At 69.3% G+C, this 56,816-nt stretch carries 52 protein-coding genes (2 of these 52 cut by a window edge); 26 read left to right on the top strand and 26 right to left on the bottom strand.

Annotated features, from left to right (window positions below; all coding sequences use genetic code 11):
• The 6 genes from yidC to IPT68_RS18380 all read left to right on the top strand — a co-directional run.
• Window positions 1-219 carry the 3' end of a membrane protein insertase YidC gene (yidC, locus tag IPT68_RS18405; protein ID WP_189695982.1) on the top strand. 1,089 nt of this gene lie to the left of the window's left edge, so only the last 219 of its 1,308 coding nucleotides appear in the window; the start codon falls outside the window, past its left edge; it ends in the stop codon at window positions 217-219.
• Between the two features lie 15 nt (window positions 220-234).
• Window positions 235-747, top strand: a complete 513-nt coding sequence (locus IPT68_RS18400; protein ID WP_189695983.1) for a Jag family protein — start codon at window positions 235-237, stop codon at window positions 745-747.
• A 105-nt stretch (window positions 748-852) separates the two neighbouring features.
• Window positions 853-1,569 (top strand): 16S rRNA (guanine(527)-N(7))-methyltransferase RsmG, encoded by a 717-nt coding sequence (rsmG, locus tag IPT68_RS18395; RefSeq protein WP_189695984.1) that lies wholly within the window; start codon window positions 853-855, stop codon window positions 1,567-1,569.
• A gap of 304 nt (window positions 1,570-1,873) precedes the next feature.
• Entirely contained in the window at window positions 1,874-2,947 is a 1,074-nt protein-coding gene (locus IPT68_RS18390) for a ParA family protein (RefSeq protein ID WP_189696199.1), read from the top strand.
• Window positions 2,944-4,047, top strand: coding sequence for a ParB/RepB/Spo0J family partition protein (locus IPT68_RS18385; protein WP_189695985.1), 1,104 nt, complete (start codon window positions 2,944-2,946; stop codon window positions 4,045-4,047). Before IPT68_RS18390 ends, IPT68_RS18385 begins: the two co-directional genes overlap by 4 nt.
• Window positions 4,048-4,388: 341 nt before the next feature.
• Complete coding sequence (locus tag IPT68_RS18380; protein ID WP_189695986.1) at window positions 4,389-5,006, top strand: GNAT family N-acetyltransferase; 618 nt, start codon at window positions 4,389-4,391, stop codon at window positions 5,004-5,006.
• Between the two features lie 115 nt (window positions 5,007-5,121).
• Here the strand turns inward: IPT68_RS18380 and trxA are convergent, their stop codons facing one another.
• From trxA to sigM, 4 genes are all read right to left on the bottom strand, one after another.
• Entirely contained in the window at window positions 5,122-5,454 is a 333-nt protein-coding gene (gene trxA, locus IPT68_RS18375) for a thioredoxin (RefSeq protein WP_189695987.1), read from the bottom strand.
• Between the two features lie 42 nt (window positions 5,455-5,496).
• Window positions 5,497-6,465 carry a thioredoxin-disulfide reductase gene (trxB, locus tag IPT68_RS18370; RefSeq protein WP_189695988.1) on the bottom strand — a complete coding sequence of 323 codons (969 nt, stop codon included), beginning with the start codon at window positions 6,463-6,465 and terminating at the stop codon, window positions 5,497-5,499.
• A gap of 180 nt (window positions 6,466-6,645) precedes the next feature.
• Window positions 6,646-7,560, bottom strand: coding sequence for an anti-sigma factor family protein (locus IPT68_RS18365; protein ID WP_189695989.1), 915 nt, complete (start codon window positions 7,558-7,560; stop codon window positions 6,646-6,648).
• Window positions 7,557-8,282: an RNA polymerase sigma factor SigM gene (gene sigM, locus IPT68_RS18360; protein ID WP_189695990.1), complete on the bottom strand. Its 726-nt coding sequence runs from the start codon at window positions 8,280-8,282 to the stop codon at window positions 7,557-7,559. The genes IPT68_RS18365 and sigM overlap by 4 nt, the downstream gene beginning before the upstream one ends.
• A 237-nt stretch (window positions 8,283-8,519) precedes the next feature.
• On the opposite strand from sigM, the gene IPT68_RS18355 reads away from it, so the two are divergent.
• Together IPT68_RS18355 and IPT68_RS18350 are read left to right on the top strand one after the other, a co-directional pair.
• Entirely contained in the window at window positions 8,520-8,972 is a 453-nt protein-coding gene (locus tag IPT68_RS18355) for a hypothetical protein (protein WP_189695991.1), read from the top strand.
• Window positions 8,973-9,275: 303 nt separating this feature from the next.
• Window positions 9,276-9,986, top strand: a complete 711-nt coding sequence (locus IPT68_RS18350; RefSeq protein ID WP_189695992.1) for a hypothetical protein — start codon at window positions 9,276-9,278, stop codon at window positions 9,984-9,986.
• Between the two features lie 54 nt (window positions 9,987-10,040).
• Here IPT68_RS18350 and IPT68_RS18345 read toward each other — a convergent pair whose 3' ends face one another.
• The 3 genes from IPT68_RS18345 to IPT68_RS18335 form a co-directional block, all read right to left on the bottom strand.
• A complete protein-coding gene (locus IPT68_RS18345; protein ID WP_189695993.1) occupies window positions 10,041-11,753 on the bottom strand; it encodes a protein kinase family protein in 1,713 nt (570 codons plus the stop codon).
• A 140-nt stretch (window positions 11,754-11,893) separates the two neighbouring features.
• Window positions 11,894-14,224, bottom strand: coding sequence for a murein biosynthesis integral membrane protein MurJ (murJ, locus tag IPT68_RS18340; protein WP_189695994.1), 2,331 nt, complete (start codon window positions 14,222-14,224; stop codon window positions 11,894-11,896).
• Between the two features lie 43 nt (window positions 14,225-14,267).
• Entirely contained in the window at window positions 14,268-16,658 is a 2,391-nt protein-coding gene (locus IPT68_RS18335) for a DUF6049 family protein (RefSeq protein WP_189695995.1), read from the bottom strand.
• A gap of 278 nt (window positions 16,659-16,936) precedes the next feature.
• Between IPT68_RS18335 and IPT68_RS18330 the strand changes: the two genes are divergently transcribed.
• Window positions 16,937-18,376: a CCA tRNA nucleotidyltransferase gene (locus IPT68_RS18330; protein ID WP_189695996.1), complete on the top strand. Its 1,440-nt coding sequence runs from the start codon at window positions 16,937-16,939 to the stop codon at window positions 18,374-18,376.
• A gap of 114 nt (window positions 18,377-18,490) precedes the next feature.
• Here the strand turns inward: IPT68_RS18330 and IPT68_RS18325 are convergent, their stop codons facing one another.
• From IPT68_RS18325 to IPT68_RS18310, 4 genes are all read right to left on the bottom strand, one after another.
• Window positions 18,491-18,982 (bottom strand): LppU/SCO3897 family protein, encoded by a 492-nt coding sequence (locus IPT68_RS18325; protein ID WP_189695997.1) that lies wholly within the window; start codon window positions 18,980-18,982, stop codon window positions 18,491-18,493.
• Between the two features lie 126 nt (window positions 18,983-19,108).
• The gene (locus IPT68_RS18320; protein ID WP_189695998.1) at window positions 19,109-20,371 is read right to left on the bottom strand and encodes an MFS transporter; all 1,263 of its coding nucleotides are present in this window, start codon (window positions 20,369-20,371) and stop codon (window positions 19,109-19,111) included.
• 76 nt (window positions 20,372-20,447) lie between these two features.
• Entirely contained in the window at window positions 20,448-21,530 is a 1,083-nt protein-coding gene (locus IPT68_RS18315; protein WP_189695999.1) for an inositol-3-phosphate synthase, read from the bottom strand.
• 45 nt (window positions 21,531-21,575) lie between these two features.
• Entirely contained in the window at window positions 21,576-22,259 is a 684-nt protein-coding gene (locus tag IPT68_RS18310; RefSeq protein ID WP_189696000.1) for a PadR family transcriptional regulator, read from the bottom strand.
• 374 nt (window positions 22,260-22,633) lie between these two features.
• On the opposite strand from IPT68_RS18310, the gene IPT68_RS18305 reads away from it, so the two are divergent.
• Complete coding sequence (locus IPT68_RS18305) at window positions 22,634-25,342, top strand: transglycosylase domain-containing protein (protein ID WP_189696001.1); 2,709 nt, start codon at window positions 22,634-22,636, stop codon at window positions 25,340-25,342.
• Between the two features lie 132 nt (window positions 25,343-25,474).
• On the top strand, window positions 25,475-26,974 hold the full coding sequence (locus tag IPT68_RS18300) for a glycosyltransferase family 87 protein (RefSeq protein ID WP_373300486.1): 1,500 nt from the start codon (window positions 25,475-25,477) through the stop codon (window positions 26,972-26,974).
• A gap of 99 nt (window positions 26,975-27,073) precedes the next feature.
• Here the strand turns inward: IPT68_RS18300 and IPT68_RS18295 are convergent, their stop codons facing one another.
• The 3 genes from IPT68_RS18295 to IPT68_RS18285 form a co-directional block, all read right to left on the bottom strand.
• A complete protein-coding gene (locus IPT68_RS18295; RefSeq protein ID WP_194073989.1) occupies window positions 27,074-28,105 on the bottom strand; it encodes an alanine racemase in 1,032 nt (343 codons plus the stop codon).
• Window positions 28,106-28,177: 72 nt separating this feature from the next.
• Window positions 28,178-29,299, bottom strand: coding sequence for a peptidoglycan bridge formation glycyltransferase FemX (gene femX / locus IPT68_RS18290; protein ID WP_189696004.1), 1,122 nt, complete (start codon window positions 29,297-29,299; stop codon window positions 28,178-28,180).
• A gap of 199 nt (window positions 29,300-29,498) precedes the next feature.
• Window positions 29,499-29,810, bottom strand: coding sequence for a hypothetical protein (locus IPT68_RS18285; RefSeq protein ID WP_189696005.1), 312 nt, complete (start codon window positions 29,808-29,810; stop codon window positions 29,499-29,501).
• A gap of 263 nt (window positions 29,811-30,073) precedes the next feature.
• Between IPT68_RS18285 and rpsF the strand changes: the two genes are divergently transcribed.
• The 4 genes from rpsF (at window position 30,074) to rplI (ending at window position 31,780) form a co-directional block, all read left to right on the top strand.
• The gene (gene rpsF, locus IPT68_RS18280; protein WP_004985983.1) at window positions 30,074-30,364 is read left to right on the top strand and encodes a 30S ribosomal protein S6; all 291 of its coding nucleotides are present in this window, start codon (window positions 30,074-30,076) and stop codon (window positions 30,362-30,364) included.
• A gap of 75 nt (window positions 30,365-30,439) precedes the next feature.
• Window positions 30,440-31,021, top strand: a complete 582-nt coding sequence (locus IPT68_RS18275; RefSeq protein WP_189696006.1) for a single-stranded DNA-binding protein — start codon at window positions 30,440-30,442, stop codon at window positions 31,019-31,021.
• A gap of 57 nt (window positions 31,022-31,078) precedes the next feature.
• Window positions 31,079-31,315 carry a 30S ribosomal protein S18 gene (rpsR, locus tag IPT68_RS18270; RefSeq protein WP_003949403.1) on the top strand — a complete coding sequence of 79 codons (237 nt, stop codon included), beginning with the start codon at window positions 31,079-31,081 and terminating at the stop codon, window positions 31,313-31,315.
• Window positions 31,316-31,333: 18 nt separating this feature from the next.
• Entirely contained in the window at window positions 31,334-31,780 is a 447-nt protein-coding gene (gene rplI, locus IPT68_RS18265) for a 50S ribosomal protein L9 (RefSeq protein ID WP_189696007.1), read from the top strand.
• Between the two features lie 225 nt (window positions 31,781-32,005).
• Here rplI and IPT68_RS18260 read toward each other — a convergent pair whose 3' ends face one another.
• Window positions 32,006-33,343: an MATE family efflux transporter gene (locus IPT68_RS18260; protein ID WP_189696008.1), complete on the bottom strand. Its 1,338-nt coding sequence runs from the start codon at window positions 33,341-33,343 to the stop codon at window positions 32,006-32,008.
• A 460-nt stretch (window positions 33,344-33,803) separates the two neighbouring features.
• Here IPT68_RS18260 and dnaB point away from each other — a divergent pair, with 460 nt between their 5' ends.
• Both dnaB and IPT68_RS18250 read left to right on the top strand, forming a co-directional pair.
• On the top strand, window positions 33,804-35,279 hold the full coding sequence (dnaB, locus tag IPT68_RS18255; RefSeq protein ID WP_189696009.1) for a replicative DNA helicase: 1,476 nt from the start codon (window positions 33,804-33,806) through the stop codon (window positions 35,277-35,279).
• 127 nt (window positions 35,280-35,406) lie between these two features.
• The gene (locus tag IPT68_RS18250; protein ID WP_189696010.1) at window positions 35,407-36,792 is read left to right on the top strand and encodes a serine hydrolase domain-containing protein; all 1,386 of its coding nucleotides are present in this window, start codon (window positions 35,407-35,409) and stop codon (window positions 36,790-36,792) included.
• 203 nt (window positions 36,793-36,995) lie between these two features.
• Here the strand turns inward: IPT68_RS18250 and IPT68_RS18245 are convergent, their stop codons facing one another.
• Window positions 36,996-37,448, bottom strand: coding sequence for a GNAT family N-acetyltransferase (locus tag IPT68_RS18245; RefSeq protein WP_189696011.1), 453 nt, complete (start codon window positions 37,446-37,448; stop codon window positions 36,996-36,998).
• 9 nt (window positions 37,449-37,457) lie between these two features.
• Window positions 37,458-37,916 (bottom strand): MarR family winged helix-turn-helix transcriptional regulator, encoded by a 459-nt coding sequence (locus tag IPT68_RS18240; RefSeq protein WP_189696012.1) that lies wholly within the window; start codon window positions 37,914-37,916, stop codon window positions 37,458-37,460.
• 140 nt (window positions 37,917-38,056) lie between these two features.
• Here IPT68_RS18240 and IPT68_RS18235 point away from each other — a divergent pair, with 140 nt between their 5' ends.
• A complete protein-coding gene (locus IPT68_RS18235) occupies window positions 38,057-39,265 on the top strand; it encodes an MFS transporter (protein WP_189696013.1) in 1,209 nt (402 codons plus the stop codon).
• Window positions 39,266-39,420: 155 nt separating this feature from the next.
• Window positions 39,421-39,843 carry a GlcG/HbpS family heme-binding protein gene (locus tag IPT68_RS18230; protein ID WP_189696014.1) on the top strand — a complete coding sequence of 141 codons (423 nt, stop codon included), beginning with the start codon at window positions 39,421-39,423 and terminating at the stop codon, window positions 39,841-39,843.
• A 69-nt stretch (window positions 39,844-39,912) separates the two neighbouring features.
• Here the strand turns inward: IPT68_RS18230 and IPT68_RS18225 are convergent, their stop codons facing one another.
• Complete coding sequence (locus IPT68_RS18225) at window positions 39,913-40,779, bottom strand: GNAT family N-acetyltransferase (RefSeq protein ID WP_189696015.1); 867 nt, start codon at window positions 40,777-40,779, stop codon at window positions 39,913-39,915.
• A 203-nt stretch (window positions 40,780-40,982) separates the two neighbouring features.
• Here IPT68_RS18225 and IPT68_RS18220 point away from each other — a divergent pair, with 203 nt between their 5' ends.
• Window positions 40,983-41,615, top strand: a complete 633-nt coding sequence (locus IPT68_RS18220) for an HAD family hydrolase (RefSeq protein WP_189696016.1) — start codon at window positions 40,983-40,985, stop codon at window positions 41,613-41,615.
• Window positions 41,616-42,482: 867 nt separating this feature from the next.
• Window positions 42,483-44,150, top strand: coding sequence for a globin domain-containing protein (locus IPT68_RS18215; protein ID WP_373300491.1), 1,668 nt, complete (start codon window positions 42,483-42,485; stop codon window positions 44,148-44,150).
• A gap of 62 nt (window positions 44,151-44,212) precedes the next feature.
• Here IPT68_RS18215 and IPT68_RS18210 read toward each other — a convergent pair whose 3' ends face one another.
• The 5 genes from IPT68_RS18210 to IPT68_RS18190 form a co-directional block, all read right to left on the bottom strand.
• Window positions 44,213-44,695, bottom strand: coding sequence for an NUDIX domain-containing protein (locus IPT68_RS18210; RefSeq protein WP_189696018.1), 483 nt, complete (start codon window positions 44,693-44,695; stop codon window positions 44,213-44,215).
• Between the two features lie 88 nt (window positions 44,696-44,783).
• Complete coding sequence (locus tag IPT68_RS18205; protein WP_189696019.1) at window positions 44,784-45,689, bottom strand: LysR family transcriptional regulator; 906 nt, start codon at window positions 45,687-45,689, stop codon at window positions 44,784-44,786.
• Window positions 45,690-45,916: 227 nt separating this feature from the next.
• Window positions 45,917-47,074: a cystathionine gamma-lyase gene (locus IPT68_RS18200; protein WP_189696020.1), complete on the bottom strand. Its 1,158-nt coding sequence runs from the start codon at window positions 47,072-47,074 to the stop codon at window positions 45,917-45,919.
• A complete protein-coding gene (locus IPT68_RS18195) occupies window positions 47,071-47,562 on the bottom strand; it encodes a low molecular weight protein-tyrosine-phosphatase (RefSeq protein ID WP_189696021.1) in 492 nt (163 codons plus the stop codon). The genes IPT68_RS18200 and IPT68_RS18195 overlap by 4 nt, the downstream gene beginning before the upstream one ends.
• A gap of 5 nt (window positions 47,563-47,567) precedes the next feature.
• The gene (locus IPT68_RS18190) at window positions 47,568-47,945 is read right to left on the bottom strand and encodes a phage holin family protein (RefSeq protein ID WP_189696022.1); all 378 of its coding nucleotides are present in this window, start codon (window positions 47,943-47,945) and stop codon (window positions 47,568-47,570) included.
• 58 nt (window positions 47,946-48,003) lie between these two features.
• On the opposite strand from IPT68_RS18190, the gene IPT68_RS18185 reads away from it, so the two are divergent.
• The 4 genes from IPT68_RS18185 (at window position 48,004) to IPT68_RS18170 (ending at window position 50,280) form a co-directional block, all read left to right on the top strand.
• Window positions 48,004-48,321, top strand: a complete 318-nt coding sequence (locus IPT68_RS18185) for a cupin domain-containing protein (protein ID WP_189696200.1) — start codon at window positions 48,004-48,006, stop codon at window positions 48,319-48,321.
• A 197-nt stretch (window positions 48,322-48,518) separates the two neighbouring features.
• On the top strand, window positions 48,519-48,731 hold the full coding sequence (locus tag IPT68_RS18180; RefSeq protein ID WP_189696023.1) for a DUF5326 family protein: 213 nt from the start codon (window positions 48,519-48,521) through the stop codon (window positions 48,729-48,731).
• A gap of 297 nt (window positions 48,732-49,028) precedes the next feature.
• The gene (locus IPT68_RS18175) at window positions 49,029-49,742 is read left to right on the top strand and encodes an IclR family transcriptional regulator (protein WP_189696201.1); all 714 of its coding nucleotides are present in this window, start codon (window positions 49,029-49,031) and stop codon (window positions 49,740-49,742) included.
• A 100-nt stretch (window positions 49,743-49,842) separates the two neighbouring features.
• Entirely contained in the window at window positions 49,843-50,280 is a 438-nt protein-coding gene (locus IPT68_RS18170) for an SsgA family sporulation/cell division regulator (RefSeq protein ID WP_189696024.1), read from the top strand.
• A gap of 448 nt (window positions 50,281-50,728) precedes the next feature.
• On the opposite strand, the gene IPT68_RS18165 is transcribed toward IPT68_RS18170, so the two are convergent.
• A complete protein-coding gene (locus tag IPT68_RS18165; RefSeq protein WP_189696202.1) occupies window positions 50,729-52,435 on the bottom strand; it encodes a YibE/F family protein in 1,707 nt (568 codons plus the stop codon).
• A gap of 401 nt (window positions 52,436-52,836) precedes the next feature.
• On the opposite strand from IPT68_RS18165, the gene thiC reads away from it, so the two are divergent.
• Window positions 52,837-54,633 (top strand): phosphomethylpyrimidine synthase ThiC, encoded by a 1,797-nt coding sequence (gene thiC, locus IPT68_RS18160; RefSeq protein WP_228039748.1) that lies wholly within the window; start codon window positions 52,837-52,839, stop codon window positions 54,631-54,633.
• A gap of 116 nt (window positions 54,634-54,749) precedes the next feature.
• On the opposite strand, the gene IPT68_RS18155 is transcribed toward thiC, so the two are convergent.
• Together IPT68_RS18155 and IPT68_RS18150 are read right to left on the bottom strand one after the other, a co-directional pair.
• Complete coding sequence (locus IPT68_RS18155) at window positions 54,750-55,616, bottom strand: hypothetical protein (RefSeq protein WP_189696025.1); 867 nt, start codon at window positions 55,614-55,616, stop codon at window positions 54,750-54,752.
• Window positions 55,617-55,809: 193 nt separating this feature from the next.
• On the bottom strand, window positions 55,810-56,816 hold the 3' portion of the coding sequence (locus IPT68_RS18150; RefSeq protein ID WP_265583749.1) for a metallophosphoesterase. The gene runs 97 nt beyond the window's last position; the window shows 1,007 of its 1,104 coding nt (coding positions 98-1,104); its start codon lies off the right edge, out of view; its stop codon occupies window positions 55,810-55,812.

The following is a 56,816-nucleotide window of genomic DNA, read 5'->3' as shown; positions in this document are numbered from 1 at the left end:
ACCGGTGGTCCCAAGCCCGCGGGCGGTGCCGAGAAGACCGGTGCCGAGACGACCTCCGCATCGTCGACCTCGCTGAGCAAGTCCGACGAGCCGCAGGACGCCAAGCCGGCGGAGTCGGCGAGCAAGGCGGCGCCCAAGTCCGGTGGCGGGGGCCGCAGCCGGGCCCAGTCCGGCCAGCGCAAGGGGCCGCAGCGGCCCAAGTCCTCGTCCAAGAAGTAAGAAGGAGTCCATCCCGTGACGGAAGGCACCACCTCCGCCGCTGCCGAGGGTGCAGACACCCTGACCCGCCTGGAGCAGGAGGGCGAGATCGCGGCGGACTACCTCGAAGGTCTGCTGGACATCGCCGATCTTGACGGCGACATCGACATGGATGTCGAGGGTGACCGCGCCGCTGTCTCGATCATCAGTGACGCGGGGAGCCGTGACCTGCAGAAGCTGGTCGGCCGGGACGGTGAGGTGCTGGAGGCGCTCCAGGAGCTCACGCGCCTGGCCGTGCACCGGGAGACCGGTGACCGCAGCCGGCTGATGCTGGACATCGGGGGATACCGCGCCAAGAAGCGTTCCGAGCTCTCCGAGCTGGGCGCCAAGGCGGCCGCCGAGGCCAAGAACAGCGGCTCGCCCGTGAAGCTCAAGCCGATGACGCCGTTCGAGCGCAAGGTCGTGCACGACGCCGTCAAGGCCGCGGGGCTGCGCAGCGAGTCCGAGGGCGAGGAGCCGCAGCGCTTCGTCGTCGTGCTGCCCGCCTGAGCGGCCCCACGCTCCACCGGCCCCGTCTGTTGCGCAGGCGGGGCCGATCTTTGTCAGCCTGGTAGTCAGCGCGCGTGCGCTGGAGGGTACGGAAGGACGGTCCCCGTGACGGAGGCAGCGGAGCTCCCCCCCGCTCCCGAGGAGGCCCGGGCGGTATTCGGCGATCGGTTCGCGGACGCGGTGCGGTACGCGGAGCTGCTGGCCGAGGCGGGCGTACAGCGAGGTCTCATCGGCCCCCGGGAGGTGCCCCGGCTGTGGGAGCGGCATCTGCTGAACTGCGCGGTGCTCTCGGAGGTCGTACCCGAGGGCGTCACCGTTTGCGATGTCGGCTCCGGTGCCGGTCTGCCGGGTATTCCCCTGGCCCTGGTCCGTGAGGACCTGAAGATCACGCTGCTGGAGCCTCTGCTGCGGCGGACGAATTTCCTCACCGAGGTCGTCGAGCTGCTCGGCCTCGACCATGTCACCGTCATGCGTGGACGGGCCGAGGAGGTCATGGGCAAGCTCCCGCCGGTCCATGTGGTGACGGCGCGGGCGGTGGCCCCGCTGGACCGCCTGGCCACCTGGGGCATCCCGCTGCTGCGGCCCTACGGCGAGATGCTCGCGCTCAAGGGCGACACAGCGGAGGAGGAGCTCAAGGCCGCCGCGACCGCGCTCAGCAAGCTCGGGGCGGTGGGGACCTCCATCCTGCATGTGGGTGAGGGCGTCGTGGATCCCATGTCCACGGTGGTGCGCGTCGAGGTCGGGGAGAGTCCCGGCGGTGTGCGCTTCGCGGCGAAGCGGGCCAAGGCGGCGCGGACGGGACGGACGCGCCGACGGCGCTGATCCGTCCTGAGGACGAGACGTACTCCACACAAGCTGGCAAACCTACGCAACCCGGAGTGTCGCGACAGTCCGGGTTCGGCGGCTGTGCATCGTGTTTCACGTGAAACGTCGCTCACTGCTGCACGGCATTATCAGCCGCGGTCGCGCCGCGGCCGAACCCCGCGACCGTAAGCCTCTTGGCTCACTCGGCGAGGCTCCGGGCGCTTCCGATGACAGTCCGGCCCCCTCAAGGGGCACGGAGTTGTCCACAGAGGTGGATTTCTCCACAGAACACCAGGCCTCACTGGTTCACGACCCCGAAGGCATGGGAGGCTCTGTTCATTGCGAGCCTGAAGTCGAGGAGAGTGAATCCTTGCGGTCCGACGCCAACATCGCGGGACCGATGACCGATCCGGTCCCCGGTCCCCGTACCGAGTCGCCGGGGGAGGATGTTTCACGTGAAACACCGCCCCCGATGGACGACACTCCCATCGGTCGTGCTGCCCAACTGGCGGTCGAGGCTCTGGGCCGGGCCGGTGAGGGTCTGCCAAGACCTGAACAGACCCGTGTCATCGTCGTCGCCAACCAGAAGGGTGGGGTGGGCAAGACGACGACGACCGTCAATCTGGCCGCTTCGCTGGCTCTGCATGGCGGCCGTGTCCTGGTGATCGACCTCGACCCGCAGGGCAACGCGTCCACCGCTCTGGGGATCGACCACCACGCGGAAGTCCCGTCCATCTACGACGTGTTGGTCGAGAGCAAGCCGCTCTCGGAGGTCGTCCAACCGGTTCCCGATGTCGAGGGTCTCTTCTGCGCCCCTGCCACGATCGATCTCGCCGGTGCGGAGATCGAGCTGGTGTCCCTGGTGGCGCGGGAGAGCCGTCTCCAGCGGGCGATCCAGGCCTACGAGCAGCCGTTGGACTACATCCTCATCGACTGTCCGCCCTCGCTCGGCCTGTTGACGGTCAACGCCCTCGTGGCGGGCCAGGAGGTCCTCATCCCGATCCAGTGCGAGTACTACGCGCTGGAGGGCCTGGGCCAGCTGCTGCGCAACGTCGATCTGGTGCGGGGGCACCTCAACCCCGCGCTGCATGTCTCGACGATCCTGCTCACCATGTACGACGGCCGGACGCGACTCGCCTCCCAGGTCGCGGACGAGGTGCGCAGTCACTTCGGCGACGAGGTGCTGCGGACGAGCATCCCTCGCTCGGTCCGCATCTCGGAGGCGCCGAGCTACGGGCAGACGGTTCTGACCTACGATCCAGGATCGAGTGGTGCCCTGTCCTATCTTGAGGCGGCACGAGAAATCGCGTTGAGGGGTGTGGGCGTCAGCTATGACGCTACGCACGCCCATATCGGCGCCCAGAGCGACAGAAGCATGGTGGAGGGGATCCAGTGAGCGAGCGACGGAGGGGGCTGGGCCGTGGTCTCGGGGCACTGATCCCTGCGGCCCCGACCGAGAAGACGCCGGCCCAGGCTGCGGTGGGAGGTGCCGCATCCCCGTCTCCCACGGTGGTGCCGGTGCTGACTTCCGAACGCGGCGTGGCTGCGGCGAAGGTGGCCACACTGCCGCCTGTTTCACGTGAAACCGAAGAGCCGTCGGTGCACGGCGTCGTGGACATGCCCGCACCTCCCATGGGCGCCCACTTCGCCGAGCTGCCTCTCGACTCCATCAAGCCGAACCCCCGGCAGCCCCGTGAGGTCTTCGACGAGGATGCGCTTCAGGAGCTCGTCACCTCCATCAAGGAGGTCGGTCTCCTCCAGCCGGTCGTGGTACGCCAGCTGGGTCCCGCCCGCTACGAGCTCATCATGGGCGAGCGGCGCTGGCGGGCCTGCCGCGAGGCAGGGCTGGAGGCGATCCCGGCGATCGTGCGTGCCACGGAGGACGAGAAGCTCCTCCTCGACGCCCTGCTGGAGAACCTGCACCGGGCGCAGCTGAACCCGCTGGAAGAGGCGGCCGCCTACGACCAGCTGCTGAAGGACTTCAACTGCACGCACGACCAGTTGGCGGACCGCATCGGCCGGTCCCGTCCGCAGGTGTCCAACACGCTGCGTCTGCTGAAGCTCTCGCCGGCGGTTCAGCGCCGGGTGGCGGCGGGTGTGCTCTCTGCCGGACACGCGCGTGCTCTGCTCTCCGTGGAGGACTCGGAGGAGCAGGACCGGCTGGCCCATCGGATCGTGGCCGAAGGGCTTTCGGTGCGCGCGGTCGAGGAGATCGTGACCCTCATGGGGTCGCGGCCCACGACGGCTCAGCGTTCCAAGGGTCCGCGGGCCGGCGGGCGGGTCTCTCCGGCGCTGACCGACCTGGCGACCCGTCTCTCGGATCGCTTCGAGACGCGGGTCAAGGTCGACCTCGGGCAGAAGAAGGGCAAGATCACCGTCGAGTTCGCCTCCATGGAGGACCTGGAGCGAATCCTCGGCTCCCTTGCCCCGGGCGAGGGGCCAGTCCTGCAGAGAAGCCTGCTGGACGGCGGCGACTCCGAGGAGTCGGACGGCTGATGAGGAGGCCCCGGTCGGCGAGGTGATCCCGCTCGACGGGCGTTCGTGCGGGCCGTGTCCGGTGTGTACCGGAACACGGCCCGCACTTTGCTTTCTGGCGGTATCGATGGAATCGCATCATGGATACGATGCGTTCGGGTATGGCGCAGCGACCTGGCAGTTGGTCTACGGCACGTCTATGGGGAGGCGGGGGCCATGCGAACGATGAGCCGGGCCGGACTGCTGAGCGCGGGACTGGGCCTGGGCGCGGTCGGCGGGTTCGTCGGCAGCCTGCTCAGGGAACGGAGTGCTCTGACTGCCGCCCGCGATGCGGCGGGCGAGGGAAGCGAGGAACAGCCTTTATGGGGCGTCGGCTCGTACCGCTCACGCTGGACAACCTTCAGGACCTTCCCCGGCGCTGTCGCATGTGTGTCTTCTGGGAGCTGGACCCAGTCAGCGGCGAGGCCGCGGTAAAGGCGGGCACGCCCGCGCTGGAGAAGGAAGCCTGGATCTCGGCCGTCCTGCTGGAGTGGGGTTCCTGCGGGCGGGTCGTCTACGTCGACGAGGCGCCGGTGGGCTTCGTGCTCTACGCGCCCCCGGCCTACGTGCCCCGCTCGACGGCCTTCCCGACGAGCCCCGTCTCACCGGACGCGGTGCAGCTGATGACCGCGTTCATCGTGCCGGGGTACCAGGGTCAAGGGCTGGGCCGCGTGATGGTCCAGACGGTGGCGAAGGATCTGCTGCGGCGGGGCTTCAAGGCGATCGAGGCATTCGGAGACGCCCGCTGGAAAGAACCCGCCTGTGTCCTCCCCGCCGAGCATCTGCTCGCGGTGGGCTTCAAGACGGTCAGGCCGCATCCCACGTATCCGCGGATGCGACTGGAGCTGCGGACGACGCTCTCCTGGAAGGAAGACGTGGAGATGGCACTGGACCGGTTGCTCGGAGCGGTTCAGAAGGAACCGGCCCTGCGACCGCTGTGAACAGGGTTACCGGCACGCGACGCCGGTAAAGCGAATGGGCCAACCCGGTGGGGTTGGCCCATTCATGTTTCACGTGAAACATGCGCTGCGCCGTCGGCTCGACGGCGCAGCCCTCTTACTCGGCGATGAAGTCCTCGAGGTCGCGCAGGATCGCGGCCTTGGGCTTGGCGCCGACGATGGTCTTGGCGACCTCGCCACCCTGGTAGACGTTCAGGGTCGGGATCGACATGACACCGTACTTGGCGGCCGTGCCCGGGTTCTCGTCGATGTTCAGCTTGACGATCTCGATCTTGTCGCCGTACTCGGCGGCGATTGACTCGAGGGACGGCGCGATCTGACGGCACGGACCGCACCAGGCGGCCCAGAAGTCCACCAGAACGGGCTTGTCGTTCTTGAGGACGTCCTGCTCAAAGGAGTCGTCAGTCACATTCTTCAGGGTGCCGGCCACGGCGGGCTCCTTAACTGGTTGGTGCGTGGGGGTGGGGAAGGATCAGACAGTGGTCTTCTCGGGCTCGGCCTTCTCCTCGTCCGCGAGGGCGGCGAGGTAGCGCTCGGCGTCCAGCGCGGCGGAGCAGCCGGTGCCGGCCGCGGTGATCGCCTGGCGGTAGGTGTGGTCCACCACGTCGCCTGCGCCGAAGACACCGGTGAGGTTCGTCCGGGTGGACGGGGCGTTGACCTTCAGGTAGCCCTCCTCGTCCAGGTCGAGCTGGCCCTTGAACAGCTCGGTACGCGGGTCGTGCCCGATCGCGATGAACAGGCCGGTGACCGGCAGGTCCGAGAGCTCGCTGGTCTTGACGTTGCGCAGCTTCAGACCGGAGAGCTTCGGGTCGCCCTGGATCTCCGCGATCTCGCTGTCCCAGACGAAGGTGATCTTCGGGTCCCCGAAGGCACGCTCCTGCATCGCCTTGGAGGCGCGCAGGGTGTCCCGGCGGTGGACGACCGTCACCGACTTGGCGAAGCGCGAGAGGAAGGTGGCCTCCTCCATCGCGGTGTCGCCGCCGCCGATCACGGCGATGTCCTGGTCCTTGAAGAAGAAGCCGTCACAGGTGGCGCACCAGGAGACACCGCGGCCGGACAGGGCGTCCTCGTTCGGCAGGCCGAGCTTGCGGTGCTGCGAGCCGGTGGCGACGATCACGGCCTTCGCACGGTGGACCGTGCCGGCGGTGTCGGTCACGGTCTTGATCTCACCGGTCAGGTCGACGGAGACGATGTCGTCCGGAACGAGCTCGGCACCGAAGCGCTCCGCCTGGGCGCGCATGTTGTCCATGAGCTCGGGGCCCATGATGCCGTTCTGGAAGCCAGGGAAGTTCTCCACGTCCGTGGTGTTCATCAGGGCGCCACCGGCGGTGACGGCACCCTCGAACACCAGCGGCTTCAGCGACGCGCGCGCGGTGTAGAGCGCCGCCGTGTAGCCGGCGGGCCCGGAGCCGATGATAATCACGTTACGGACGTCGCTCACGGCTTGATTCCTCGTCTCTGGACTGCGTCGGTCGACCGGTGGGAGCCCCTTTCAGAACTCTCACCCCACCCAACGGATCCTAAGGGGCGCGCATTCCCGCTGTGCCCGGGCACACGGAGAGCCGTCCCTGGAGCTGATACCCGTGGGAGAGCGGACCAGACGAGGGGTGCAGGTGCGTCCTCAGCCCTGCCGGTAGGTGTGCTCCAACAGGACCTCGGCGGAAGCCGAAGGCGCCTCCTTCACGCACGTGGAATCAACGACGTACGCCGTGACCCGTGAGGGGGCCGAGGTGTCGGGCATGACCACGAGCAGAGCGCTGGTCCCCTGATATGTACCGGACTCGGTCGCCAGGGCGTCGTCATCGCGACCGATGCCCTTCCGCACGCACTCGGGCACCGGGACCGTGGGCCTGGTGAGGATGCGGGGACCATCGCTGCCGGGCACCGACTCCGCACCCGGATCGCGGGGGGTACGCGACGTGCCACCGGACTTGTCGCTCTGGGTCAGGAGGTCCGCGACCTTCTCCTCGAGCTTGCCCGAGGAGAAGGTGTCGGCAGCCGCGGACTGCCGTTCCTGGGCGGTCGTGCCCCGGTTGTCGTCCATTGAGGACACCAAGAGGGAGGCCAGCCCGAGGGCGCCGACGGAGAGGACGGTGCCCAGAACGGCGACCCTGCGGCGCCCTCCGCGCCCGCGGCCCTTGCGCCCCGGCCCTGTGGTGGAGGTGTGGGCATGACCCGACGGGCGATCCGCCGCAGTCGATGTTTCACGTGAAACATGCGCGCCGTCGTCCGTGTGCGCTGTCTCCACGGACACCGGGGCGCTCGGCGCCTCGGGCGCCGTGGCATTGAGCAAGGCCTCCGCGGCGAGGGCGGCGTCGATCCGCTCGGCGACATCGGCAGGCATGCGGGCCGGGCCCGGCAGCGTGCCGAGCAGCCCGCGGATCTCCTCGAGCGAGGTGAGGACATCCGCGCAGAGCTCGCACGCGTCCAGATGGCGCCGCACATCAGCGGTCCGGGACGGGGGAAGCAGGCCTTCGGTGAGGTCGGAGATCTCCGTGACGTCCGGGTGCCCCGCCGTGTCCGTCGTGGAAGTCACGCTCGCCCACCTCCGCCCTTCACAGCAGCTGAATCGCTTGGTCCTGCATGCCGCGGGCCCGCGTCGTGTGGTCCCGCTGCCGGTGGGACGGATGTCCTCTGCGCCCGGTTCCGTCCGGCGGCCGGCTCTTCGGTGTCGTCGGCCTGCCCCGGTCGCAGATGGGTGAGCAGCGGCAGGAGCCGGGCTCTGCCGCGGGCGCAGCGGCTCTTCACCGTCCCGGTCGGGACATCGAGGAAGCGGGCGGCCTCGGCGACCGGGTAGCCCTGCATGTCCACCAGGACGAGGGCGGCGCGCTGGTCGGGAGGGAGTGTGCCGAGTGCTTCGAGGAGCTGGCGGTGCAGATCGTTGCGCTCAGCGGGCGCGGAGGCCGACTCGTGCGGCTCCAGCAGCTGCTCCAGCCGCTCCGTGTCGTCGACGGGGGACGTCTTGCGGGACGCCGCCTTGCGGGCGCGGTCGAGGCAGGCGTTCACCGTGATGCGGTGCAGCCAGGTCGTGACGGCCGACTGACCGCGGAAGGTGTGGGCGGCCCGGTAGGCGGAGACGAGAGCGTCCTGGACCGCGTCAGCGGCCTCCTCGCGGTCGCCCAGTGTCCGCAGCGCGACCGCCCAGAGCCGGTCGCGATGGCGGCGTACGAGCTCAGCAAAGGCGTCTCTGTCTCCCGCGACATGGTGCGCAAGGAGATCGGCGTCCGACACATCGGCTCGGCTCGATCCGCTATCCACACATATCCCCCGACTCCCTAGGGGAGGCAACCGTGATGCTGTCAACCCGATTCGTAAGCCTGAGCGCCAGAATGCCACACAGTGGCCGGCCGATGGTCCGACTGTGCCGTGAAAGAGGGTCAGGCTGTTGCTTTAGGAAGTTCAGCTGTGCGCTCACTGTGAGTAGACTCCGCGCGTTGATCATTTTCTTCGCGGGCACAGCGCTGCGTTTCTGCGGGATAACTAGGGGAGGGACAAGTGAAGCGTCGCATCACGGCGGCGGTGCTCTCGGTTTCTGCGGCGTTCCTGGCGCTGCTGCCGACGAACGCGTCGGCAGCCACGTACACCAACTGCCCGAGCGGTAGCCGGTGTCTGCAGCTCTACTACAACTCGGCCTGGTCCGGGTCGCACACAGCGTTTACGAGCTCTGTGTCCGACTTCGCGGGCTACACGTTCCTGAGCTCGGGCAACGGCCAGGGGCAGACGGTGAAGAACAACGCGGCCTCTGCCTCACTGCTCACGTACCCGGCGAACGACGTCAACGCCGCGATCTTCTTCTACAGCGGTTACGGGGGTGCCTGCGACTTCCTGTACGGGTATGGCGACGGCTCGTACAACGACGTGAAGCAGTTGGGCCCGACGTACAACGAGAACGCCTCGTTCTACTTCACGGGCAGCGGCCCCACGACGAACTGCGCGGTCTGGCGCTGACGTCGGCAGGTCCTTCGGCGGGTGAGGTTCGTTCCTCACCCGCCGTTCCGTTGTAGGCAGGGATCAAGGAATCAACAGGTGGCAGGTAGAACACTTTGGTCCTGGGCTCCCGCGAGCGTCGCGCTGGTCGGCCTGAGCCTCACCGCTTTCGCGTGCTCGACCGTCTCGGAGAGGAGCACGGAACACGGCGGTACGGGCACCCGCGCCCCTCAGGCCGTTCCCAGCCCCGCGGGTGTCGCGATCGAGCTCCCCATGGACCGGTACCGGCTACAGGGGAGCGACCTGGCGTCCGTTGAGGGTGCCGTGACCGAGGTCACCAGGACGTGCATGAAGCGCCTCGGCTTCAGGTATCGGCCAGCCAACAGCGAACCGCGTGAGTGGGGCGCGGAGGAGAACCGGCGCTACGGCATTCAGGATCCGGCCCGCGCGGCTGCCTATGGCTACCGTCCGATCTCGGTCGTGCATCCGCCCGAGGAGAGCAAGACGGAGTACTCGGACGCCGAGGTGGCCGCCCTGTCCGGCAGGGACAAGCAGGGAAAGGCTCTGGCCCAGGGAGCCAAGGCGTCGAACGGCGAACCCATCCCCAGCGGCGGGTGCAGCGGTGAGGCGGATCGGACCGTCCGGGTTCCTTACGACTACGCCAAGGGCGTGGCGGCGGCTCGGACTGTCGACTTCGACGGGTTCGAGACGTCACTCACCGATCCGGAGGTGGAGAAGGCTTTCTCCGATTGGTCGTCCTGCATGAAGGCCAAGGGGTACACGTATGCCACCCCGCTGGCGGCCATGGGGAGCGCCGAGTTCTCCAAAGGACCCATCTCCGACCATGAGCGTGCCGTGGCTCAGCGCGACGTGGAGTGCAAGAAGAAGGTGGACCTCATCCGTCGCTGGAACACGGCCGAGTCCGCGATACAGAGGAGCCTGATCAAGAAGAACAAGGTGGTTCTCGACCGGTTCCTGGATCTGCAGACCGCCAAAGTGGCTGCCGCTCGGAAGCTGCTCGGTACGGACGACTGAAGCGGTCGGTCCGCGGCCTTGAACGGTTGCGGACCGACCTCGTCGTGTGGAGCTTCAGCTGGTCACCTTGACGTCGATCATCCTGCCGCGCCACTTGCCGTCGTCCGCCTGTATCGGCAGCTCGGTGAGCCACACCAGCAGGTACCGGGAGGTGAGGGTCTTGCCCGGCTTGAGCGTCACCGTCGTACCCGAACCCTCGGCGACCTTGCTGTAGCTGTCGAAGGACGTCGGCATTCCGCTGGTGTCGCCGGAAGCGGTGCGGAGCTCGACCGACGTACTTCCCTTGAAGGCGACGGTCACCTTTCCGACCTGCTGGGCCTTGCCGAGGTCGAGGATGACTCCGACGCCCGGCTTCAGGTTCCCGAAGTTGGCGCCCTCGTAGTAGCTGGTCTGCCAGTACGTACCCGGAGTGGTGTCGTAGACCTTGTCCACGTCGTCGGGGTACTCCTCGCCGTCGCTGCCCAACGGGTCGAAGTCATGGGCGCTCTGGATGGCGATCGGCTTGCCGCTCGTCGGCTTATCAGGGCTCTTGTCGTTCCCGTCCGTCGTCTGCGACTTGTTCGGGTCGTCCGACTGGTTGCCGCGCTCCATCAGCGCATCCGCGAGCTGCCAGCTGCCCAGCCCCAGCGCGGCGATGAGCAGCGCGGACACGGCCCACTTCAGGGCCTTGCCGGTACGGCTCTGCAGCGGGGGCGGCGGGGACGGCACCGGCTGGGTGGCGCCGGGATGCGGTGCGGGGCGGCCGTACGTGCCCTGCTGGTACGTGGTGCGCTGGTAGTCCGGCGGCGCCGTGAAGGCGGGCTCCGGCGGGCGGATGCGGGGCATCTCGCCGATCGCCTTCACCAGTTCCTCCGGCGTCGTGCAGGGCGACTCGTGACGCGAGGCGGTGGCACCGTCGTTGGCGAGGGCGCGCATGGCGAGCTCGGACAGGCCGCGGTGGACGCCGGCCCGCACCTGGTCCGGGGGGATCAGGCCGATGTCCTTGGGCAGCCCCGACAGGCCGTAGGCGTCGCTCTCGTAGGGCCAGCGCTGGGTCAGCGACGCGTAGAGCAGGGCGCCGATCGCCTCGGTGTCCGTGCGCTGCGGGGTGTCGGAACTGATGCCGCGCAGGGCGGCGTTCACGGCCAGGCCGCGGATGCGCCACTGTCCGGTGGACGTGCGCAGGACGGCGTTGGGGTTCAGCCGGAGATGGCCGAGGCCCTCGCGGTGGGCGGCGGCCATGGCGGCGGAGACCTGACTGACCATCTGGTAGGCGTCGTGCGGTTCCAGCGGCCCGGAGGCCAGGAGGGTGCTGAGCTCCGTGGCGTCCGGCAGCCACTCGTGTACGACGTACACGAGGTCGTTCTCATCGACGGCGTCGAGGACCTGGACGAAGCGGGGATCGCCGAGCAGCGCCGAGGAGCGGGCCGCGGCCAGCACGGAACGGGCCCGGGCATGGTCGGCGGGCAGGACGTGCACGCCGACGGCGCGGCGCAGCTTCTCGTCCACCGCACGCCAACTGCTGAAACCGTCCAGACGGGTGACGCAGTCCTCGAGCCGGTAGCGTCTCGCGAGCTTGTGACCGCTGTGCAGTTCGGGCGGCGAGGCCTTCGCTCCGGGACGCTCGGTCCCACCACTCCCCTGTGCCACGTCGTGTTCCGTGCCCCACTCCGGGTTGTTGGCCACCCCGTCGGCCGTGGACTGGTCCGCCTGGTCCGCCTTGGCGGTCAGCGGCTCTTCGCCGCTGTTGTCTGCCACGTCGACGGCAGCCGTGCTACGTTCCGCCACCGTCGTTCCTGCCTCCCCATCCATAGCGCGCCGGCCGAACCCCGTTGCACGCCGTCCGACGCCGAAACCAATTGTGCCCACAGTCCGCCGCTATGCACGACACGCGGCGGCGGACGATGGTTGTGCGCCTACCCCCCGATTCAGCGGCCCAGACGCCCCCGGACCATACCGACGAGCGAGTTCAGCTCCTCGATGCGCATCCGGCGGGCGGCGACGTAGAAGATGCCCAGCAGGACGGCTCCGCCGGCCACCAGCGCGGCGAGGGACGCGAAGACGCCCTGTCCGATGGCCTGGATGATGTAGTAGCAGGCCGCGCCGCTCAGCAGCGCCGCCGGTACCGAGGCGATGCTCAGGCGGGCGTACGTACGCATCACGCGGGCGCCGTCCAGGTCGCCGCCCAGCCGCTTGCGCAGCCGGCGCCAGGCGACACCGACGCCGATGACGTAGGCGAGGCCGTAGGAGGCGGCCATGCCGACGACGGCCCAGCGGGCGGGGAGCAGGACGTAACACAGGCCCGACGCCCCCGCGTTGACCGCGGCGACGATGACCGTGTTGTAGAAGGGCGTGCGGGTGTCCTCGTAGGCGTAGAACGCGCGCAGGACGACGTACTGCACCGAGTAGGGGATCAGGCCGAGGCCGAAGGCCATCAGCATGTAGCCCATGTTGGTGGCCGCGGTGGTGCCTGAGGAGCCGAAGATCAGGGTGCACATCGGGACGCCGAGCGCGAGGAAGCCGAAGGCGATCGGAACGATCGCGACGGCCGTCGTGCGCAGGCCCTGGGAGATGTCGTCGCGGACGGCGCCCGCGTCCTCCTCGGCGGCGGAGCGCGAGATGCGCGGCAGCAGGGCGGCCATCAGGGAGACCGTGATGATGGCCTGCGGGAGGCCCCAGATGAGCTGGGCGTTGGCGTAGGCGCTGAAACCGGTACCGGCGATGCCCTTGTCGGAGACGGCGGCGGTGGCGAGCTGGGTGACGACGAGCGCGCCCGCCTGGTTCGCGAGGACGAACAGGATCGTCCACTTGGCGAGCATCGTGGCCTTGCCGAGGCCGTGGCCCTTCCAGTCGAAGCGCAGGCGGAGCCTGAACCCGGTCTCGCGCAGGTACGGGATCATCGCCAGTGCCTGGACGACGAGGCCGAGCAGGATGCCGACGCCCAGGAGCCGCTCGCCCTCCGGGGGGATGTTCGCGACCGTCATCCCGGAGTCGGCGGCGCTGCCGTACACCCAGAGGAACATGCCGAGCGTGACGATGATGACGATGTTGTTCAGGACCGGCGTCCACATCATCGCGCCGAACCGGCCGCGGGCGTTGAGGATCTGACCCATCACCACGTGGATGCCCATGAAGAAGATCGAGGGCAGGAAGTAGCGGGTGAAGGTGACCGCGGTGTCGTTGGCCGCGGGGTTGCTGGCGACGGGGACTGAAAGCGCCCGGACCAGCAGCGGCGCGGCGAACATGGCGAGCACGGTGAGGGCGCCGAGGATCACCATGACCAGGGTCAGCAGTCGGTTGGCGTAGGACTCGCCGCCGTCGTCGTCCTCTTTCATGGCGCGGACGAGCTGGGGGACGAAGACCGAGTTGAGACCGCCGCCGACGGTCAGGATGTAGATCATCGTCGGCAGCTGGTAGGCCACCTGGAAGGCGTCGCCCAGCAGGGCGAGGCCGAGGGCCGAGACGATCATCGCCGACCGGATGAACCCGGTGAGGCGGGACACCAGGGTGCCGGCCGCCATGACGGCGCTGGACTTCAGCAGGCCCCCGGCCCGTCCGCCCTTGGCCGGGGCGGCGGGAGCGGGAGCGGGCCGTGGGGCGGACGGCTGGTACGGCTCGGCGGACGCCTGGGCACCGCCGTACTCAGCCTCCGGTGCCTGCCCGGGTGCCTGAACACCGCCGTACTGGCCCTCCGCGGCGTGCGTCCCCTCGTACTGTCCCGCCGGGCCGTACCCGGTTCCCGGGGCGGGGGCCGGGCCCGGCACGCCCGCGTAGTCCATCGGCGGGCGGACGCCGGTCTGCTGCTGGTCCCGGAACAGGTGCGCGAAGGCGTCGGGCTCGTGGCGCTGGTCACCGGCCTGGGTGACCAGGTCGTCGACGCCCACGTACTGGGTCGTGCGGGGGTCGTCGCCGAACGGCAGGTGCTGCGTGGGACCCGCCGGCTCCGGGGCCGGCGTCTGGGCCCACACCCGCGGGTCGGGCGCGTACGGCGACTGGGGCGGCTGGGCGTACAGCTGCTGCGGCGACTGGTACGTGCCCGGGGGCGGCGGCGGGTGTGCCGCGCGGTCGTAGAGCGCCTCGGTCACAGGGTCCTGGGCGGCGAGGTCCTGCGCCCGGTAGGGGTCCTGTTCGTAGGCGTCCTGGAGGTACATGTCCGCGGGGTGCTGCGGCGGCACCTGGCCGTGCTCGGGCGGCGGGCCCTCGGGGTGACCCGAGCTGCCCGCGGCCTGGCCGCGGTCACCGTCGTACGGCGCGTTCATGGTTACCCCACCTCATCGTCCCGGGCCCACCGGCCACGACATCTCAACGGTCCACTCTCTCACCCGTCGCGGACGGGTCTGCGCTTTCCGCTGGGGTGTCCGGCCCAGGGTCACTCGGCTGCTCCGGGTCGCCTGCCCCGTGCCGGGGACCGGACTCCTCCCTGAGACGGTCCGTGGACCCTTCAGGGTTCTCCGGACCGTCGGCGGGCTCGTCGGCCGTGTCCGGGATGTCCTCCTCCGCCTCCCGGGCGGCCGCGCGCTTGCGCTGGGTGTACATCCGGAAGCCGGCGAGGACGAGGAGCAGAACGCCGCCGCCGATCACCAGCATCACCGTGGCGGTGATCTCGGTGACCTTCACGTCGAAGTAGACGGGCGGTCCGTAGGGCTTGCCGTCCTGCGTGAACAGCTGTGCCTTGACGGTCACCCGGCCGTTGGCGTTCGCGGACGTGGCGAACTTCACCGACTGGCTATGACCGCCCGAGACGGTGACGGGCTGTTCGGCGTAGCCCTTGCCGACGATCTCCAGTCGGGTGGGGCTGGTCGAGGTGAGCCGCAGGACCAGGTGGTCGACGTCCTGCACCAGGTTGTTCTGGACGGTCACCGGGATGGTGGCGCTGCGGCCGGAGAGCTTGGTCTCCGACTTGTCGATCAGGGTGACTCCCGCGGCGAGGCCGTCGAGGTAGTCCTCCACGCCGTCGCGGTAGTTCTGGCCCTCGGCGGCCCGGCCGCGCCAGGAGCTGGACATCTCGCGGTTTATGGCGCGCCCGAAGGGGGTCACCACGCGGGACTGGTCGGTGAGGATCACCCTGAAGCTGTCGAGCTTGACGTGCGTGCGCGCGATCTGCTCGAAGGCCCAGCGCGGCAGTTCCTGCTTGCGCAGCGAGGACGGGTACGCGGAGGCCGACGGCACCTTCCGGGTGGCCGCGGGGTCGGGCTTGGCCTTGGCGGCCGCGCCGAGGTTCTGGGACTCGCTCCAGCCGCCGGTCTGCAGTGCCGTGATCGCCTCGGCCATGGCCTGGGCCTGGCTCGCGGTCGGCATGCGCTGCGGGGCGACGACGATGCTGCGCTGCTGGTTGGTCTGCAGGTTCAGGGCGAGGCTCTGGGCGAGGAAACGCTGCACGGACAGCGTCTTGACGGAGGCCTTCGTCAGATCGCCCTGGAAGGCCGTCGACAGCCGTGCGTCCGCGACCACCGCCGTGGTGCCGCCGCCGATGGGACGGGCCGCGGACGGCGTGTACGACAGGTCGCCGGTCTCCTCCAGGCTGTCGCTGCGGGCGATCACCTTGTCGGCGCCGGCGGAGGTGGCGACCTTGACGATCGACGGGTCCACGGCGCCGTCGACGGGCCAGGCGAAGTCGGTGTTCGGCTTCACGTGGAGGATCGGCTCCACCGTGTTGGCGACGACGTCCGTGGCCTCCTTGAGGCGGCTCAGCGAGCCGGTGACGTTCGTCCCGTTGTGGGCGAGGGATGCCAGGTCCGGGTCGGCGTAGGGCAGGGCGACGACCTCCTTGTCGGCCACCGCCTTCTGCAGGTTCGCCAGCCACTGCTTGGCGGCCGCCTGGTGCGTGCCCGGCGCGGTGGTGTCGCCCTCGCCCTGGACGCGGTAGCCGCGGGCCATCGCGTCGACGGAGGCCAGGAGGTCCGGGTCGATCACCCAGGTGACGTCGAGGTCCCTGCCCAGCGACACGAGCTGCTCCAGGCGGCCGCCCGGAGCGATCTCCTTGGCCAGGTCGTCGTCGCGGAAGACCGGCGTCTGCTGTTCGTTCGACCCCGTCTCCGCCGTCATGTGCGCGGTCGACACGAGCGGCCACAGGAACGTCGTCTTCGTCTTCGTGTCCGCCTCTTCGGGCTGCCACGGAAGAAACGTCCGCTGGATGCCCAGCACCTGGTCCCAGGGCTGCGCGGACGTCTCGCCCGACAGGGCGACGCCGAGCTGGTAGACGCCGGCATCGCCGAGGTCCAGCTCGTCGACCGGCACGGAGATGCTGAAGCGCTGGGCGACGCCCGGCGTGAGCTTCGCGAACTCCTGGCGGTACGTGTCGTCGACCTCCGTGCCGTCGGAGCCCGGGGAGTGGCCGGTGCGCTTGGCGACGCTGTCGATCGACGAGCGGGTCGTGATCTCCGGGCCCGTGCGCAGGTCCACATGGGCGTCGGTGACCGCCTGCTTGCCGTGGTTGGTGACCGTGCCCGAGATGGTCAGCGTGTCGCCCCCGGTGGGAGCGGTGGGGCTGAGCGAGTCGAGGGCGACGGTCACTGTGCGGGAACCGGAGGCCTGCCGCGCGGAGGACTGCCCGGCGGCGTCCGCTGCGGGGGCGGCGGGCAGCTGGACCAGTCCTGCCAGCAGCGGCGCCCCGGCCAGCACCGCCCCGGTGCGCCTCAACCACCGGCGGGCAGGTGAGGGACTCGTCCCCTGGAAGTCTGCCGCCTCGGCCACGCGCTCGCCCGTCCCTCGTCGTCAGTGGTCGTCGGAATGTGCGTCCACGCATGGTAACGATGCCCGCTGAGGGGAAGTGCCGCGGTCTGCTCCTGGAGATCGGGGGAGCGGGGGCCGCTGTCCCGAATGTGCGCCTATGAAGAGGAACACTTCCGTACGCCGTGAGGGCGTGCCTTGTGCCGTATGCGACGCGGGTGTTCGTGCCCCTGCAGACGCGGGTGTTCGCCCCCCTTAATCGAGACGCTCGCGGTCGTCCGGGCCACGTACCCTGTTCTGTTGTGCCGAACGCCAACGATGACACCCGTGCCCTGAGTCAGGTGCCGCCCGCCGCGCCGAGTGAGCCGCTGCGGGTCGCGCCTGTCGCCGACGACCTCGCCCGCCGCTTTCAGGAGGCCGGGTTCTCACTTGCCCTGGTCGGCGGTTCGGTGCGGGACGCGCTGCTCGGCCGGCTCGGCAACGATCTGGACTTCACGACCGACGCCCGTCCCCAGGACGTCCTGAAGATCGTGCGGCCGTGGGCGGACTCCGTCTGGGACGTCGGGATCGCCTTCGGCACGGTCGGCGCCCAGAAGGACGGCTTTCAGATCGAGGTGACGACCTACCGGTCGGAGGCCTACGACCGGACGTCGCGCAAGCCGGAGGTGTCGTACGGCGACTCCATCGAGGAGGACCTCGTCCGGCGCGACTTCACCGTGAATGCGATGGCCGTCGCGCTGCCGGAGAACAAGTTCATCGATCCGCACGGCGGACTCGACGATCTGGCGGCGCGCGTCCTCCGTACGCCGGGCACTCCGGAGGAGTCCTTCTCGGACGATCCGCTGCGGATGATGCGGGCCGCGCGCTTCGCGGCCCAGCTGGACTTCGAAGTGGCGCCCGAGGTCGTCACGGCGATGAAGGAGATGGCCGGGCGCCTGGAGATCGTCTCGGCCGAGCGGGTCCGGGAGGAGCTGAACAAGCTCATCCTGTCCCGGCACCCCCGCAAGGGTCTGTCGCTGCTGGTCGACACCGGACTCGCCGATCATGTGCTGCCGGAGCTGCCGGCCCTGCGGCTGGAGCGTGACGAGCACCACCGACACAAGGACGTCTACGACCACACGCTGATCGTCCTGGAGCAGGCGATGGCGCTGGAGGAGAACGGCCCCGACCTGACCCTCCGCCTGGCCGCGCTGCTGCACGACATCGGCAAGCCGCGGACGCGCCGCTTCGAGAAGGACGGGCGGGTCTCGTTCCACCACCACGAGGTGGTCGGCGCGAAGATGACCAAGAAGCGGATGACGGCGCTCAAGTACTCCAACGAGCTCGTGAAGGACGTCTCACGCCTGGTCGAGCTCCACCTCCGCTTCCACGGTTATGGCACCGGCGAGTGGACCGACTCGGCTGTCCGTCGCTACGTCCGGGACGCCGGGCCCCTCCTCGACCGGCTTCACAAACTGACCCGCTCGGACTGCACCACGCGGAACAAGCGCAAGGCGGCGGCACTGTCGCGGGCCTACGACGGTCTGGAGGAGCGGATCGCTCAGCTCCAGGAGCAGGAAGAGCTGGACGCCATCCGTCCCGACCTCGACGGCAACCAGATCATGGAGATCCTCGGCATCAAGCCGGGCCCTGCGGTCGGTCGCGCCTACCAGCACATGCTGGAGCTTCGTCTGGAGAACGGCCCGATGGAGCACGACGACGCGGTCGCGGCGCTCAAGGAGTGGTGGGCCGAGCAGGGCTGAGGCCGTGGGACGTGCCGATGTTTCACGTGAAACACCGGTCCGCCACACGCCCTCCCCGAACGCGAAGAGGGGCGATGTTTCACGTGAAACATCGCCCCTCTTCGCTGCGTCCGATCAGACGTCCCCGAGGCAGAGCAGGAACTCGGCCCCGTCACCGGTCTCGGCGTAGAAGCCCGTGGCCTCCTTGACCTTGCGGCATTCGGTCTCGGCGGTGATCTCCGAGTAGTTGCCCTCGACCTTCTTCAGGACCTTGGCCTCAGCCTCGGAGGACGTGCACTCCACGACCTCCATACGGTCCGAGGAGGACGAGGCGGACTTCAGGCAGTCACCCACGGCGGCCTGATCGGCGTCGTCCCGGCTGGCGATGTAGCCGCCGATGACCGCGGTGAGGACCGCGATCACGATGACCACGTTCTTGATCGTCTTGAAGCCGAACTTCCGGCGCGGCTGCTCCGGCGGGACCGGAGCGTACGGGGCGCCCTGCTGCGGGAAGCCGGGCTGCTGGGGCTGGCCGTCCCGGGGCGGGTACGGAGCCTGGGGCTGGCCCTGCGCGTAGGGGTTCTGGCCCTGCGCGAACGGGTTGCCCTGGGGCGGCGGAGTGGTCACTTGGGGGTCCCCCTGGATACGTAGACGTGAGAACGCGCGGAACGTCGCGCGTAAGACCCACGTAAGCTACAGCGCCCCACTGACAACGCCACCACTCAGAGCCGCTCTGTGGCTCTGATGTGACACTCACCGGAGTTCAAAGCGGGCCATAGTCACCGCAACCGTTCCGTAGATCACCGCCACCGTCAGGACCAGCGGGACCGAGCGTCCGTCCGGGGGCAGCATCAGGGCGGCCACTCCGGCGGCGGCGACGAAGGCGACGTTGAACAGGACGTCGTAGAGGGAGAAGATCCGTCCGCGGAAGCCGTCGTCGACCGAGGACTGCACGATCGTGTCCGTGGAGATCTTGGCGCCCTGGGTGGTCAGGCCGAGGACGAATGCCGCGGCCAGCATGGGCTCGGTGGCGAAGGGAAGTCCGAGCACGGGCTCCAGGACGGCGGCGGACGCCGCGCAGACGACGATCCAGCGGCCGGGGCCGAACCGGCCGGCGGCCCAGGGCGTCAATACGGCCGCCGCGAAGAAGCCGGCGCCCGCGATGCCCACCGCCAGCCCCAGCAGCGCGAGTCCGTCGTCGGTGTCGGTGGTGAAGGCGTAGCGGCAGAGCATCAGCAGAGTGACCGTCAGGGCGCCGTAGCAGAACCGCATCAGCGTCATCGACGTGAGCGCCCAGGCGGCCTCCCGTCGTGCGGGAGCGGCGAGATGGCGCAGCCCCGCCACGAGATCGCGGGCGGTGCCGGAGACCGCGGCCCGCAGGCGCGGCTGGATCAACGCTTGGTCCGGGCCCAGCAGTTCCTGTCCGATGCGCAGCGACGCCATGGCGGAGCAGAGGTACAGCGCGGCGCCCACCAGCACCACGGCGGCGTCCGAGTCCGCGATCAGCAGTCGTACGACGAAGGCGAGGCCGCCGCCGGCGGTCGCGGCGAGTGTCCCGGCTGTCGGGGACAGGGAGTTGGCCATCACCAGCCGGTCCTCGTCGACCACGCGGGGCAGCGCGGCGGACAGGCCCGCGAGGACGAATCGGTTGACGGCCGTGACGCACAGGGCGGAGACGTAGAAGAGCCAGTCCGGTACCGGCCTGATCATCAGGACCGCCGTCGCCGAAGCCAGCAGGGCGCGCAGCAGGTTGCCGTACAGGAAGACCTGGCGGCGGCGCCAGCGGTCCAGCAGGACGCCGGCGAACGGGCCCACGAGGGAGTACGGGAGCAGCAGGACCGCCATGGCCGAGGCGATCGCGGCGGGTGAGGTCTGCCGCTCCGGGGAGAAGACGACGTAGGTGGCGAGCCCGACCTGGTACACGCCGTCGGCGCCCTGGGAGAGCAGCCGTACGGCGAGCAGGCGCCGGAAGTACCGGAAGCGGAGCAGGACGCGTAGATCACGTACGACGGCCATGGGCACAGCCTCACATACGGGGAGGACCCCCGGGCGCACTGCCTCGGGGGCCCTCGGCCCGAAAAAGAGGTGAGACCTAGCGCTCGACCTCGCCCTTGATGAACTTCTCGACGTTCTCGCGGGCCTCGTCGTCGAAGTACTGCACCGGCGGGGACTTCATGAAGTAGCTCGACGCGGAGAGGATCGGGCCGCCGATGCCGCGGTCCTTGGCGATCTTCGCGGCGCGCAGGGCGTCGATGATGACGCCGGCCGAGTTCGGGGAGTCCCAGACCTCGAGCTTGTACTCCAAGTTCAGCGGGACGTCACCGAAGGCACGGCCCTCGAGGCGCACGTACGCCCACTTGCGGTCGTCGAGCCAGGCGACGTAGTCGGACGGGCCGATGTGGACGTTCTTCTCGCCGAGGTCCCGGTCGGGGATCTGCGAGGTGACGGCCTGCGTCTTGGAGATCTTCTTGGACTCCAGGCGCTCGCGCTCGAGCATGTTCTTGAAGTCCATGTTGCCGCCGACGTTCAGCTGCATCGTGCGGTCCAGGATGACGCCCCGGTCCTCGAACAGCTTCGCCATGACGCGGTGCGTGATGGTGGCGCCGACCTGGGACTTGATGTCGTCACCGACGATCGGGACACCGGCCTCGGTGAACTTGTCCGCCCACTCCTTGGTGCCGGCGATGAACACCGGGAGGGCGTTGACGAAGGCGACCTTGGCGTCGATGGCGCACTGGGCGTAGTACTTCGCTGCGTCCTCGGAGCCGACGGGCAGGTAGCAGACGAGGACGTCGACCTGCTTGTCCTTGAGGATGTGGACGACGTCGACCGGCTCCTCGGCGGACTCCTCGATGGTCTGGCGGTAGTACTTGCCGAGACCGTCGAGGGTGTGGCCGCGCTGGACGGTGACACCGGTGTTGGGCACGTCGCAAATCTTGATGGTGTTGTTCTCGGATGCGCCGATGGCGTCCGCGAGGTCGAGGCCGACCTTCTTCGCGTCGACATCGAAGGCGGCGACGAACTCCACGTCACGGACGTGGTACTCACCGAACTGGACGTGCATCAGGCCGGGGACCTTGGACGCCGGGTCGGCGTCCTTGTAGTACTCGACTCCCTGCACCAGCGACGCGGCGCAGTTGCCCACGCCGACGATGGCTACGCGAACCGAACCCATTCCGGTTGCTCCCTGTGTGTACTCGGTGAGGCCCTGACGGGGACCTCACGTGGCGGTGTCGTCGGACGAATCCGGCCGGGAGGTGTCCCCGGGCCGGGGCAGGTCGCCCGACGCTCCAGATGTGGTGTCCTGCTGAGCGGACCCCCCGGTGGCGGAACCGCGAAGGTCCCGACCGGCCCGCTCGCTCTCGATGAGCTCGTTCAGCCAGCGCACTTCGCGCTCCACGGACTCCATTCCGTGGCGCTGGAGCTCGAGGGTGTAGTCGTCGAGGCGCTCGCGGGTGCGGGCCAGGGAGGCGCGCATCTTCTCCAGACGCTCCTCCAGCCGGCTGCGGCGCCCCTCCAGCACGCGCATGCGTACGTCACGGGAGGTCTGGCCGAAGAAGGCGAACCGGGCGGCGAAGGTCTCGTCCTCGTACGCGTCGGGGCCCGTCTGCGCGAGCAGCTGCTCGAAGTGCTCCTTACCTTCCGGCGTCAGCCGATAGACGATCTTGGCGCGACGGCCGGCGAGCGGAGCGGCGAGGGCGTCCTCGGTGGTGTTTCCCGGCTCCTCGATCAACCAGCCGTTTGCGACCAGCGTCTTGAGGCAGGGGTAGAGCGTCCCGTAGCTGAACGCCCGGAACACACCCAGTGACGTGTTGAGTCGTTTGCGCAGCTCATAGCCGTGCATCGGAGATTCGCGGAGCAGGCCGAGTACGGCGAACTCGAGGATGCCGGAACGCCGGCTCATCGTCGCCTCCTCTCTGCTGCGGTCGGGCCGCCACGGTCATTATGTCGAGCTGATGTATCGACTCGATACATCACGACGATAGAACGGCGCTGCGAATGCGACAAGGGGCGGAATCGTGAGCGGCGTCACATCACCGATTCGTTGGGGGCGAGTTGCCTGTTTTGGGGTGAACTTCAGGACTAGGTGCGTTTTGGTGCTGCGTAGTCTGTGCGGCATGCACACCACCGGGAACCGAGTTGCGTCTGGGGGCGTCCTTGTCCCTGGTGCAGTACGGGTGAATGCGGAACGGACCGCATCCGTACTTCGGGGGGACCGGAAACCAGCCGCCGTTTCCAGGCGCGCCATGGTGCGCCTGCCCTAGGAGTAGTCGTTCGATGAGCGAGCACCGTCGCAAACCGCCACAGCCGCAGGGAGGCGGACGTGCCGCGGCCCGACGCGGCACGTCCGGTTCGTCCTCCGGCCGCCGTGCGGCACCGCGAGGCGCCACAGGGTCTCCTTCCGACGCGTACGGGTCGGGTTCCTACGAGTCCGGAGGCGAGGAGCGGCCCTACGGCGGCCGCGCCGAGGCCCGGCGCGCGGCGCAGAGAAGTGGTGGTGGCCGACGCAGAGCACCTGACCCCGGCCGGGGCAGCCGGCGCGCTGGCGCGACCGGGCCGGGCCGCGGACGCGCGCCAGCCTCCGACAGCAAGCGGATCATCGACTATCCGCGCGCGGGCCGGTACGGCTGGCGCCGTTGGATGCCGTCCTGGAAGCTCATCTCGGGCCTGTGCCTCGGCTTCTTCGGCAGCATGATCGCCGTCGCGGGCATCGGCTACGCCATGGTGGGCGTCCCGAATGTCGCGCAGGCCGCCAAGGCGCAGAACAACGTCTACTACTGGGCCGACGGCACCGAGATGGTGTCCACGGGCGGGGAGACGAACCGGCAGATCATCAATCTGTCGCAGATCCCCAAGAACATGCAGTACGCGGTCATCTCGCAGGAGAACAAGACCTTCACGACGGACAGCGGCGTCGACCCGAGGGGCATCGCCCGCGCGGTGTTCAACATGGCTCGGGGCGGCGAGACGCAGGGTGGTTCCACCATCACCCAGCAGTACGTCAAGAACGCCATGCTGGACGACCAGTCGCAGACGATCAGCCGTAAGTTCAAAGAGCTCTTCGTCTCCATCAAGGTGGGCGCCTCCGTCCCCAAGGACGACATCATGGAGGGCTACCTCAACACCGCGTACTACGGCCGCAGCGCCTTCGGTATTCAGGCCGCGGCACGCGCCTACTTCAACAAGGAGGCCATCGACCTGAACGCGGGCGAGTGCGCGTTCCTCTCGGCCATGCTCAAGGGCGCCACGTACTACGACCCGGCCGGCGCGACCTCCATCGACCCCGCCGCCACGCCCGAGGACAACAGCAGGCGGGCCCTGACCCAGATGCAGGACACGCTCGACAAGATGGTCGAGTACGGCCACCTGAGCGCCACCGAGCGAGCCAAGTACACGACGCTGCCCAAGGTCGAGAACCCCCGGGCGAACAGGGCGCTGAGCGGCCAGATCGGTTACCTCGTCGACCTGGCCAACGGCTACCTGCTCAACAACAGCGACAAGACCCAGGTCACCGAGCGCAAGCTCCGGGAAGGCGGCCTCTCGATCCACACGACCTTCGACAAGAAGAAGGTCAACGAACTCGAGAAGGCGGTCAAGAAGGTCCAGAAGGCCAACATCGACCCCAAGAAGCGTCCCGACACGGACACGCACGTCCAGTTCGGCGGCGCTTCCGTGGATCCGGCGAGCGGGGCCATCGTGGCCATCTACGGCGGTGAGGACGCCACCAAGCACTTCACCAACAACGCGAACGAGACCGGCGCACAGGTCGGATCGACGTTCAAGCCCTTCGTGCTCGCGGCGGCCATGAACTGGGGCGTCCGCGATCCCGAGCTCGGCCCCACGCAGGCCCAGGACGAACGCACCGTGGTCTCCCCCAAGAGCCTGTACAGCGGCAAGAACAAGCTCAAGATCAAGCAATACGACGGAACGGTCTGGCAGAACGACAAGGGCGAGGAGTGGCTGCAGGTCAACGACGGTGACCAGACGTACGGCGAGGCACCGAAATACCAGATCGACCTCCGTGAGGCGATGCAGCACTCGGTGAACTCGGCCTATGTGCAGCTCGGCATGGACGTCGGCCTGGACAAGGTGAAGGAGGCGGCCGTTCGGGCGGGCGTTCTGGAGTCCAGCCTGGCCGGCATCGACTACCCGTCGTTCTCCCTCGGCATCTCCGACCCCAGCGCGATCCGCATGGCGGGCTCGTACGCCACCTTCGCGGCCAGCGGCAAGCAGAACGACCCGTACTCCGTGAACAAGGTGACGGACAAGGACGGCACGCTCTACGAGCACGCGACTAAGACCGAGCAGGCCTTCACCGCGAAGGTCGCCGACAATGTCACCGACGTCCTGAAGACCGTCGTCGAGGACGGCACGGGTACCAACGCCCAGCTGACGGGCCGGGAGGTGGCCGGCAAGACCGGTACCACCGACGGCAACAAGTCGGCCTGGTTCGTCGGCTACACCCCTCAGCTGTCGACCGCGATCAGCATGTTCCGATACCCGGACGACGAGAGCATCAAGAACCGCACGTTCCTGGAGATGTACGGCACGGGCAACCAGAAGTCGATCCACGGTGCCTCGTTCCCGGCCGAGATCTGGCACGACTACATGGAGCAGGCCCTGAAGGGCGAGCCGGCCAAGAAGTTCCCGACTCCGCAGCCCATCGGTGAGGTGATCAACGAGGCCCCGTCCCCGACGCCGACTCCCACGATCACCGAGACCGAGGAGGAGAGCCCGACCCCCGCGCCGACGCGTACCAAGCCCAAGGACAACACCCCCTCGCCGTCGGCGAGCGGCACCTGTGAGCCGTTCGACTGGAACTGTGAGGAGAACGGTGGCACGGACAACGGCGGCACGGACAACGGTGGCACCGACGGGGGCGTGACCGTCTCACCCGAGCCCACGGAGACGGGCGCGGAGACCACCGGCGGCAACGGCAATGGCAACGGCGGCAACGGGGGCGGCCTCTTCGGAGGCACGACCTAGCCTCCGTATCGCCCGTAGAGGGGTGTTTCACGTGAAACCGAAATGACTGTTTCACGTGAAACAGGGCCGCCGCACCGGTCAGGTGCGGCGGCCCTCGGCGTATTCCCAGACTCGTACGGCAGGATGTGCCCCATGCCCAGTGCAGAGACGACGCAAGCGAGCGCGCACGAGCCGGACCCGGTGCGGCCCACCACGGTCGACGAGGTCGCCGCGAGCGGCAGTGAGCTGATCGGTGGTCCCCTGGGGCGACGCGCCCTGCTCGGGACGTCCTGGTGGACTCCCGTGCGGGTGATCGTGCTCGTGGCGGTGGGTATGTTCGCCCTCGGACTGGTCCAGAAGGCGCCCTGCTACAACGGCGCCTGGTTCTTCGGCGCCAGTTCGCAGTACACGCATGCGTGCTACTCGGACATCCCGCACCTCTACAACGGGCGCGGTTTCGCCGATGGGCTCGTGCCGTACTTCGACAGGCTCCCCGGCGACATGGAGTACCTCGAGTATCCGGTGCTGACCGGCGTCTTCATGGAGGTCGCCGCCTGGATCACGCCCGGCAGCGGCAGCATCCAGGACCAGCAGCAGTGGTACTGGATGGTCAACGCCGGGATGCTGATGGTCTGCGCGGCCGTCATCGCCGTCTGTGTGACCCGGACGCACGCCCGGCGCCCCTGGGACGGTCTGCTGGTCGCCCTGGCGCCCGCCTTCGCGCTGACCGCCACCATCAACTGGGACCTGCTGGCGGTCGCTCTGACGGCCGCGGCGATGCTGATGTGGTCGCGGGGCCGTTCCGTCGCCTTCGGTGTGCTCCTGGGGCTCGCCACGGCCGCCAAGCTCTATCCCCTGTTCCTGCTCGGGGCGCTGTTCGTGCTGTGCTGGCGGGCCGGCAGGTGGCGGGACTTCGGCAAGGCACTCGCCGGCGCGGTCGTCGCCTGGCTGGTCGTGAACCTGCCGGTCATGCTCTTCGCCTTCGACGGCTGGTCGAAGTTCTACACGTTCAGCCAGGAGCGAGGTGTCGACTTCGGGTCCTTCTGGCTCATCCTGGTCCAGAACTCCAGTGATCCGCTCAGCACCGACACCGTCAACACGCTGGCCACGCTTTTGATGCTGCTGTGCTGCGTCGGTATCGCGGCACTCACCTTCACCGCGCCGCGCCGACCGCGCTTCGCCCAGCTGGCCTTCCTGATCGTGGCGGCCTTCGTCCTCACCAACAAGGTCTACTCGCCGCAGTACGTCCTGTGGCTGGTCCCGCTGGCCGCGCTGGCCCGGCCGAAGTGGCGGGACTTCCTGATCTGGCAGGCCTGCGAGGTGGCGTACTTCCTGGGCATCTGGATGTACCTCGCCTACACGACCAGCGGAGACGCCCACAAGGGTCTGCCGACCGACGGCTACCACTGGGCGATCGGCGTGCACCTGCTGGGCACCCTGTACCTGTGTGTCGTGGTCGTGCGCGACATTCTCATGCCGGACCGGGACGTGGTCCGCCGCGGCGGCGAGGACGATCCCTCCGGGGGCGTGCTCGACCGCGCTGCGGATGTGTTCGTCCTGGGACCCGCGGCCCGTCCGCCGCAGCAGGCGGCGCAGTTCGAGGTGCCTCACGTGGAGTGGGGCAGCGGCAAGGAGAACACCGGTTCGCCCTGAGCGAACAACGCTCTGGGCGTCGTAGGGGGGAGCCGGACGACGAGAAGGCCGTACACGGAGATCCGTGTACGGCCTTCTCGTCGTCGTACGTCGCCGCCGTCAGCGGTCGACGAGACGGTCGAACTGCGTGGTGGTGTGCCGCAGATGGGCCACCAACTCGTCACCGACCTTCGGTTCCGGCGCGTCCGCCGGCACGAACAGGATGGATACCTGCATGTGCGGCGGCTCGGCGAACCAGCGCTGCTTGCCGCCCCAGACGAACGGCGAGAGGTTCCGGTTGACCGTGGCGAGGCCGGCGCGGGCGACGCCCTTCGCGCGCGGCATGACGCCGTGCAGCGCCTTGGGGGCCTCCAGGCCCACCCCGTGCGACGTGCCGCCCGCCACGACCACCAGGTAGCCGTCCGAGGCCGCCTTCTGCTGCCGGTAGCCGAACCGGTCGCCCTTGGAGACGCGCGTGACGTCCAGGACCGCACCGCGGTACTCGGTGGCGTCGTGGTCCCCCAGCCACAGCCGCGTGCCGATCCGGGCGCGGAAGCGCGTCTGCGGGAACTGCTGCTGCAACCGGGTGAGTTCCTCGGCCTTGAGGTGGCTGACGAACATCGTGTGCAGCGGCAGCCGGGCCGCGCGCAGGCGGTCCATCCAGCCGATGACCTCCTCGACGGCGTCCGAGCCGTCCGTGCGGTCCAGCGGCAGGTGGATGGCGAAGCCCTCCAGCCGGACGTTCTCGATGGCGGAGTGCAGTTGCGCCAGATCCTGCTCGCTGATGCCGTGGCGCTTCATCGAGGACATCACCTCGATGACCACACGGGCGCCCACGAGGCCGTAGACGCCGTCGATCGACGACACCGAGCGGATGACGCGGTCGGGCAGCGGTACGGGCTCCTCGCCGCGCCGGTACGGCGTCAGCACCAGCAGGTCACCGCCGAACCAGTCCTTGATGCGCGCGGCCTCGTACGTCGTGCCCACGGCGAGGACGTCGGAGCCCAGCCGTGTGGCCTCCTCCGCGAGGCGCTCGTGTCCGAAGCCGTAGCCGTTGCCCTTGCAGACCGGGACGAGTCCCGGGAACTGCTCCTGCACGTGCTTGTGGTGCGCCCGCCAGCGCGCGGTGTCGACGTAGAGCGTGAGCGCCATGGCCGGACCTGGAACCTTTCTCGTGGCTGCGGTGTGGCAGAGGGATGGAAGCTGGGGAAGCGGACGGCGGGCTCAGCGGCGCGACATGTAGATGTCGAGCGCCTTGTGGAGCAGCTTGTTCAGCGGGAAGTCCCACTCGCCGAGGTACTCGGCGGCCTGCCCGCCCGTGCCGACCTTGAACTGGATGAGTCCGAAGAGGTGGTCCGACTCGTCCAGCGAGTCGGAGATGCCGCGCAGGTCGTAGACGGTGGCGCCGAGCGCGTACGCGTCGCGCAGCATCCGCCACTGCATGGCGTTCGAGGGGCGCACCTCGCGGCCGATGTTGTCGGAGGCGCCGTAGGAGTACCAGACGTGCCCGCCGACGATGAGCATCGTCGCCGCGGAGAGGTTCACGCCGTTGTGGCGGGCGAAGTACAGCCGCATGCGGTTGGGGTCTTCGTTGTTGAGGGCTGTCCACATGCGCTGGAAGTACCCCAGCGGGCGGGGCCGGAAGTGGTCGCGCACGGCCGTGATCTCGTACAGCCGCTGCCACTCCTCGAGGTCCTGGTAACCGCCCTGGACGACCTCGACGCCGGCCTTCTCGGCCTTCTTGATGTTGCGGCGCCACAGCTGGTTGAAGTCCTTGTGGACCTCCTCCAGGGAGCGGTTGGCCAGCGGCACCTGGAAGACGTAACGGGGCTGCACGTCGCCGAAGCCGGCCCCCCCGTCCTCGCCCTGCTGCCAGCCCATGCGCCGGAGCTTGTCGGCGACCTCGAAGGCGCGTGGCTCGATGAAGTCGGCCTCGATGTCCCGCAGGCGCTTGACGTCCGGGTCCTGGATGCCCCGCTTGATGGACGTGGCCTCCCAGCGCCGGATGATCACGGGCGGGCCCATTTTCACGGAGAAGGCGCCCTGCTGTTTCAGGTGGGCCAGCATCGGCTGGATCCAGTCGTCCAGATTCGGCGCGAACCAGTTGATGACCGGGCCTTCGGGGAGGTAGGCGAGGTAGCGCTTGATCTTGGGCAGCTGGCGGTAGAGCACCAGGCCCGCGCCGACCAGTTCGCCGGTCCGCTCGTCGAACCAGCCGAGGTTCTCCGAGCGCCATTCCGCCTTGACGTCCGCCCAGGCCGGGACCTGCATGTGACTCGCCGACGGCAGGCTCTGGACATAGGCCAGATGCTGCTCTCGACTGATGGTCCTCAGGGTCAGGCTCATTCGGGGCGCTCCTCGGGCTGGTGTGTCCCCATGGGTTCAGGGGCTCCGGCTCTCGCGCCGAAGCCTACTGCGCCCCACGAGCGCCCCGACTGGGCGTGCGCAACCTTCTCCTCGGCCTGTCGCGGCCGCGGCGGCGAACACCGAGCCCCGAAGGGCTCGGTGGGTGTGGGACGAGTGTGACCGGGTGGGTCGGAAGAGGTCAGAAAAGCCCGCCGAAAAGCCCTCCCTGGGCCATGCCCAGGAAGAAGCCGACGGCCGAGGCACCGAGGCCCAGCACCAGTCCGAAGCGTTCGCGGGTCGTCTCCGAGATCCACTGACCGTAGGCCCCGGTGAGGATGCCGGCCAGGCCGGTCCAGGAGCTGATCAGATGGAGGCTCGGGAACATCGCCGTGACGAACGCGACCACTCCGAGGACCAGCGTCACCGCGAGCAGTGCGTGCTGGACGGGATGGGGCCTGCCGTCCGTGGCGAAGAGGGATCCGGCGGTGTTGGGTCGCAATGCTTGTGCCATGGGGCACCTCCTGCGGAAGGCGGCGCATCGTAGCGCCATACACACCCGATGTGTACAGATTGACGGTCACGGCGGCCGGATTTCAACCGGAAGCCGGTGTGCGGGTACTCTGTACCGTCTGCACCGGTGTCTGCCCAGACCACGGCCGGAAGCCCGCACAGGGCCCCCGATTGTCAGTGGTGGCCGATACCGTTGCGTACGCATCACGACCCTCCTGCCACGGAACGACCGTGGCCGCTGAGTCCAAAGGAGGTGGGTTCCACATGCGTCACTACGAGGTGATGGTCATCCTCGACCCCGATCTCGAGGAGCGCGCTGTCTCCCCGCTGATCGAGAACTTCCTTTCTGTCGTCCGTGACGGTGGCGGAAAGGTCGAGAAGGTCGACACCTGGGGCCGTCGTCGTCTCTCGTACGAGATCAAGAAGAAGCCCGAGGGCATCTACTCGGTCATTGACCTGCAGGCCGAGCCTGCGGTCGTCAAGGAGCTCGACCGCCAGATGAACCTGAACGAGTCGGTCCTCCGGACCAAGGTCCTCCGTCCCGAGACCCACTGAGCTCTCGCTCAGCCGATCCCGGGACTCGAGTAGCACCACAAGCAGCCAGCAGCAAACCCGCCGAGAGGTTCCCCCATGGCAGGCGAGACCGTCATCACGGTCATCGGCAATCTTGTCGACGACCCCGAGCTGCGCTTCACCCCCTCCGGTGCGGCGGTCGCGAAGTTCCGTGTCGCGTCCACGCCCCGCACCTTCGACCGTCAGACCAACGAGTGGAAGGACGGCGAGAGCCTGTTCCTGACCTGCTCGGTCTGGCGCCAGGCGGCGGAGAACGTCGCCGAGTCGCTCCAGCGAGGCATGCGCGTCGTCGTGCAGGGCCGGCTGAAGCAGCGGTCCTACGAGGACCGTGAGGGTGTCAAGCGCACGGTCTTCGAGCTGGACGTCGAGGAAGTCGGCCCCAGCCTGCGCAACGCCACGGCCAAGGTCACCAAGACCGCCGGCCGGGGCGGCCAAGGCGGTTACGGCGGCGGCGGTGGCGGCGGTCAGCAGGGCGGCGGCTGGGGCGGTGGCCCCGGTGGCGGCCAGCAGGGCGGCGGCGCTCCTGCCGACGACCCGTGGGCGTCCGGCGCTCCCGCCGGTGGCGGCCAGGGTGGTGGCGGCTGGGGCGGTGGCTCCGGCGGCAGCGGTGGCGGCTACTCGGACGAGCCCCCCTTCTAGGCCTCACGGCCGAGGGTGGCCCGTACCCACACTTCTTGATCACACAGGAGAAACATCATGGCGAAGCCGCCTGTGCGCAAGCCGAAGAAGAAGGTCTGCGCTTTCTGCAAGGACAAGGTCACGTACGTGGACTACAAGGACACGAACATGCTGCGGAAGTTCATTTCCGACCGCGGCAAGATCCGTGCCCGCCGCGTGACCGGCAACTGCACGCAGCACCAGCGTGACGTCGCCACGGCCGTCAAGAACAGCCGTGAGATGGCGCTGCTGCCCTACACGTCCACCGCGCGATAAGGGAAGGGTGACCGACTCATGAAGATCATCCTCACCCACGAGGTCTCCGGCCTCGGTGCCGCGGGCGACGTCGTCGACGTCAAGGACGGTTACGCTCGCAACTACCTGATCCCGCGGAAGTTCGCTATCCGCTGGACCAAGGGTGGCGAGAAGGACGTTGAGCAGATCCGTCGTGCTCGCAAGATCCACGAGATCCAGACCATCGAGCAGGCCAACCAGGTCAAGGCCCAGCTCGAGGGTGTGAAGGTCCGTCTGGCCGTCCGCTCCGGCGACGCCGGCCGTCTGTTCGGTTCCGTCACCCCGGCCGATGTCGCCTCGGCGATCAAGGCTGCCGGTGGCCCCGAGGTCGACAAGCGCCGCATCGAGCTCGGCACGCCGATCAAGACGCTGGGCGCCCACGAGACGTCCGTGCGTCTGCACCCCGAGGTTGCCGCCAAGGTCAGCATCGAGGTCGTCGCTGCCTAAGCGCTGCGCTCGCTGAAGCAGAGAGTGGGGCCGCACCCTTCGGGGTGCGGCCCCACTCGCGTGTGGCTTGCGGATGATCGTGGATCGCTCGCGTGTGGCAGGCGGCGGGTGGTGCAGCGCGGTGGGTGTTTCACGTGAAACACGGGCTATCGGGAGGTGTTTCATGTGAAACGCCGAATCGGGCTGGGGAGCCACTCCCGCGTCCTGTTTCCGCTGACGACTTGCTCAGCGCGTGGCGCCCGTGACGAGCCAGCGGCCTGAGCGTGCGCGCAGCCACAGGGTGAGCATGCGGACCGTCATCATCAGCGTCATGGCCGCCCACAATGCGGTGAGCCCGCCACCGACGGTGGGTACGAGCAGCGCCACGGGAGTGAAGACGGCGAGAGTCAGGAGCATCGCCCAGGCGAGGTAGGGGCCGTCACCGGCTCCCATCAGGACGCCGTCCAGGACGAAGACGACACCGCAGATCGGCTGGGAGAGCGCCACGACCAGCAGGGCATGGAGAGCGGCGTCCTTTACCGCGGAGTCGCTGGTGAACAGAGGGAGGAAGGCCGGGCGGGCCACGACGACCAGAGTCCCGAGGAGGAGACCGACCACGACGCCCCACTGCATCATGCGTCGGCAGACGTCACGGGCTCCTTGTGGGTCGTCGGCGCCGAGATACCGTCCGATGATGGCCTGCCCGGCGATGGCGATGGCGTCGAGTGCGAAGGCCAGCAGGCTCCAGAGGGAGAGGACGATCTGGTGGGCCGCTATGTCGGCGTCGCCCAGGCGGGCTGCGACGCCTGTCGCGATCATCAGGATGGCTCGCAGTGAGAGCGTGCGGACCAAAAGGGGTGTCCCGGCCTGTGCGGACGCCCTGATCCCCGCGACGTCCGGGCGCAGTGAGGCGCCGTGGCTGCGGGCTCCCCGCACGACGACCACGAGGTAGACGGCGGCCATGCCCCACTGGGCGATCACGGTGCCCCAGGCGGAGCCGGCTATGCCGAGGCCGGCACCGTAGACCAGGGCCACGTTCAGGACACCGTTGGCGACGAAGCCCGCGACAGCCACGTAGAGCGGCGTCTTGGTGTCCTGCAGACCGCGCAGGACGCCGGTCGCGGCGAGGACGACGAGCATGGCCGGGATGCCGAAGGCCGAGATCCGCAGATAGGTCGTCGCGTAGGGAGCCGCTGTGTCGGAGGCGCCGAAGAGTTCCACAAGTGACGGTGCCGTGGGCAGGACGACGGCGATGACGCCGGCGCCGAGCAGCAGGGCCAGCCAGATTCCGTCCATGCCCTGCCGGATGGCCGCGGGGAGGTCACCAGCACCGACCCGCCGGGCCACGGCCGCCGTGGTGGCGTAGGCGAGGAAGACAAAGACGCTGACGGCGGTGGTGAGGAGCGCCGAGGCGACGCCGAGCCCGGCGAGTTGGCCCGTGCCGAGGTGGCCGACGATCGCACTGTCGGCCAGGACGAAGAGGGGCTCGGCGACCAGTGCGCCGAAGGCCGGGACGGCCAGGGAGACGATCTCGCGATCGTGTCGTCGCCGAGCGGTCCTGGGGGGCGCGGGAGCCTGTGTCATGAGCATCAATCTAATCTTCCACAGGTAAGAGACACAAGGTCTCAGTGACCCTTACTCGGGTCGTAGCGGAGCGTAGCGTCGGGCACTGTTCGAAGCGAACTTGGGCCGACTGGGAAAGTTTTTCTTCTGCACAGCCAGTGGATGGGAAAGGTGCAGGTCAGCGGCAGTTGCGACGAGACGGTGCGGGCTTGTTCACAGCGCTGTCCACCGTGTCGTGCACAGGTTTCGCGGAGTTCTCCACAGCATAGGGGCCGTCGTCCACATGGCCTGTGGATAACCAGATTGGCTGACGGTGCCCGGGGGCCTAACGTGGTCCGGCGCCCGCTCCCCCCGCCAGGCCGTGAAACCGTCACAAAACCGACGCGTCAGTACCGGAGTTGGGCCTCTCAGTTGTCAGTGCCGTGCCGTAGAAATGAGGGGCACGGCGAGGTCCGCTCGGCGGACGGGAGGAGGTGGCTCGGTGAGCATTTCCGAGCCCTTGGACGACCCGTGGGCCGACAGCGGTCCCAGCGATCGTCTGCCCTCCCGCCGACGCGGGGACGGTGGCCGCACACGCGAGGACCAGCATGATCGGGGCCGGGACAACGGCGCCTGGGACGGCGGAGGTTCGTCCTTCGAGCGGGTCCCGCCGCAGGATCTCAACGCCGAACAGTCCGTCCTGGGCGGCATGCTGCTGTCCAAGGACGCCATCGCCGACGTCGTGGAGATACTCAAGGGCCACGATTTCTACAAGCCCGCGCACGAGACGATCTACCAGGCGATCCTCGACATCTACGCCAAGGGCGAGCCGGCCGACCCCATCACCATCGCGGCCGAACTCACCAAGCGCGGTGAGATCAACAAGGTCGGCGGCGCCTCCTATCTGCACACGCTCGTGCAGACGGTGCCGACGGCGGCGAACGCCGAGTACTACGCGGAGATCGTCCACGAACGGGCCGTCCTGCGCCGCCTCGTGGAGGCGGGCACCCGGATCACCCAGATGGGATACGCGGCCGACGACGACGTCGACGAGATCGTCAACCGCGCCCAGGCCGAGATCTACGCCGTCACCGAGCAACGCACGAGTGAGGACTACCTGCCGCTCGGCGACATCATGGAGGGCGCGCTCGACGAGATCGAGGCGATCGGTTCGCGCACCGGCGAGATGACGGGCGTGCCGACGGGTTTCACCGACTTCGACTCGCTCACCAACGGCTTGCATCCGGGCCAGATGATCGTCATCGCAGCACGTCCCGCGATGGGCAAGTCGACGCTCGCACTCGACTTCGCCCGGGCCGCGTCGATCAAGCACAACCTGCCGAGCGTCATCTTCTCGCTCGAAATGGGGCGCAACGAGATCGCGATGCGTCTGCTGTCGGCCGAGGCCCGTGTCGCGCTGCACCACATGCGGTCCGGCACGATGACCGACGAGGACTGGACGCGGCTGGCCCGCCGGATGCCGGACGTCTCCGCCGCCCCCCTCTACATCGACGACTCCCCGAACCTGTCGATGATGGAGATCCGCGCCAAGTGCCGTCGCCTCAAGCAGCGCAACGACCTCCGACTGGTCGTCATCGACTACCTCCAGCTGATGCAGTCCGGCGGTTCCAAGCGCGCCGAGAGCCGTCAGCAGGAGGTCTCGGACATGTCCCGGAACCTCAAGCTCCTGGCCAAGGAGCTGGAGATCCCGGTCATCGCGCTCTCCCAGCTGAACCGTGGCCCCGAGCAGCGCACCGACAAGAAACCGATGGTCTCCGACCTGCGTGAGTCCGGCTCCATCGAGCAGGACGCCGACATGGTCATCCTGCTCCACCGCGAGGACGCCTACGAGAAGGAGTCGCCCCGTGCGGGCGAGGCGGACCTCATCGTCGCCAAGCACCGAAACGGCCCGACCGCGACCATCACGGTCGCCTTCCAGGGCCACTACTCGCGGTTCGTGGACATGGCGCAAACCTGATCCGCGGACGCGGGACAGGGTCGCGAACGCGCGGCGAGGGCGCGGGCCTCGTGGCCGGTCGCCGGCGGGTCGCCGCGTGCCGGGAAATGTGCTCGACGTGCGTCCCCCGGCCGGATGAACTGGGGGCATGACGACATCTCAGGAAGAGCTGCTCCCCGGGACGCGCAGGGCTTTGCTGCACCGGCTGGCCGTGGCCCAGTCCGAAGGGCGCGCGCCGTCGATGGTCGCGGCGGTCGTGCGGGACGGGCGCGCCGTGTGGCACGGGGCCCGAACGTCGGTGGACGGGCAGATGCCGGACGAGAACGTGCAGTACCGGATCGGTTCGATCACCAAGACCTTCACCGCGGTTCTCGTGCTGCGGTTGCGCGACGAGGGCGTCCTCGACCTCGGCGACCGGCTCGAGAAGCATCTGCCGGGCACCCGTGCCGGTGAGGCCACCATCGCCGAACTCCTCGCGCACACCAGCGGGCTGGCCGCCGAGTCCCCGGCACCCTGGTGGGAGCGGAGCCCCGGGTCCTTGCGCCCGGAGCTGGCCGACGTGCTGGGTGACCATCCGTTCCTGCATCCGGCCGGCCGGCGTTTCCACTACTCGAACCCCGGCTACACCCTGCTCGGCGCGCTCGTCGAGAGACTGCGCGCTGCCCCCTGGGAGGAGGTGCTGCGGCGCGAGGTGCTCGAACCCATCGGCCTCGACCGGACGCGTGTGCGCCCCTCCTCCCCGCGTGCAGGTGGCTGGGCGGTGCATCCCTGGGCCGACGTCCTGCTGCCGGAGCCCGCCGAGGACCTCGGGCGGATGGCTCCTGCCGGTCAGCTCTGGTCGACCACCGGGGATCTGGCGAGGTTCGCCGTGTTCCTCGCGCAGGGCGACGAGCGGGTGCTGAGCGAGGAGACCGTACGGGAGATGCGGGCGCCCGCGGCGCCGGCCGAGGCCGCGGACGTCGCCCAGGGAGTGACGTACGGACTCGGACTGCAGATTCAGCACTGCGACGGACGGCTGCTCGTGGGCCACTCCGGCTCGCTGCCGGGCTTCCTCGCGAATCTCACCCTGAGCGTGGCGGATGACGTCGGGGCAGTGGTGCTCGCCAACTGCACCTCAGGGCCGCTGCTGTCGACGGTGGGCGCCGACCTCGTACGCATCGTCGCCGAGGCCGAGCCGCGGATTCCCGAGCCGTGGCGCCCCTTGCCCGAGGTCGACCCGGTCGTACTGGAGTTGGCGGGCCAGTGGTACTGGGGGACGTACGCCTTCGGTCTGCGGCTGACGGGAGGCGGCGGGGTGACGCTGGAGCCCTTGTCGGGGAAGGGCCGTGGCGCACGCTTCCGGGCCAACGGTGACGGCACCTGGACGGGGTTGGAGGGCTATTACGCCGGAGAGTTGCTGCGGCCCGTACGGCGGGCTGACGGCTCCGTGAGCCATCTGGACCTCGGGTCGTTCGTGTTCACACGTCAGCCGTACGACGAGACAGCGGAAGTGCCGGGCGGAGTGGACCCGGAGGGGTGGCGGGGGATCGGTTAGGCGGTACACGGGCAAGACGCGCGGCGGAGGGGCGGCCGTCTCAGCGTGCGGAGGAGAGGCCGCCCTAGGGTGGGGAGGGGCCAGGGCGTGAAGAGTAGAGGCCGCCTCACGGCATGGATGAGGGCTGTCTGAAGCGCGAAGCAAGGGCCGTGTTTCACGTGAAACACGGCTTCCGCTGCGGCGCCCGTTCGCATCCCGCGGGCCTAGAGCTGAAGCTTGAAACCCACGTGGGACGCCGTGAAGCCGAGCCGCTCGTAGAAGCGGTGGGCGTCCACGCGGGAGGTGTCGGAGGTCAGCTGCACCAATTGGCAGTCGTGTCGCCGGGATTCCTCGATCGCCCACTCGATGAGCTGTGCGCCCAGCCCGCTCCCGCGTTCGTCCGCATGGATGCGGACGGCTTCGATGATCGACCTGGTGGCTCCACGGCGGGAGAGTCCGGGAATGACCGTGAGCTGAAGCGTTCCGACGATGCGGCCCTCACGAACGGCGACGACGAGGTGCTGGTTCGGGTCCGCGCCGATGCGCTCCAGTGCGGCCCGGTACGGGATCAGGTCGTCCGGTGACTCGCGCTGCGCACCCAGGGGGTCGTCGGCGAGCATGCCGACGATCGCGGGGAGGTCGTCCGTGACCGCGGCTCGTATCTCAAGATCTCCCATGTCCGCACCCTAAGCGGGCACGCTCGCCGACTCCACGACGCGGACCAGTGGGACCAGCTCAGGGTTCTTGGCCGCCTCGTCCAGCGCCTCGCGCAGGGCGGCGTCATTGGTCGGCCGCGCCTCCGCCAGCAGCTTCAGGCCCGCCTCGGTCACGTTGGTGTAGATGCCGCGGCGGTCGGTGGGGCACAGGTACCGCTCCAGCAGACCGCGGTCCTCGAGCCGGGTGACCAACCGAGTGGTGGCGCTCTGGCTGAGCACGACCGCGTCGGCGACCTGCTTCATCTGCAGATGCCCCCCGTCGCCGTCGTGCTGTCGGCTGAGGACGTCGAGCAGGGAGTACTCGCGCACGCTCAGGCCGTGCCTGGCCTGCAGGGCGCGCTCGATGTGCGCCTCGATCCTCCCGTGCAGCAGGGAGAGGGCGCACCAACCCTGGGCGAGGGCGGTGAGCGCGGGGTCCGTCGCTGTCATTGGGGTCTCCTCCGTCCGGAGCGGCTGCATCCAGGATAGAGCAGCGCCGCAATTGTCGGCGGTTGCATATAGCCCGCGTCTGCAATTATTGTGGATGCACGCAAAGCGCTCCTGTAATCATCTGGGAAGGTGTATCCCCCATGCCTCTCGCGCTTCTGGCCCTCGCGATCGGGGCCTTCGGCATCGGTACCACCGAGTTCGTGATCATGGGCTTGCTGCCCGAGGTCGCGACCGACTTCGGGGTCTCCATTCCGACAGCCGGTTTCCTGGTGACCGGCTACGCGCTCGGCGTGATGTTCGGCGCCCCGCTCATGACCGTGCTCGGCACGAAGATCTCCCGCAAACGGATGCTCATGGTGCTGATGGGGCTGTTCATCGTGGGCAATCTGCTCTCCGCCCTCGCTCCCGCCTTCGCCGTGATGCTCATCGGCCGGGTGGTCGCCTCACTCGCCCACGGTGCCTTCTTCGGCATCGGCTCGGTGGTGGCCGCGGAACTGGTCGCCCCGGACAAGAAGGCCGGAGCGATCGCGATGATGTTCACGGGCCTGACCGTCGCCAACGTCGTCGGCGTTCCGCTGGGCACGCTCGTCGGGCAGTCCCTGGGCTGGCGCGTCACCTTCACCGTCGTCGCCGCGCTCGGTGTCATCGGCCTGGCCGGTATCGCCAAGCTCGTCCCCGAGATGCCCAAGCCCGAAGGCGTCCACCTGCGGCATGAACTGGCCGCCTTCAGGAACGTCCAGGTCCTGCTCGCCATGGCGATGACCGTGCTCGGCTTCGGCGGCGTCTTCGCGGCCATCACCTACATCGCGCCGATGATGACCCACGTCACCGGCTTCGCCGAGGGCTCCGTCACCTGGCTGCTGGTCCTCTTCGGCCTGGGCATGGTCGGCGGCAACCTCGTCGGCGGCAAGTTCGCCGACCGCGCGCTGATGCCGATGCTGTACGTCTCCCTGGGCGCCCTTGCGATCGTGCTCGCGCTGTTCACGCTCACGGCTCACGACAAGGTCCTCTCGGCCGTCACCATCGCTCTGATCGGCGCCCTGGGCTTCGCCACGGTGCCGCCGCTGCAGAAGCGCGTCCTCGACCAGGCGCACGGTGCGCCGACCCTTGCCTCCGCCGTGAACATCGGCGCCTTCAACCTGGGCAACGCCCTGTCCGCGTGGCTCGGCGGCATCGTCATCGCGGCCGGCCTGGGTTACACCGCCCCGAACTGGGTCGGCGCCGTCCTCGCCGCGGCCGCTCTGCTCCTCGCCGTCCTGTCGGCCGCGCTGGAGCGTCGTGCCGGCACGACGAGTGCCGTCGTGGCGGCCGGCGTCCCCACCGAGGAGCGGACCGCCGTCCACCACTGACCGCCCCGGACGCGGCGGACCGTATGCCCCGCCGTTGGTCCCGCACCGTCCGCTCGCCACTCACCCCGACCCGGGCCGGCGTGGGGCCAGGGCCGTCCCCGCGCCCACCCGGCCGTTACCCCCACCAGCGACATACACAAGGAGAAACACACGCCATGAGCACCACCACCGCCGTCGGGCCCCTGACCGTCCAGGACGCCGACCTCCTCGTCACGGCCGCACAGCGGGCCGCCGAGGCCGCCGGAGCGACCGTCAGCGTCACCGTCCTGGACGGCGGCGGGCACCTGCTCGCCTTCCGGCGCGACGACCGGGCCGTGCTGATCTCCGGTGAGACCAGCACCCGGAAGGCGTACACCGCTCTCCAACTGAACGCGCCGACCGCCGACCTCGTCGACGCGGTCAAGCCCGACGGGCCGTTCCACTCCCTCCAGACCGCGCTCGACCGGCCGTTGCTGTTCATCGCGGGGGGTCTGCCGATTCACCGTGACGGACGGCTGATCGGTGCGATCGGAGTGGGCGGCGGCGCCCCGGAGCAGGACCACGGGTTCGCCACGGCCGCCGTGGAGGCGCTCGGCTGACGTCGGATCCGTCAGCCGCGACAGGACGCCGGTGCCCCAGCGGACCGGCGTCCCCCTGTCGTATCGGACTCAGCCCGCGGCCACCGTCAGCGGAGCGAAGCGCCGACTCCAGTCACCCGGAAGTTCCGACATCCCGTACGCCATCACCGCGTTGAAGGCGACCGATGCCAGGCCGCGCTCCTTCGCCCACGCCAGCAGTTCCTCGTGCCGGACGTCGATGTCGGTGCGCAGAGGGCGGTCGGTGTGGGCCGCGAGCGAGGCGATCAGCGCCTTCGCCGTCTCCGTGTCCCGGGCGATCAGTGGGCCGACGACATGCGTGTCCATGTTGGGCCAGGCGGCCGCGTAGCCGATGATGCGGCCGTCCTCCTCGGCGACACGCACCTGGTCGGCGAAGGCGGGCAGGCGCGTGACGATGTGCGTGCGGTCGGTGCCGAACACCTCGGCGTCGATGCGAAGGATCTTGGGGAGGTCCTCGCCGGTGGCCGGGCGGGTGGCCACATCGGGCTCGGGTCCACTCGGCACGAAAAGGCCGCGCAGCATCTCTGCGCGGCCGGTGACCTTGAAGCCGAGTTCCTCGTAGAGCGGGCGACCGTTCGGCGTCGCGTGCAGGGTGAGAGGCGTCGTGCCCATCAGAGACACCACATGCTGCATCAAGCGGCGCCCGACGCCTTGGCGTGCGTGCCGCTCGGCGACCAGCACCATGCCCACGGCTCCGAGTTCAGGGCGTTCCAGCGGTCCGTACTCGGTGACCGCGCAGGCGGCCACGAGCCCTCCTTGGGGGTCGTCGATGCCGTATCCCTTCCCGGCGGTGAGGAGGAAGCCCCATTTGTGCTCCTCGCGTGGCCACCCCCGGTCCTCGGACAAGTCGGCGCAGACCTTGAGGTCGCGACGGGTCAGGCGGCGGATCGGCAGAGCAGCGAGGGCAGGAGTAGGCACGCAGGTCAGGCTGTCTGACCGGTGCCCTTGACGTCCACCTGTTTCGGCAGAGACGTAGGTCCTTTTGGCCAACTTGAGGGGCCGGGCGGGATGCATGAACAACCTAAGGGTGTTTCACGTGAAACACCGGCGAACGGCGAGCGTCCATCAGTCCCGCCGATCATGCCGCCGATAGTCCGGCGCCGGCACTAGCCTCCAGTGCCATGGCGAGACTTCATCTCTTCGATCTCGACGGCACTTTGCTCCACGGCACCTCGGCGCCCGTGGAGATTTCCCGGCAACTCGGTCTGGAATCCGAGACGGTGGCCCTCGACCGGGAGATCGCGGCGGGGTTGATCGGCCCGCCGGAGTATGCGCAACGCGTGCACGCACTGTGGGCGGGTCTCACCGAGACGCATGTGTCGGCGGCTTTCGACGGTGCGCCGTGGCTCAGTCGAATCCGTGAGGTCTGGGCGGAGATCCGGCGCCAGGGTGATTACTGCGCGGTGGTGTCGCTGTCTCCCTCGTTCTTCGTGGAACGGCTCACGGGGTGGGGTGCGCACGCGGCGCACGGCTCGCTGTTTCCCGCTGTGCCCTTCACCCGGCCCGTGGATCCCGCCGGCGTACTCAGCGCCGCGGCGAAGGTAGTCGTCGCCGACCGGCTCTGCCAGGAGTTCGGGGTGACGCGCGCGGACTGCGTCGCATACGGGGACTCGTCGTCCGACACGGAGCTGTTCGGGGTCGTCCCAGTCTCCGTCGCCGTCAATGCGGACCGGCATCTGAGGGGACTCGCGACCCACACGTACGCGGGGAAGGATCTGTGGGATGCCTATGAATTGGTGCGGCACGTCCAGTAGTTGGGGGAAACGCTGGATCTCCGCACAGTCGAATTCGCGGCCGTGGAAGGAGGGACTTGTGTGCGGGCCGGGGGCCGGTAGGGTCGACTCCGGTTCCCGCACGGGACACGGAGCACTCTTCCCGTAGGGGCCGACAGCAGGGCATTGCAGCCTAACGGGACGGAGAGATCGAAGACCCGCATTCTCGGTTGAGCGGCCAGGGCGTCCAGGGGAAATGGGACGCTGCAATGAGAACACTGCGGCCAACGTCACACTCTCGTCCTACTTGTTCGTACGCACAGCGAACAAGAGTTGACTACGGCTGCGTCGGCCGCGACGCGGAACGGGGGCAGCAGCCGGCTGCGGGGAAAGCAGGCACCTTCCCGCCGAGGAAGTGCGCAGACCGACCGAAAGATGTTCGAGGCGAGGCACACCATGGATGCTCCCACCACCACGTCGTCCGACCACGGCGCTGCGAACGGCGGGGGCGGCTGGTTCACGGCGCGCAAGACACCCGTGGCGACTGAGGGGACCGCGCGGGAGACCGGAGAGGGCCGCCGCCTGGCCGGCATGCGCCCGGTCGGCAGGGGGACGCCGGCCGACGACCCGGGCACGCCGACGGACGAGGCCGCGTCCGGCACGACCTCTCAGGGCGGGCAGCCACACGGACGTCCGGTAGCCGACGGGTCCCTTGCCCGGCCTTACGTCCCCGAGGCCCTCAAGCAACGCGCGACGGACCCGGCCGCCGCCGGCGAGGCCCGCCCCACCTTCGGGGCCCCGCGCGCCGGTGAGGCGGCTGACGCCGAGTCGGCGCCGCAGGCACGCGGCACGGGGGCGCCGTGGGCGCGGCAGCCGGACATGCCGAGCGGGGCCACTGCTCAGGGTGCCTTGACCGGATACCGGCCCCCGGAGCGGCACACGCGAGCACAGGACGCGGAGCAGCCCGGGTGGACTCGGGAGCAGGGGCAGCCCGGCCGTTCGCAGGGTGCGGATCAGACCGGGCGTGTTCAGGGTGCGGGTGAGCCCGGGTGGCAGGGTCCGCGGGCGGCGCCGTCGGAAACCTCCGCCACCTCTCCCGTCCCTGGCGCCGGACCTGCCGTCACCGGCATCCCGGCCGATCATGAGCGAATAGGCCGGGCGGCCGCACCCACGCCCGCGCCGCCCTCGCCCCGCAGCACCGAATCGCCGGCCTCGGACCAGCGTGCGAGAGCCACCGCCGAGGCCCCGCCGGCCGCACACCGCGTGCCCACACAGCGCCACGCCCCGGAAGACCGCAACGAGCCGTCCCTCCTTACGTCCGGCGGGCCCTCCACCGCTCCGGCGTCCCATACCGCTCCGGCCGTGCATGCCGAGCCGCCCCCCGCGCCGACGGCCCCGCGCTCCCACCCGCCGAGCTCCGTCTCGCAGGCGCCCAGCCCGGCCCCGGCCCCCCGCGAGGACGCCTCCCCGGACGCCGTCCTGATCCGGCGCACCATGGCCACGGTCGCCCCCGTCGCCGACAAGGTCACGTCGTACTTCTACGCCCTGCTCTTCGTACACCACCCCGAACTGCGCCCGCTCTTCCCCGCCGCGATGGACGCCCAGCGGGACCGCCTGCTCAAGGCGCTGCTCACGGCTGCCGAGCACATCGACAACACCGGCGTGCTGGTGCCCTATCTGCAGAACCTCGGCCGAGGTCACCGCAAGTACGGCACAGAGCCCGCGCACTACCCGGCGGTCGGCGAGTGCCTGATCGGCTCGCTGAGCAGGTACGCCGAGTCCGTCTGGAGCGACGAGACGGAGGCGGCCTGGGTGCGGGCGTACACGACCATCTCCCAGGTCATGATCGACGCGGCGGCCGCGGACGAGCTGCGCGCCCCGGCCTGGTGGCATGCCGAGGTGGTCGCGCACGACCTGAGGACTCCTGACGTGGCGGTCGTCACCGTCCGGCCGGACCAGCCGTATCCGTTCCTCGCGGGGCAGTACGCCAGCGTGGAGACACCGTGGTGGCCGCGCATCTGGCGGCACTACTCCTTCGCCTCGGCGCCCCGATCCGACGGACTGCTCAGCTTCCATGTGAAGGCGGTTCCGGCGGGCTGGGTCTCCAACGCCCTGGTGCACCGGGCCCGGCCCGGTGACGTCATCCGCCTCGGCCCGCCGGCCGGTTCCATGACCGTGGACCACAGCACCGACAGCGGGCTGCTGTGCCTGGGCGGCGGCACGGGCATCGCGCCGATCAAGGCCCTGGTCGAGGACGTCGCCGAGCACGGGAAGCGGCGACCGGTCGAGGTGTTCTACGGGGCCCGCACCGACCATGACCTCTACGACATCGACACGATGCTCAGGCTCCAGCAGACGCACCCTTGGCTCTCGGTGCGCGCGATCGTCGACCAGCAGGCGAACGTCCAGCTCCCCGACGCCATAAGGGAGTACGGGCCCTGGAACGAGTTCGACGCCTATCTGTCGGGTCCGCCCGGCATGATCCGCAGTGGCGTGGACGCCCTGCGGGGCGTCGGCATCCCGTTTGAGCGCATACGGCACGACTCCGTCGAGGAACTCGTCGCCACCGGAAGCTGATGGCCGGCGGGGCGGGACCACGGCCGTGAAGCGAAAGCAGGCCCCGTCGACCGGCCGCCGACTCAGCCGAGGTCGGGCGCGTGCATGGCTCGAACGCCCTCGATGTTCCCGTCGAGGTAGTGCCGCAGGGACAGCGGTACGAGATGCACGGAGGCGATACCGACGCGGGTGAACGGCACGCGAACGATCTCGTACTCGCCCGAGGGCTCCTCCACTTCCGGACCGTGTCTCAGTGACGGATCCATGGATTCGAGCCGGCAGACGAAGAAGTGCTGCACTTTCACGCCGGTCGCGCCGCAGTCATCGCCGATGTGCTCGACGGTGTCCACGAAACAGGGAACGACATCAGTGATCTTGGCGCCCAGTTCCTCGTACACCTCGCGGTGCAGGGCGTGGACGACGGTCGGGTCGCCGGGTTCGACCCCGCCACCAGGAGTGACCCAGTAGGGATCGACACCGGGCTTGGTGCGCTTGATCAGGATCAGGTCGTCACCGTCCAGGAGAACGGCGCGGGCGGTGCGCTTGACCACGGGTCGGACGGTCATGGGAGAAATGTGGCCCGCCGTGTTCCACATGAAACATCGCGGAACGTCACCCTCCGGGCCCGGTGAGTGAAGCCGCCGGTCACCCCTTTCAGCACCAGTCGGCGGCCGACCGCTGGAGCCACTCGTGCGCCCGCGCGATGTGCGGCATGGCGAGCGTTCCGGTGCGCACCACCAGGAAGTACGTCCGCAGCGGCGGCACCGTGGGTTCGTGCAGCGCGACCACCTGCCCGCGGTCCAGGGCGGGCGCGCACAGGTACCGGGGCAGCACCGCGAGCCCTCCGCCGGCGGCGGCGCAGGCGAGGACGGCGCGCAGATCGGGGACGATGACGGTGCCGGACGCGGCGGGGCGGGAGTCGAAGACGGAGGCCCAGTAGCGGGCGACGAATGGCAGCGTCTCGTGCACCTCGACCACGGGGAGGTTCTCCAGGGCGGGTGCCCCCTTGTCGCGCAGCGTCCCGGCGTCGATCTCCCCGGCCCAGCGTGGGGCGGCGACCAGGACGTGCTCCTCGTCACAGAGCGGAGTCGCGGTGAGCAGGGCGCCGCGCGGGCGGGCCGTGCTGATGGCCAGATCATGATGTCCGGCGGCCAACCCCTCCAAGGTCTCCTCCGCGTTGCCGAAGGAGGTGCGCAGGGCGAAGCCCTGGCCGTCCTCCCCGGTCAGCTCCACGAGCGCGGGCAGCGCCCGCTCGGCGGTGAACTCCGGAGGACCGGCCAGGTGCAACGTGCGTAAGGAGGACTCGTCGTCGAGTCCTCTCTCTGCGATCTCCACCAGTGCGTCCAGATGCGGAGCGGCCTTGTGCGCGAGCTCGTTGCCGATGCTCGTCGGCGTCACCCCGCGCGCCTGCCGCAGGAAGAGGGGCCGCCCCAGTTGCCGTTCGAGTGTGCGGATCTGTGAGGTGACGGCAGGCTGGGAGAGGCCCAGCAGGGCGGCTGCCCGGGTGAAGGAACCGGCCCGGTGCACGGTCACGAACGTGCGCAGCAAGGCCAGATCCATTGGGCGCCCACCCCCTCCGTGCGCTGCTCCCACCCCGAGGCAGGGACCAACTATAAATAAGTCGATAGGTCTCTGTCGCTACGGTGATTGGACACTGACAGAGAGTCAACTAGCCTTGGTCGCGCGGTTCTTCGCGCGCGGAACCGAGGACGGTCCGAGCCACGAGGGGGGAGGCTCGGACCGTCCGTTCTCCGTAGGCCGGCCCTCACGGGACGTCCGGGGAGCGGTCAGCGCGCCGACTCGTGCAGCGCGCGCAGCACATCCGCCACCAGGTCCTCGGGATCCTCGGCACCGACCGACAGCCGGATGAAGCCCTCCGGCACCGCGTCCCCGCCCCAGCGTCCCCGCCGCTCGGCCGTGGAACGCACGCCGCCGAAGCTCGTCGCGTCGTCCACGAGCCGCAGCGCGTCGAGGAAACGGTCCGCACGCGCACGCGTGGGCAGCGTGAAGGACACCACGCACCCGTAGCGGTGCATCTGCTGCGAGGCGATCTTGTGCGACGGGTCGTTCGCCAGCCCCGGGTAGCGCACCCCGAGGTCCTCGTGCCAGCCGCGCAGCGCCTCGGCCACCGCCAGGGCGCCGGCGTTCTGCCGTTCGACGCGCAGCTGGAGCGTGGCGATCGACCGGTGCGCGAGCCATGCCTCCATCGGCCCCGGGATCGCCCCGACGATCTTGCGCCAGCGCCGTACGGCGGTCATGGCCTCGCCTTCGCGGCCGACGACATACCCCAGGAGGACATCTCCGTGCCCCGTGAGCTGCTTGGTGCCGCTGGCCACGGAGAAGTCCGCGCCGAGCTCCAGCGGGCGCTGCCCGAGCGGGGTGGCGAGCGTGTTGTCGACGGCGACGAGGGCACCGCGCGCGTGTGCCGCCTCGGCGAGCCGCCGGACGTCACACACGTCGAGCCCGGGGTTCGACGGGGTCTCGATCCACAGCAGCTTCGCACCGTCGAGGACATCGAGCTGGGCGTCGCCGCCCGTCGCAGCGGTGCGCACCTCGATGCCGTACGCCTCCAGCTGCGCGCGCACCAGCGGCAGCACCTGGTAGCCGTCGCTGGGCAGCACGACCGTGTCGCCCGCGCGCAGCTGAGAGAAGAGGACCGCCGAGATGGCGGCCATCCCGGAGGCGAACACGAGCGTCTCGACGCCGTCCTGACCGGGCGCCTCCAGCTCGCCGATCGCCCGCTCCAGATGCGTCCAGGTCGGGTTCTCGTCACGGCCGTAGGTGTACGGGCCCGTGGGGTCGCCCGGCAGATGGAAGTGGGCGGCGAACACCGGACCCGGCAGGGTCGGCTCGTGCTTCACCGGCTCGGGCAGGCCCGCCCGCACCGCGCGCGTGCCCTCGCCGACGCCTGGCTCCGCACCCGTACCGCCTGCAGACCCGCTCATGCCGCCCGTCCTTCCACGTGCTCGCGTACCGCGGCGAGCAGTCCCGCGCTCGCCGCCTCCACCATCTCAAGGCACTCCTCGAAACCTTCGTCGCCCCCGTAATAGGGGTCCGGGACGTCGAGGTCGTCGCCGGCGGCGGGGTCGTACGAACGCAGCAGGCGCACTTTCGCCGCCTCCTGTTCGGTGGGCGCGAGACGGCGCAGCGCCTGCAGGTGCCCGGAGTCGAGCGCGACCACCAGATCGAGCCGGGAGAACCACGACGGCTGGAACTGCCGCGCGACGTGCTCACTGTCGTAGTCGTGGTGCCGGAGCACGGCCACGGTGCGCGGGTCGGCCGGCTCGCCCTCGTGCCAGCCGCCCGTGCCGGCGCTGTCGACCTCCACACGGCCGCTCAGCCCTGCTTCGGCCAGGCGGGCACGGAAGACGGACTCGGCCATCGGGGAGCGGCAGATGTTGCCGGTGCAGACGAAGCAGACGCGGTAGGTCATGGTGCTCAGTCCCGGTCGGGCAGGACGACGTTCAGCGCCCAGGAGACGATCGAGATGATCAGACCGCCCAGCACGGCCGTCCAGAAGCCCTCGACGTGGAAGCTCAGGTCCAGCTTGTCGGCGAGCCACGAGGTCAGCAACAGCATCAGCGCGTTGACGATCAGGGTGAACAGGCCGAGCGTGAGGATGAGCAGCGGCAGGCTCAGAAGCTTGACTATCGGCTTGACCAGGAAGTTCACCAGGCCGAAGATCAGCGCGACCAGGAGCAGGGTGCCGACCTTCTTCCCGGTGCTGTCGCCGGTCAGGGTGATCTGGTCGAGCAACCACACGGCGACCGCCAGTGCGCCCGCGTTGGCGATCGTCTTGACTACGAAATTCATCATGTGTCTGATCGTGGCAGACGGAATCGGACACGAGCACGGGTGCGAGGGCAACGAGACGATGAAGGCATTCCGGCTGGACGAACTGGAGGCGGAGCGCGCCGCCCATGACGGTGCCTACCTGCAGTTTCTGCGCGAGCGGAACATGTCGGTCGGTCTGTACGCGCTCAACGCGGGCGAGCACGATCCGCAGAAACCGCACCATCAGGACGAGGTGTACTTCGTCGTCAGCGGCCGCGCCGCGATCACCGTCGGCATGGAGACCACCGAGGTGGCCCGCGGCAGCGTGGTCTACGTCCCGGCCGGGGTGGCGCACAAGTTCCACCACATCAGTGAGGACCTGCGTGTGCTGGTGGTGTTCTCTCCGCCCGAGAACTGACGTGCGGGCTCGGGGTTCACGGCTTTCCCGCCCTCGGATTCCCTAGGGGATCGGTCAGGGGAGGACAAGGGCTGCGAGGCGCCCGCCGGGCCCCTTGCCGGCCCTAGCATCGAGGCAGGACATCACAGGACCTGGCGGGACCGGAAGGCTCATGGGGAGCCGTGCGGCCGGTGGGCGGAGAGAGAAGGACGAGGGCGATGCGAGAGATCTTCGCGGGTCTGCCGTGGTGGGTTAAGTGGATCGCGGTGCCGGTCATCGCCCTGGTCGTGTTCGGAGGCGTGATAGCCAGCGTCGTGGGCTTCGTGATCGGCCTGCTCTTCAAGCTGCTGGTCTTCGTGGCCCTGGTCGGCGGACTCATCTACGTCGTACGGAAGTTCACGACGAACTCCTCCTCGCGTGGCGAATGGTGACAGCTGTGGGTGACGGGGACCGGTAACAGGAATCGCCGGTTCCCTCGGGGGAGGGAAGTTTCCGGGCGGACCGGTCTGCGAGCGGTGGCAGGCCAATAGAGTCCGGAACCCGACGCGGGGGTGACCCCGCGAGCGGCGTACACACCTGTACACCCCTCCCGTGTTCACCCAGCACGGGCTGCCCCCCTCGCGCTTCGGGAGTGACCCTTGGCCACGGCAGACACCGCACCCGCAGACCCATACGCACCCCCCACGCCCCGGCACAACGCCACGCTCATCGGGTCCGTGCAGCGCGCCATGCGCCTGCTGGAAGCCGTAGCCGAGCGCGAGCACGGCGCACCCGCCAAGCAACTGGCCCGTGAGACCGGGCTCGCCCTCCCCACCACCTACCACCTGCTGCGCACCCTGGTGCACGAGAGGTATCTGCGCCGGGAGAAGGGGCTGTTCTTCCTCGGCGAGGCGGCCGAGCGGCTGAGCAGCAGCGGGGCACAGCAGAAACGTCGCAGCACGGTCAACGATGCCCTCGCACGCTGGCGGGACTCCATCGGCGTACCCGTGTACTACGCGATCTACCGCGACGGCGAGATCGAGGTGATGTGCGTCTCCGACACCCCCGGCAACCCGGCGGTGGAGGAGTGGGCCGACTTCCGCGAGACCGGCCACGCGCACGCCATCGGGCAGTGCCTGCTGGCCCAGGTGGACGAGCACACCCGCCGGGACCACCTCGACCGCTATCCCGTGCAGTCGATCACTCCTTACACCGTCAGCGACAGCCGCACCCTGCTGCAACGACTCGAACAAACGAGCCGGATGGAACCGGTGACCGAGCGCCAGGAGTACGCGCTCGGCACGGTCTGCGCGGCCATTCCGATCACTGTGGGTGAGACCGCCGGGACGATGGCCATCTCGCTTCCCAGTCATCAAGCGGATCGACTGCTGCCCGCGGTACGGCAGTTGCAGACCGAGGTGGGTCGTGCGCTGGGGTCGCTGGCACTCTCTATCAGTATCTGAAAACTCACTCCTTGTGATCTGGTGTGTACGTTCAGCAAGATGCCACCAGGTATCAGAGGTTCATTCCCGGCCAATCGAACGGCAAGTGACGGGGTAGGCGATGCGCGAGTCCGTACAGGCAGAGGTCATGATGAGCTTCCTCGTTTCCGAGGAGCTCTCCTTCCGCATCCCTGTGGAGCTGCGCTACGAGACGCGTGATCCCTACGCAGTGCGGCTGACCTTCCATCTGCCCGGGGATGCCCCGGTGACCTGGGCCTTCGGCCGGGAGCTGCTGATCGACGGGGTCGGGCGGCCGTGCGGCGAGGGCGATGTGCGGGTTTCCCCGGTCGAACCGGAGTCGCTGGGCGATGTCCTGATCCGGCTGCAGGTCGGCAGCGACCAGGCGCTGTTCCGCTCCTCCACCGCCCCGCTGGTCGCCTTCCTCGACCGCACGGACAAGCTCGTGCCGCTGGGCCAGGAGGGCTCTCTCGCCGACTTCGACGCGCATCTCGACGAGGCGCTGGACCGGATCCTGGCGGAGGAGCAGAGCGCGGGCTGAGGCGCACGGTGAGGCGGGCGGAGGCGTAACGCTTCGCCTGGTGCGGTCGGTGCCGGTGTGGCCGGCTCTCGATGGCTTCCTCTGCCTCCTGCTGCTCCCCCCCTGCTGCCTCAGGGCAACGGCTGTGCGCGCGATTTCCCGGCGGGATGACGCGGGCGGTAGTCGTTGCGGTCGGGCCTGGGTCGGGTCCGGTTGGGTCCGGTTGGTTGGGGGCGCGGCGGGCGCGGCTGTCGCGCAGGCAGATCCTTCGGGGGCTCAGAGCGTGTGAGCGCGGTTGAAGGCAGGCCTGCAGGAACGCTTCTGCCCGGGGCCGGTACGGAAGCCCCCTTCGAACCCCGGGAGGTCGGGTTCCACCAGGGGTGGCCGACGTGCACTGCGGCTCAGGGTTCGTGCCGCCGGTGTCCGCCGAGGCTCGCGCCCCTGGCGCCCCACGCTCCTGTCGCGGCGCTCAGCGCTTGCGCCGCCGGCCCTTCCCTCCGCGGGCCGGTACCGGCACCTCGTGGCCGTCGCCGCCGGTCGCCGACGCCATGGCGGGCTCCTTGCCGGGGCGGTCGGCCGACACGACGAGAGCCGCGAGGGCCGTGGTGACCGGCACGGAGGCCACCAGGCCGATCGAGCCGACAAGCGTGCGCACGATCTCCTCCGCGACCAGCTCACTGTTGGCGACCGTTCCCACGCTGCTCTGGGCGATGGAGAACAGCAGCAGCAGGGGGAGCGCGGCGCCCGCGTAGGCGAGGACGAGGGTGTTGACGACGGAGGCGATGTGGTCGCGGCCGATACGGATGCCCGCCCGGTACAGGTTGCGCCAGCCCATGGCCGGATTGGCCTCGTGCAGTTCCCAGACCGCCGAGGTCTGCGTCACCGTCACGTCGTCGAGCACACCGAGCGAACCGATGATGATGCCGGCCAGCAGCAGTCCGCTCATGTCGATCGACGGGTACAGGCCGTGGATGAGGCCGGTGTTGTCGTCGGTGTTGCCCGTGAGCGCGGCCCAGTCGATGAACAGCGAACCGAGAATGCCGATCAGCAACAGTGAGATCAGGGTGCCGAGTACGGCCACAGATGTTCGGGCCGACAGACCGTGGCACAGATACAGCGCGATCAGCATGATGGCGCTCGATCCCACCACCGCCACGACCAGAGGGTTCGAGCCCTGCAGGATCGCCGGGAGGATGAAGAAGTTGAGCACCAGGAAGCTGCTGGCCAGCGCGATCAGCGCCATGACGCCGCGCAGTCGTCCGACGGCCACGACGGCCAGTGCGAAGAGTCCGGCGAGCACGGCCATGGGCAGTCGGCGGTTCACATCGGTGACCGAGTACTGAAGGTCCTCGGGTGCGGATGGCTCGTAGGCGACCACGACCTTCTCGCCCTGGTGCAACTGCCGTGACTGGTCCGGCTGCACGATCTCGGTGAACGTCCGGCCGGTGTCGTCGCCGGTGTCGATGCGGATCGTCGCCCGCTTGCAGGCGCCGTTCGCCTGCTGCTGGGCGGACGAGCCCTCGGCGGTCGAGGTGTCGCCGTTGGGTGTGGGCGCCGAGGGGTTGACCGAGTCGCAGGGCAACTCCTCGATCCTGGTCACCGTGGCCTGCTGGGTCTGCCGGTCGAAGCCGACGCCGGTGCGCTCGTGCGGCGGGGCACCGCCGGGCCACAGCACCACGAGCCCGGCCACCACGGCGACGGCGAAGGGGATGAGCACCGCCGCGATGACCTTGCGCAGGTGCGTGGAGACGGGGGCCGCGGGGCCGTGGGCGTGACTGTGCGAGTGACCGTGGCCGTGTCCGCCGCCGGATCCGTCGCCAGTCCCGCCGCCGGCACCATGCCCGTGTCCCCGGCCGCCACCGGACCCGGAGGGCCCGTGACCGCCGCCGGGCCCCGAACCGTGGCCTCGACCACCGCCGGTACCTGGACCGTGTCCTTCACTGTCCCCGAAGCCGGGCCCGTGGCCCTGATCACCGCCGAAGCCGGGACCGTGGCCCTGACCACCGCCGAATCCGGGCCCGTGTTCCTCACCACCGCCGAAGCCGGGACCGTAGCCCTGGCCGCCGCCGTGCCCCGCACCCTGTCCCCAGCCGCCCCCGGGGCCAAGGCCAGGACCAGGGCCATACCCTTGTCCGCCACCCGCCCCGACACCGGGAGTGTCACCCCGGTGGCCCATGCCGCCGGCGTCACCCCGGCCTCTGTCGGACCCCATGCCTGAAGCGCCACCCCCACCCCTGCCCGAGCCGCTTCCCGACCCCATGCCGGAGCCGGTTCCGCGCGGCGGTTCGTGCGGCGGAAACGGAGGCTGCTGATTCGTGGTCACTGACCGATCATCGCAAGAACGACCGGGGCCCTCTGTTCACCGCGCCCGAATTGACGCTAGCGTGGGGGGACCTTTGTACACGCGGGAGCTCGGAGCACCGGGCTGAGAGGGCGCTGACCTCCGTCTTCGCGATGTTTCACGTGGAACGTGACTCGGCCCGAGTGATGTTTCCCATGAAACGCCGGCAGACGGAAACCGCTGCGTCGACCGCCGAACCTGTTACCGGGTAATGCCGGCGTAGGGAGATCGGTCTCATGGCCAACAAGGACGCACGCACGCCTGCCTCCACCCAGAACGCGACCGAGGACGCGAGCAACGGGGAGGCCGGGAAGTCCATCGGCTGGCACAAGGCGTACGTCGAGGGCTCGCGCCCCGACCTGCGCGTGCCGGTCCGTCAGGTGCACCTCACGAACGGGCAGTCGGTCACGCTGTACGACACATCAGGCCCGTACACCGATCCACTGGTCGACACCGACGTCCGCCGCGGACTGTCGCCGCTGCGGGAGAACTGGATCACCGCCCGCGGCGACACGGAGGAGTACGCGGGCCGTCCCGTCCGACCCGAGGACGACGGGATCAAGCACACCTCGCCGCGCGGCGGGCTGCGCAACCTCGACGCGGTCTTCCCCGGCCGCCCGCGCCTGCCGCGCCGCAGCCGCGACGGCCAGGCGGTCACACAGCTCGCGTACGCGCGCCGGGGCGAGATCACGCCCGAGATGGAGTACGTGGCCCTCCGGGAGAACGTGGCGCCCGAGGTCGTACGGGAGGAGATCGCGGCGGGCCGGGCCGTGCTGCCCGCGAACGTCAACCACCCGGAGATCGAGCCGATGATCATCGGCAAGCGGTTCCTGGTGAAAGTCAACGCCAACATCGGCAACTCCGCGGTGACGTCCTCCATCGAGGAGGAGGTCGAGAAGATGACCTGGGCGACCCGGTGGGGCGCCGACACGGTCATGGACCTGTCCACCGGCCGCAACATCCACACCACCCGCGAGTGGGTGCTGCGCAACTCCCCCGTGCCCATCGGCACGGTCCCGCTCTACCAGGCGCTGGAGAAGGTCGACGGCAGGGCCGAGGAGCTGACCTGGGAGATCTACAAGGACACGGTCGTCGAACAGGCCGAGCAGGGCGTGGACTACATGACGGTCCACGCCGGCGTGCGCCTGGCGTACGTGCCGCTCACGGCGAACCGCAAGACCGGGATCGTCTCGCGCGGCGGATCGATCATGGCGGCGTGGTGCCTGGCGCACCACAAGGAGTCGTTCCTGTACGAGAACTTCGCGGAACTCTGCGAGATCCTCGCCGCCTACGACGTCACCTACTCGCTGGGCGACGGCCTCAGGCCGGGCTCGATCGCGGACGCCAACGACGAGGCCCAGTTCGCGGAACTGCGCACTCTCGGGGAACTCAACCGGATCGCGAAGAGTTTCCACGTACAGACGATGATCGAGGGCCCGGGACACGTCCCGATGCACAAGATCAAGGAGAACATCGACCTCCAGCAGGAGATCTGCGATGAAGCCCCGTTCTATACGCTCGGCCCGCTGACGACGGACGTCGCCCCGGCGTACGACCACATCACCTCCGGCATCGGTGCCGCGATGATCGCCTGGTGGGGCACGGCCATGCTCTGCTACGTCACGCCCAAGGAGCACCTGGGCCTGCCCAACCGCGACGACGTCAAGACCGGCGTCATCACTTACAAGATCGCCGCTCACGCGGCCGACCTGGCCAAGGGGCACCCCGGTGCGCAGGAGTGGGACGACGCGCTGTCCGACGCCCGGTTCGAGTTCCGGTGGGAGGACCAGTTCAACCTCGCCCTGGACCCGGACACGGCCCGTGAGTTCCACGACGAGACCCTCCCGGCCGAGCCCGCCAAGACGGCGCACTTCTGCTCGATGTGCGGGCCGAAGTTCTGCTCGATGAAGATCTCCCAGGACATCCGCCGTGAACACGGCGGCACGCAGGCGGAGATCGAGCAGGGCATGGCCGAGAAGTCGAAGGAGTTCGCGGCGGCCGGCAACCGGGTGTACCTGCCGATCGCGGACTGACGTATGCAGGGGCGGTGCTCGCGGCCCGATCCCGGAGCAGCCCGCACACGGCAACGCGTCCACGGCGCCGGATCTCCGGCTTGCGCACCCCGGGCGACGGGGGCGCAAGCCGCAGGTCATTCCGGCTTGTGCTCCGGGCCTCCGAAGTCCGGGCTGGTGTAGTCCGGGCTGGAAAAGCTCGGGCGCGCGCCCGACGGGCCGTCACCGGGGCTGGTGAAGCCCGGTCGGTCGTAGCCCAGGTGCGGCATACGACTGGTCGGGATCGTCGGGGCCGTACGGTGCAATGCGGCCGGGCCGGGGGTGGTCAGCGCCTCCCGGAGGAACGGCAGGATGCCGTTCTCCAGCAGGGCATGTCGCCAGGCCTCCCTGGCCCTGGCCACCTCGCTGCTGAGCTCGCTGTACGGTCCGGCTTCGAGTGAGGGCCGGTTGCGCAGTGCGGTGAGCAGCAGTCCGACGGCGGCGAGCAGGATCGCGACCGCGGTCAGGGCGCCGAACACCCAGCCGGTGGTGACCAGGGTCTGGGCGATGCCCGGCTCGGGGGCGAGCATCTTCAGGATGTAGCCGACGAGCAGGAAGATCGCTGCGGCCGTTCCGGCCAGGACGGGTGCCAGGACCGCGAGGACGGCGACGGCGCCCGCGCCGACGGTCTCGGCGGCGGCCTCTCCCATGGTGGTGGCGAGCCCCACGGCGCCCGTGCCCGGCTCGGTGGAGCCGGACTCGCGGGCGGTCGACGGGGTGGACGGCGCCGGGCGGCGCAGTTCCTCGCGGACCTTCACGTAGTGCTGGTACTCGGTCGCCGCAGCCGCCGTGATGAGTGCGGTGGCGTTGAGCGCCATGGTGCGCAGCTGTTCGGGGTTGAGCCGCTGTCCCACAGCGGCCAGTTCAGGGCGGTGGTGTGCGGAGCGCAGCGCCTCATCGAGGAGCCGCTCGTATTCCTGGCGGTCCTCACTCAGCAGGTGCTGCGGAACGCTGTTCATGTGCATCCCCCGATGCTCCGTAGGGCTTGGGGCTCGCACGCTGACGAGCCGTCGGGCAGAAACGGAGGGGAGCCTGCTACGGATAAGGCGATGGTAGAGCGGTGACGGTGCGCCGTGACAGGGGGTTTCCAGAAATTGGCCCCTGTGCCGCGCCGTCGTGCGCCGGTCCGCCGTCCGGGTACGTCTGCCCGGGGAACGCTCAGTTATCCAGGGGAAGTTGCTGGACCAGCAGTTTTCCGGCCATGGTCACGCCGCCGTCCATCGCGATGGCGAGGCCGTCGGCGTAGACGTGCGGTCCTTCGACGAGGGGGCCGGTGCCGTCCTCGCCGTCCTCGGAGCCGACCTCGCCGAGCAGGTAGGGAATGGGGCTGTGGCCGTGAACGATGCGGGTGCCGCCGTACGTATCGAGCAGTGAGCGAACGGCGTCGGCGCCGCCCTCGTCGCGGAAGGAGAAGCGCTTGGTGAACTTGCGGAACAGGTCCCAGACCTCGTCCGCGTCGTTACGGGTGAGGGCCTCGCGGACGTTGTCGTTGACGGCCTCGATGGAGTCGCCGTAGTCGAGGTAGGCGGTGGTGTCCGAGTGCACGAGCAGATGGCCGTCGGTCTCGGTGAGCGCGTCGAGGCGGGCCATCCACTGCAGGTGGTGGTCCTGCAGCCGGTCCATGTCGGTCTTCTGTCCGCCGTTGAGCAGCCAGGCCGCCTGGAAGGTGGCGGTGCCCGCGCCGGAGTTGACGGGCGTGTCGCCGAACCGCTTGGCGCCGAGCAGCAGCAGTTCGTGGTTGCCCATCAGTGCCTTGCAGTAGCCGCCGGCCGCGGCGGCCTCGGCGGACAGCCGCATGACGAGGTCGATGACGCCGATGCCGTCCGGACCGCGGTCGGTGAAGTCGCCCAGGAACCACAGCCGAGAGGTTCCCGCGCACCACTGCCCGGCGGCGTCGATGAGGCCCTTCTCCCGCAGAGCGGCCACCAGCTCGTCGAGGTAGCCGTGGACGTCGCCCACGACGTACAGGGGCCCGGGGCCCGTGGCGGGCTGCGGCTGCGGGGCCGGCACGGCCTGCGGATCGACGGTTACCTGAACCGTGTCACCCCGGTTGATGACGGGCAGGTCGCGCTCCGTGGGCGTGTACTCCTCCGGATAGTCCACCGGCTCGGCGACGGGGCTGGTGACCTCGCCGGGGTGCGCGCCGTGGAGGTACGGACCGGTCT

The sequence above is a fragment of the Streptomyces chromofuscus genome, from assembly GCF_015160875.1.
Taxonomy (GTDB): Bacteria; Actinomycetota; Actinomycetes; order Streptomycetales; family Streptomycetaceae; genus Streptomyces; species Streptomyces chromofuscus.
Note: the sequence above shows the minus strand (reverse complement) of the source record. Positions and strands in the feature narration are given on the sequence as shown.

Bases quoted from the DNA above. Each gene is read 5' to 3' on its own strand.
- IPT68_RS18390 (WP_189696199.1), top strand. From the start codon at position 1,874: ATGGGAGGCTCTGTTCATTGCGAGCCTGAAGTCGAGGAGAGTGAATCC.
- IPT68_RS18380 (WP_189695986.1), top strand. From the start codon at position 4,389: ATGGGGCGTCGGCTCGTACCGCTCACGCTGGACAACCTTCAGGACCTT.
- murJ (WP_189695994.1), bottom strand. From the start codon at position 14,224: ATGAACGCGCCGTACGACGGTGACCGCGGCCAGGCCGCGGGCAGCTCG.
- IPT68_RS18320 (WP_189695998.1), bottom strand. From the start codon at position 20,371: ATGGCCGTCGTACGTGATCTACGCGTCCTGCTCCGCTTCCGGTACTTC.
- IPT68_RS18315 (WP_189695999.1), bottom strand. From the start codon at position 21,530: ATGGGTTCGGTTCGCGTAGCCATCGTCGGCGTGGGCAACTGCGCCGCG.
- IPT68_RS18310 (WP_189696000.1), bottom strand. From the start codon at position 22,259: ATGAGCCGGCGTTCCGGCATCCTCGAGTTCGCCGTACTCGGCCTGCTC.
- IPT68_RS18305 (WP_189696001.1), top strand. From the start codon at position 22,634: ATGAGCGAGCACCGTCGCAAACCGCCACAGCCGCAGGGAGGCGGACGT.
- IPT68_RS18300 (WP_373300486.1), top strand. From the start codon at position 25,475: ATGCCCAGTGCAGAGACGACGCAAGCGAGCGCGCACGAGCCGGACCCG.
- IPT68_RS18295 (WP_194073989.1), bottom strand. From the start codon at position 28,105: ATGGCGCTCACGCTCTACGTCGACACCGCGCGCTGGCGGGCGCACCAC.
- femX (WP_189696004.1), bottom strand. From the start codon at position 29,299: ATGAGCCTGACCCTGAGGACCATCAGTCGAGAGCAGCATCTGGCCTAT.
- IPT68_RS18285 (WP_189696005.1), bottom strand. From the start codon at position 29,810: ATGGCACAAGCATTGCGACCCAACACCGCCGGATCCCTCTTCGCCACG.
- rpsF (WP_004985983.1), top strand. From the start codon at position 30,074: ATGCGTCACTACGAGGTGATGGTCATCCTCGACCCCGATCTCGAGGAG.
- IPT68_RS18275 (WP_189696006.1), top strand. From the start codon at position 30,440: ATGGCAGGCGAGACCGTCATCACGGTCATCGGCAATCTTGTCGACGAC.
- rpsR (WP_003949403.1), top strand. From the start codon at position 31,079: ATGGCGAAGCCGCCTGTGCGCAAGCCGAAGAAGAAGGTCTGCGCTTTC.
- rplI (WP_189696007.1), top strand. From the start codon at position 31,334: ATGAAGATCATCCTCACCCACGAGGTCTCCGGCCTCGGTGCCGCGGGC.
- IPT68_RS18260 (WP_189696008.1), bottom strand. From the start codon at position 33,343: ATGACACAGGCTCCCGCGCCCCCCAGGACCGCTCGGCGACGACACGAT.
- IPT68_RS18250 (WP_189696010.1), top strand. From the start codon at position 35,407: ATGACGACATCTCAGGAAGAGCTGCTCCCCGGGACGCGCAGGGCTTTG.
- IPT68_RS18245 (WP_189696011.1), bottom strand. From the start codon at position 37,448: ATGGGAGATCTTGAGATACGAGCCGCGGTCACGGACGACCTCCCCGCG.
- IPT68_RS18240 (WP_189696012.1), bottom strand. From the start codon at position 37,916: ATGACAGCGACGGACCCCGCGCTCACCGCCCTCGCCCAGGGTTGGTGC.
- IPT68_RS18235 (WP_189696013.1), top strand. From the start codon at position 38,057: ATGCCTCTCGCGCTTCTGGCCCTCGCGATCGGGGCCTTCGGCATCGGT.
- IPT68_RS18230 (WP_189696014.1), top strand. From the start codon at position 39,421: ATGAGCACCACCACCGCCGTCGGGCCCCTGACCGTCCAGGACGCCGAC.
- IPT68_RS18220 (WP_189696016.1), top strand. From the start codon at position 40,983: ATGGCGAGACTTCATCTCTTCGATCTCGACGGCACTTTGCTCCACGGC.
- IPT68_RS18210 (WP_189696018.1), bottom strand. From the start codon at position 44,695: ATGACCGTCCGACCCGTGGTCAAGCGCACCGCCCGCGCCGTTCTCCTG.
- IPT68_RS18205 (WP_189696019.1), bottom strand. From the start codon at position 45,689: ATGGATCTGGCCTTGCTGCGCACGTTCGTGACCGTGCACCGGGCCGGT.
- IPT68_RS18200 (WP_189696020.1), bottom strand. From the start codon at position 47,074: ATGAGCGGGTCTGCAGGCGGTACGGGTGCGGAGCCAGGCGTCGGCGAG.
- IPT68_RS18195 (WP_189696021.1), bottom strand. From the start codon at position 47,562: ATGACCTACCGCGTCTGCTTCGTCTGCACCGGCAACATCTGCCGCTCC.
- IPT68_RS18190 (WP_189696022.1), bottom strand. From the start codon at position 47,945: ATGATGAATTTCGTAGTCAAGACGATCGCCAACGCGGGCGCACTGGCG.
- IPT68_RS18185 (WP_189696200.1), top strand. From the start codon at position 48,004: ATGAAGGCATTCCGGCTGGACGAACTGGAGGCGGAGCGCGCCGCCCAT.
- IPT68_RS18180 (WP_189696023.1), top strand. From the start codon at position 48,519: ATGCGAGAGATCTTCGCGGGTCTGCCGTGGTGGGTTAAGTGGATCGCG.
- IPT68_RS18175 (WP_189696201.1), top strand. From the start codon at position 49,029: ATGCGCCTGCTGGAAGCCGTAGCCGAGCGCGAGCACGGCGCACCCGCC.
- IPT68_RS18170 (WP_189696024.1), top strand. From the start codon at position 49,843: ATGCGCGAGTCCGTACAGGCAGAGGTCATGATGAGCTTCCTCGTTTCC.
- IPT68_RS18165 (WP_189696202.1), bottom strand. From the start codon at position 52,435: ATGGGCCACCGGGGTGACACTCCCGGTGTCGGGGCGGGTGGCGGACAA.
- thiC (WP_228039748.1), top strand. From the start codon at position 52,837: ATGGCCAACAAGGACGCACGCACGCCTGCCTCCACCCAGAACGCGACC.
- IPT68_RS18155 (WP_189696025.1), bottom strand. From the start codon at position 55,616: ATGCACATGAACAGCGTTCCGCAGCACCTGCTGAGTGAGGACCGCCAG.